The organism is Gemmatimonadaceae bacterium (assembly GCA_035633115.1).
Classification (GTDB): domain Bacteria; phylum Gemmatimonadota; class Gemmatimonadetes; order Gemmatimonadales; family Gemmatimonadaceae; genus UBA4720.
Map to the genome: position 1 here is coordinate 115,343 of DASQFN010000047.1, position 57,671 is coordinate 173,013.

General features: G+C 60.1%; 51 protein-coding genes (1 of these 51 cut by a window edge). 33 read left to right on the plus strand and 18 right to left on the minus strand.

What is annotated here, in order from left to right:
• Positions 1–45: 45 nt before the first annotated feature.
• From VES88_05105 to VES88_05145, 9 genes are all read left to right on the plus strand, one after another.
• Complete coding sequence (locus VES88_05105; protein ID HYN80859.1) at positions 46–981, plus strand: alpha-1,2-fucosyltransferase; 936 nt, start codon at positions 46–48, stop codon at positions 979–981.
• A gap of 68 nt (positions 982–1,049) precedes the next feature.
• Complete coding sequence (locus VES88_05110) at positions 1,050–2,105, plus strand: hypothetical protein (protein HYN80860.1); 1,056 nt, start codon at positions 1,050–1,052, stop codon at positions 2,103–2,105.
• Positions 2,098–2,868, plus strand: a complete 771-nt coding sequence (locus VES88_05115; protein ID HYN80861.1) for a methyltransferase domain-containing protein — start codon at positions 2,098–2,100, stop codon at positions 2,866–2,868. The genes VES88_05110 and VES88_05115 overlap by 8 nt, the downstream gene beginning before the upstream one ends.
• Before the next feature lie 28 nt (positions 2,869–2,896).
• On the plus strand, positions 2,897–4,132 hold the full coding sequence (locus tag VES88_05120; protein ID HYN80862.1) for a glycosyltransferase: 1,236 nt from the start codon (positions 2,897–2,899) through the stop codon (positions 4,130–4,132).
• Positions 4,133–4,231: 99 nt separating this feature from the next.
• Complete coding sequence (locus VES88_05125; GenBank protein ID HYN80863.1) at positions 4,232–5,242, plus strand: glycosyltransferase; 1,011 nt, start codon at positions 4,232–4,234, stop codon at positions 5,240–5,242.
• Positions 5,243–5,266: 24 nt separating this feature from the next.
• Entirely contained in the window at positions 5,267–5,983 is a 717-nt protein-coding gene (locus VES88_05130) for a methyltransferase domain-containing protein (GenBank protein HYN80864.1), read from the plus strand.
• Positions 5,984–6,097: 114 nt separating this feature from the next.
• Positions 6,098–7,321 (plus strand): glycosyltransferase, encoded by a 1,224-nt coding sequence (locus VES88_05135; protein ID HYN80865.1) that lies wholly within the window; start codon positions 6,098–6,100, stop codon positions 7,319–7,321.
• A gap of 20 nt (positions 7,322–7,341) precedes the next feature.
• Positions 7,342–8,538: a glycosyltransferase family 4 protein gene (locus VES88_05140; protein ID HYN80866.1), complete on the plus strand. Its 1,197-nt coding sequence runs from the start codon at positions 7,342–7,344 to the stop codon at positions 8,536–8,538.
• 96 nt (positions 8,539–8,634) lie between these two features.
• On the plus strand, positions 8,635–10,188 hold the full coding sequence (locus tag VES88_05145) for a hypothetical protein (GenBank protein HYN80867.1): 1,554 nt from the start codon (positions 8,635–8,637) through the stop codon (positions 10,186–10,188).
• Here VES88_05145 and VES88_05150 read toward each other — a convergent pair.
• Together VES88_05150 and VES88_05155 are read right to left on the minus strand one after the other, a co-directional pair.
• A complete protein-coding gene (locus VES88_05150) occupies positions 10,167–11,258 on the minus strand; it encodes a glycosyltransferase family 4 protein (protein HYN80868.1) in 1,092 nt (363 codons plus the stop codon). The two genes, VES88_05145 and VES88_05150, sit on opposite strands and share 22 nt — an antisense overlap.
• Positions 11,259–11,269: 11 nt before the next feature.
• Positions 11,270–12,628, minus strand: coding sequence for a hypothetical protein (locus tag VES88_05155; protein ID HYN80869.1), 1,359 nt, complete (start codon positions 12,626–12,628; stop codon positions 11,270–11,272).
• Positions 12,629–12,664: 36 nt separating this feature from the next.
• Between VES88_05155 and VES88_05160 the strand changes: the two genes are divergently transcribed.
• The 3 genes from VES88_05160 (at position 12,665) to VES88_05170 (ending at position 16,009) form a co-directional block, all read left to right on the plus strand.
• Positions 12,665–13,456: a CpsB/CapC family capsule biosynthesis tyrosine phosphatase gene (locus VES88_05160; protein HYN80870.1), complete on the plus strand. Its 792-nt coding sequence runs from the start codon at positions 12,665–12,667 to the stop codon at positions 13,454–13,456.
• Positions 13,457–13,584: 128 nt separating this feature from the next.
• Positions 13,585–15,315 carry a hypothetical protein gene (locus VES88_05165; GenBank protein HYN80871.1) on the plus strand — a complete coding sequence of 577 codons (1,731 nt, stop codon included), beginning with the start codon at positions 13,585–13,587 and terminating at the stop codon, positions 15,313–15,315.
• A 187-nt stretch (positions 15,316–15,502) separates the two neighbouring features.
• A complete protein-coding gene (locus tag VES88_05170) occupies positions 15,503–16,009 on the plus strand; it encodes a twin-arginine translocation signal domain-containing protein (GenBank protein HYN80872.1) in 507 nt (168 codons plus the stop codon).
• 93 nt (positions 16,010–16,102) lie between these two features.
• Here VES88_05170 and VES88_05175 read toward each other — a convergent pair whose 3' ends face one another.
• Entirely contained in the window at positions 16,103–17,092 is a 990-nt protein-coding gene (locus tag VES88_05175) for a MauE/DoxX family redox-associated membrane protein (protein HYN80873.1), read from the minus strand.
• Positions 17,093–17,273: 181 nt separating this feature from the next.
• Here VES88_05175 and VES88_05180 point away from each other — a divergent pair, with 181 nt between their 5' ends.
• The 5 genes from VES88_05180 to VES88_05200 are packed head-to-tail and all read left to right on the plus strand — an operon-like array spanning position 17,274 to position 22,783.
• Complete coding sequence (locus tag VES88_05180) at positions 17,274–18,437, plus strand: nucleotidyltransferase family protein (GenBank protein ID HYN80874.1); 1,164 nt, start codon at positions 17,274–17,276, stop codon at positions 18,435–18,437.
• Positions 18,434–19,291 carry a hypothetical protein gene (locus tag VES88_05185; GenBank protein ID HYN80875.1) on the plus strand — a complete coding sequence of 286 codons (858 nt, stop codon included), beginning with the start codon at positions 18,434–18,436 and terminating at the stop codon, positions 19,289–19,291. The genes VES88_05180 and VES88_05185 overlap by 4 nt, the downstream gene beginning before the upstream one ends.
• A 34-nt stretch (positions 19,292–19,325) precedes the next feature.
• Complete coding sequence (locus VES88_05190) at positions 19,326–20,783, plus strand: MBOAT family O-acyltransferase (protein ID HYN80876.1); 1,458 nt, start codon at positions 19,326–19,328, stop codon at positions 20,781–20,783.
• 6 nt (positions 20,784–20,789) lie between these two features.
• Positions 20,790–21,764: a GDP-mannose 4,6-dehydratase gene (locus VES88_05195; GenBank protein HYN80877.1), complete on the plus strand. Its 975-nt coding sequence runs from the start codon at positions 20,790–20,792 to the stop codon at positions 21,762–21,764.
• On the plus strand, positions 21,761–22,783 hold the full coding sequence (locus VES88_05200; protein ID HYN80878.1) for a hypothetical protein: 1,023 nt from the start codon (positions 21,761–21,763) through the stop codon (positions 22,781–22,783). The genes VES88_05195 and VES88_05200 overlap by 4 nt, the downstream gene beginning before the upstream one ends.
• Positions 22,784–22,850: 67 nt before the next feature.
• Here the strand turns inward: VES88_05200 and VES88_05205 are convergent, their stop codons facing one another.
• Genes VES88_05205 through VES88_05215 form a run of 3 tightly spaced genes read right to left on the minus strand, consistent with a single transcriptional unit; the run spans position 22,851 to position 26,330 of the window.
• The gene (locus tag VES88_05205; GenBank protein HYN80879.1) at positions 22,851–23,651 is read right to left on the minus strand and encodes a glycosyltransferase family 2 protein; all 801 of its coding nucleotides are present in this window, start codon (positions 23,649–23,651) and stop codon (positions 22,851–22,853) included.
• Positions 23,652–23,664: 13 nt separating this feature from the next.
• A complete protein-coding gene (locus VES88_05210) occupies positions 23,665–24,387 on the minus strand; it encodes a class I SAM-dependent methyltransferase (GenBank protein ID HYN80880.1) in 723 nt (240 codons plus the stop codon).
• Between the two features lie 41 nt (positions 24,388–24,428).
• On the minus strand, positions 24,429–26,330 hold the full coding sequence (locus VES88_05215; protein HYN80881.1) for a nucleoside-diphosphate sugar epimerase/dehydratase: 1,902 nt from the start codon (positions 26,328–26,330) through the stop codon (positions 24,429–24,431).
• A gap of 304 nt (positions 26,331–26,634) precedes the next feature.
• Between VES88_05215 and gmd the strand changes: the two genes are divergently transcribed.
• The 7 genes from gmd to VES88_05250 all read left to right on the plus strand — a co-directional run bounded on the left by gmd (position 26,635) and on the right by VES88_05250 (position 33,393).
• Positions 26,635–27,726, plus strand: a complete 1,092-nt coding sequence (gene gmd, locus VES88_05220) for a GDP-mannose 4,6-dehydratase (GenBank protein HYN80882.1) — start codon at positions 26,635–26,637, stop codon at positions 27,724–27,726.
• Positions 27,723–28,691 (plus strand): GDP-L-fucose synthase, encoded by a 969-nt coding sequence (locus VES88_05225; GenBank protein HYN80883.1) that lies wholly within the window; start codon positions 27,723–27,725, stop codon positions 28,689–28,691. The genes gmd and VES88_05225 overlap by 4 nt, the downstream gene beginning before the upstream one ends.
• A gap of 83 nt (positions 28,692–28,774) precedes the next feature.
• Positions 28,775–29,512: an ABC transporter permease gene (locus VES88_05230; GenBank protein ID HYN80884.1), complete on the plus strand. Its 738-nt coding sequence runs from the start codon at positions 28,775–28,777 to the stop codon at positions 29,510–29,512.
• Entirely contained in the window at positions 29,509–30,849 is a 1,341-nt protein-coding gene (locus tag VES88_05235; GenBank protein ID HYN80885.1) for an ABC transporter ATP-binding protein, read from the plus strand. The genes VES88_05230 and VES88_05235 overlap by 4 nt, the downstream gene beginning before the upstream one ends.
• Positions 30,773–31,759 carry an aldo/keto reductase gene (locus VES88_05240; GenBank protein HYN80886.1) on the plus strand — a complete coding sequence of 329 codons (987 nt, stop codon included), beginning with the start codon at positions 30,773–30,775 and terminating at the stop codon, positions 31,757–31,759. The genes VES88_05235 and VES88_05240 overlap by 77 nt, the downstream gene beginning before the upstream one ends.
• 76 nt (positions 31,760–31,835) lie before the next feature.
• Positions 31,836–32,408 (plus strand): hypothetical protein, encoded by a 573-nt coding sequence (locus VES88_05245; protein HYN80887.1) that lies wholly within the window; start codon positions 31,836–31,838, stop codon positions 32,406–32,408.
• The gene (locus VES88_05250; protein HYN80888.1) at positions 32,401–33,393 is read left to right on the plus strand and encodes a DegT/DnrJ/EryC1/StrS family aminotransferase; all 993 of its coding nucleotides are present in this window, start codon (positions 32,401–32,403) and stop codon (positions 33,391–33,393) included. The genes VES88_05245 and VES88_05250 overlap by 8 nt, the downstream gene beginning before the upstream one ends.
• A 51-nt stretch (positions 33,394–33,444) precedes the next feature.
• On the opposite strand, the gene VES88_05255 is transcribed toward VES88_05250, so the two are convergent.
• Positions 33,445–34,191, minus strand: a complete 747-nt coding sequence (locus VES88_05255) for a class I SAM-dependent methyltransferase (GenBank protein ID HYN80889.1) — start codon at positions 34,189–34,191, stop codon at positions 33,445–33,447.
• Between the two features lie 169 nt (positions 34,192–34,360).
• Here VES88_05255 and pseB point away from each other — a divergent pair, with 169 nt between their 5' ends.
• The 5 genes from pseB (at position 34,361) to VES88_05280 (ending at position 40,339) form a co-directional block, all read left to right on the plus strand.
• A complete protein-coding gene (pseB, locus tag VES88_05260) occupies positions 34,361–35,350 on the plus strand; it encodes a UDP-N-acetylglucosamine 4,6-dehydratase (inverting) (GenBank protein HYN80890.1) in 990 nt (329 codons plus the stop codon).
• A gap of 15 nt (positions 35,351–35,365) precedes the next feature.
• Positions 35,366–36,283: an SDR family oxidoreductase gene (locus tag VES88_05265; GenBank protein HYN80891.1), complete on the plus strand. Its 918-nt coding sequence runs from the start codon at positions 35,366–35,368 to the stop codon at positions 36,281–36,283.
• Positions 36,283–37,347, plus strand: a complete 1,065-nt coding sequence (locus VES88_05270; protein ID HYN80892.1) for an N-acetylneuraminate synthase family protein — start codon at positions 36,283–36,285, stop codon at positions 37,345–37,347. The genes VES88_05265 and VES88_05270 overlap by 1 nt, the downstream gene beginning before the upstream one ends.
• Complete coding sequence (locus VES88_05275) at positions 37,329–38,453, plus strand: glycosyltransferase (GenBank protein HYN80893.1); 1,125 nt, start codon at positions 37,329–37,331, stop codon at positions 38,451–38,453. Before VES88_05270 ends, VES88_05275 begins: the two co-directional genes overlap by 19 nt.
• Before the next feature lie 155 nt (positions 38,454–38,608).
• The gene (locus VES88_05280; protein ID HYN80894.1) at positions 38,609–40,339 is read left to right on the plus strand and encodes a hypothetical protein; all 1,731 of its coding nucleotides are present in this window, start codon (positions 38,609–38,611) and stop codon (positions 40,337–40,339) included.
• Between the two features lie 99 nt (positions 40,340–40,438).
• Here VES88_05280 and VES88_05285 read toward each other — a convergent pair whose 3' ends face one another.
• From VES88_05285 to aepX, 5 genes are read right to left on the minus strand one after another with little or no spacing between them, the layout of a single operon-like run.
• Complete coding sequence (locus tag VES88_05285) at positions 40,439–41,713, minus strand: CDP-glycerol glycerophosphotransferase family protein (protein HYN80895.1); 1,275 nt, start codon at positions 41,711–41,713, stop codon at positions 40,439–40,441.
• A gap of 8 nt (positions 41,714–41,721) precedes the next feature.
• Entirely contained in the window at positions 41,722–42,843 is a 1,122-nt protein-coding gene (locus tag VES88_05290) for a phosphonoacetaldehyde reductase (GenBank protein HYN80896.1), read from the minus strand.
• Positions 42,843–43,562, minus strand: a complete 720-nt coding sequence (locus VES88_05295; protein HYN80897.1) for a sugar phosphate nucleotidyltransferase — start codon at positions 43,560–43,562, stop codon at positions 42,843–42,845. The genes VES88_05290 and VES88_05295 overlap by 1 nt, the downstream gene beginning before the upstream one ends.
• Positions 43,559–44,728, minus strand: a complete 1,170-nt coding sequence (gene aepY / locus VES88_05300; protein HYN80898.1) for a phosphonopyruvate decarboxylase — start codon at positions 44,726–44,728, stop codon at positions 43,559–43,561. The genes VES88_05295 and aepY overlap by 4 nt, the downstream gene beginning before the upstream one ends.
• The gene (gene aepX, locus VES88_05305; protein HYN80899.1) at positions 44,725–46,320 is read right to left on the minus strand and encodes a phosphoenolpyruvate mutase; all 1,596 of its coding nucleotides are present in this window, start codon (positions 46,318–46,320) and stop codon (positions 44,725–44,727) included. The genes aepY and aepX overlap by 4 nt, the downstream gene beginning before the upstream one ends.
• Positions 46,321–46,669: 349 nt before the next feature.
• On the opposite strand from aepX, the gene VES88_05310 reads away from it, so the two are divergent.
• Positions 46,670–47,971, plus strand: a complete 1,302-nt coding sequence (locus VES88_05310) for a DUF4910 domain-containing protein (GenBank protein HYN80900.1) — start codon at positions 46,670–46,672, stop codon at positions 47,969–47,971.
• Between the two features lie 29 nt (positions 47,972–48,000).
• Here VES88_05310 and VES88_05315 read toward each other — a convergent pair whose 3' ends face one another.
• From VES88_05315 to VES88_05340, 6 genes are all read right to left on the minus strand, one after another.
• Positions 48,001–48,780: an AAC(3) family N-acetyltransferase gene (locus VES88_05315; GenBank protein HYN80901.1), complete on the minus strand. Its 780-nt coding sequence runs from the start codon at positions 48,778–48,780 to the stop codon at positions 48,001–48,003.
• 10 nt (positions 48,781–48,790) lie between these two features.
• Positions 48,791–50,158, minus strand: a complete 1,368-nt coding sequence (locus tag VES88_05320; protein ID HYN80902.1) for a fatty acid--CoA ligase family protein — start codon at positions 50,156–50,158, stop codon at positions 48,791–48,793.
• Positions 50,159–50,164: 6 nt separating this feature from the next.
• A complete protein-coding gene (locus tag VES88_05325; GenBank protein HYN80903.1) occupies positions 50,165–51,178 on the minus strand; it encodes a ketoacyl-ACP synthase III in 1,014 nt (337 codons plus the stop codon).
• Positions 51,175–51,765 carry an MBL fold metallo-hydrolase gene (locus tag VES88_05330; GenBank protein ID HYN80904.1) on the minus strand — a complete coding sequence of 197 codons (591 nt, stop codon included), beginning with the start codon at positions 51,763–51,765 and terminating at the stop codon, positions 51,175–51,177. Before VES88_05330 ends, VES88_05325 begins: the two co-directional genes overlap by 4 nt.
• 73 nt (positions 51,766–51,838) lie before the next feature.
• Positions 51,839–52,543, minus strand: coding sequence for an SDR family oxidoreductase (locus VES88_05335; protein ID HYN80905.1), 705 nt, complete (start codon positions 52,541–52,543; stop codon positions 51,839–51,841).
• A 3-nt stretch (positions 52,544–52,546) separates the two neighbouring features.
• Positions 52,547–52,846 carry a hypothetical protein gene (locus VES88_05340; GenBank protein HYN80906.1) on the minus strand — a complete coding sequence of 100 codons (300 nt, stop codon included), beginning with the start codon at positions 52,844–52,846 and terminating at the stop codon, positions 52,547–52,549.
• 85 nt (positions 52,847–52,931) lie between these two features.
• On the opposite strand from VES88_05340, the gene VES88_05345 reads away from it, so the two are divergent.
• The 3 genes from VES88_05345 to VES88_05355 all read left to right on the plus strand — a co-directional run.
• Positions 52,932–55,208, plus strand: coding sequence for a hypothetical protein (locus VES88_05345; GenBank protein ID HYN80907.1), 2,277 nt, complete (start codon positions 52,932–52,934; stop codon positions 55,206–55,208).
• A 571-nt stretch (positions 55,209–55,779) separates the two neighbouring features.
• The gene (locus tag VES88_05350; protein HYN80908.1) at positions 55,780–56,550 is read left to right on the plus strand and encodes a glycosyltransferase family 2 protein; all 771 of its coding nucleotides are present in this window, start codon (positions 55,780–55,782) and stop codon (positions 56,548–56,550) included.
• Between the two features lie 107 nt (positions 56,551–56,657).
• A protein-coding gene (locus tag VES88_05355) for a hypothetical protein (protein ID HYN80909.1) crosses the window boundary here: on the plus strand, positions 56,658–57,671 show its 5' portion. It continues 534 nt past the right edge of the window; 1,014 of the gene's 1,548 nt are visible here — the first part of the coding sequence; its start codon is at positions 56,658–56,660; the stop codon falls past the right edge of the window.

A 57,671-nucleotide genomic window follows, 5' to 3' on the forward strand; every position in this document is an offset into this window, starting at 1 on the left:
GTTGGAGGAGGGTAGGACAGCTCAAAATGCACTGGGGGCCTGGCGGTGGTAAAAGTCGTTTATGACGGGAATCTCGGAAACTGGCTTTTCCAGTATTGTTTCGGTCGTATCCTGGCGGAAAGGTTGGTCTATCGTCTCGAGGCACCGCCGATTCCGGGTATGTCCGGCACCCGCGACACGGTCAGGGGAGCGGACTATTCGGATCGCGAGCCACTAGTCCTTCGGGGGCAGAAGCCCGACCTCTCCTTTCTCGAAGCGCCGGACAGACCGCAGTTCCTGCTGCTTACCGGATATTTTCAACGATACGAATACTACCTTCCGCACCGCAACCGGATCAGAGAATGGCTGTCTGTCGAGGACAACATTCCCTCCGACGTAACGAGCGACGACGTAGTAGTGAGCATAAGACGCGGTCGCGACTATATACCTCGTTACGGGCTTCCCCTTTCCTACTACGAAGATGCACTGTCGTCGATCTCACATGACAGAGTATTCGTCTGCACAAACGAGCCGGACGATCCGTTCGTAAAGAAATTCAGCCGCCGGCACTCTGCCGTCGTCCGCGCCGGAAGCTTCCAACGAGGGGAAATTGGTCCAGCCTATCTATCGGGTGCTCTGGACAATCTTATGTTCATCCGGAAGTTCAACAAGATCGTCATGTCGAACAGCTCGTTCGCGTGGTGGGCAGCTTTCCTTTCCGACGCTGCTGAGGTCATAGGTCCTCGTCCGGCGAGCGGCATGTGGTCGGCGACGGATCCAATCAGCCGCAACATGAATCTCGAGGTGCCCGAGCAGCGATACCGGTTTCTCGACTGTGAGGCTTACAGGAGTGTCTTTCTGCGCGAACGAATTCAAAACAGGCTGGCACACTCAGCCGTCGAGGCGAAGCGCCGGGTTGCGCGCCTTTTTCCATTCCTGCGGCGGCGATCGTCCCAGGCGAAACCGGCTTTCGTATTCCACGACGACCGTACCGAGGCATAGCTGCGGCTTGCTGATTCTAAAGCGACCCCGATACAGGGAGAATTTCTGCTGACTGATCTCGTTCGCTGATGGACGTTTTCTACAGAGAGGCAGAGGATCGGTGGGTGCGCGGCGATCGGTTCATAAGGGCAATAGCTCGAAGCACCTTGCCCCGAAAGCCGCGCTACCCAAGTGGAATGCAGATGGTCGTTCGCAACTTTTTGCGCGGCCTCGAGCGGCGGCAGATACGCTACCGTTTCAACCCGCTGCCAATACTCGTCCCGCGATCGGCACCTGTCATATCCTTCGGACTCGGCGCGAAAGGCGTGGAAGGGCTCAGGCGTGGCACCCCCGTCATTGCGGCGATTGGATGGCCTTTGCCACCCGAGCTGCCGAGTCTCTGCCGCGATCACAACGTGCGAAAGTATTTGCAGCATTCCGCATGGGTTCTCGACCTCGCAAAAGCCTTCGGCATCTATGATCCCGCGATCTTCGATCTCTGGCCGGCAGGAATCGATACCCGGGAGTGGATTGAGCTGAAGGCGGAAAAGGACGTGGACGTCCTCATCTACGACAAGCTCTATTTCGAAAGGAGGAAATTCGAAGCCGAGCTACTCCAGCCCGTCAGGGAATATCTCCACTCCAGGGGATACAGCTCCCTGGAAATCAGGTACGGAGATTATTCACCTGCGGAATACAGGAGCGCGCTGAGCAGAGCGAAGTCGATGCTGTTTCTTTCCGCGCACGAGAGTCAGGGCCTCGCCTACCAGGAGTGCTTATCCAGCAATATTCCTGTGATCGCGTGGAATCCCGGAGTCTGGCTCGACCCAAGCCGCTTTTCGTACGGGATGCCAGTTGTCCCAGCCACCTCGGTGCCATTTTTCGATGGACGTTGCGGCAGTACGTTCAGAGAACTCAACGAGTTCCCCGAGAAGTTCGAGTCTTTCATGGAAGGCGTCGCGTCCGGAGACTTTGCACCCCGTCAGTTCGTTCTCGATTGCCTTTCGATTGAAAAGTCGACGGAAAGGATGCTGGAAATCCACCGGTCTGTCACTGACGAGGCGCTCGCTCTTCCAGCGTTTCCGCACCGGGCTTCAGGTGCGCCCACCGAATCGCTCCCCTCGAATCCGCGATCTGATGCCTGACGAATACACTACGCTGCTGGAAAACAACCGCGTGGTTCAATTCGTGAGTCGGAAGTTCCAGGTAGAGGATTCTGCGGAGAGGCTTCGACTATCGGATCCCTATTACCGGTTCTGCCGAATCATCGAGCTCCTGAAAACAGCCGGCGTCGCTCCAGCTGAGAGCGACACGTGGTTGGATCTGGGTTGTCATCATGGGCAGTTTCTCGCGGTGATATCCCGCGTGCACGACGGTACATGGATCGGCATGGATGACTGGGACCTGAAAGCGGCGATGCCGTTCACGTCCTTTCGTTATTATCAGACCGACCTGGCGGGTGACGAGTGGCCGTCATATTTGCGCCGCGAAAGTGTTCGATTCGTGTCGGCCCTCGAAGTCATCGAGCACATGACGGACACAGACAGGTTTCTCCGGGCGGTAAAATGCGTTTCAATGCCCGGCGCGTATCTTGTGCTCAGCACACCCAACATAAATTCTCTCCGGAACAGGGTACTGGTGCCGTTTGGTGTTTACCCTGCCTCGCTGGAGTATCGCAACGTGATTCACCATGTGCGGCTGTTCAACCTCGCGAAGTTGAAAGCACTCCTGTCGGAGCACGGGTTTGTCGTGCGTAGCTGCATCGGTGTCAGCTTCCTGCCCGAGAGATTGCTGCGTTTTCCCGTTCTCAGACATGTTTCGGAAAAGCTGGCGGACGCGTTTCCTCAGCTCTGCGGCAACATAATTGTGATTGCCCAGCGCAATGATGGCGAGATTCCCTCGAGATGAAGGATCCTGTTCCGTTGAGCTGTTGAGTTTGGCAAGAATACTGATCCTCATTGGTGGGCCATTATGGACGAACCCGAGAACGCAGAAGGAAGCGGACGTTCTCGCCGATATTGGCCATGAGGTCAGCGTCGGCGGTGTATGGTTTGACTCGCTGTCGGAATCCAGAGATCGGGCCATCTATGCAGGCAAGCCCTGGACTTTCCGGCCGATTCTCGATTTCAGGCCCCGCACCCTGCGGGGACGTATCAAGAACATTCAGGTCCGCGCTCGAACGCGCGCCGCCCGTGAGCTTTTCAAACGGCTGGGATTGGTTCTGCCGGCAATCCACGGCTACGGCCACTCGGAGATGCTGGCGACAGCGTTGAAACTCGAGGCAGAGCTGACGATCGTGCATTCCGAAGCGGGCCTATGGGTCGGAGACAGGCTCCTCGACCGGAACATGAACGTGGGTGCTGATTTCGAGGATTGGTTCTCCGAAGATCTCGCAGGTCACGACCGGGCGCTCAAGCCGATAACGCGAATCAAGGAGCTCGAGCGGCGACACGTACGCGAGTGTGCCTACCTGGTGACAACCTCAAACGCTCTGGCGAAGGCACTCGCAGCCGAATACGAATCCCGAACCCCGGCGACGGTATACAATGTTTTTCCGCCAGACAGTACACGCGGCGCCACGAAACCGGGGCGCGATCGCGTTTCGAGTGAGCAGGTGTCACTCCATTGGTTCTCCCAGACCATTGGCCCCGGCCGGGGGCTGGAGCTTCTGTTCGAGTCGCTGCGACGGGTCGAGGTCCCGTGTGAAATCCATCTAAGAGGAGCTGTCACAGCGCAAGTGAAAGCAGCGCTTCAGTCCCAGATTCCCCCGGGATGGCGCGATCGGATCTATTTTCACGGTACAGTGAGCAACGAGGAGCTGCCCCGGCGGATCGCAGAGCACGATGTGGGGCTCGCCTTGGAGTCTTCGACGACCCGAAGCAGGGACCTCACCATCACGAACAAGCTTTTTCAGTACATGCAGGGTGGCCTGGCTGTAATTGCAACAGCCACTGCCGGTCAGCGTGAGGTCTTCTCGGCAGCACCGGGAATTGGAATGCTGGTTCACGAGGGCAACGCATCCGAGCTGGCCGGCGCGATTACCGCGTTGGTGTCGGACAGGACTCTCCTGATGAAGATCAGGGAAACAGCGCGAGAACATTTCAATCATCGGTTTTCCTGGGCGGAGCAGCGGGCCGCGATCGTGGGCGAAGTATCCCGGGCCCTCGCCTGAGACAGTCCGACTCTTCAATTGGCAACAGCGCTTCCATGCTGACGCTGTTCTTTCCGTGGTCCACCCCGGCCGGCTGATTTTCTGCGCATTCTCCTGCTGATGGACCCGTTTCTTCCCGTTCCGCCGGTACACTACGGCGGAATTGAGAGAGTGATCTATGACATCGCCTGCCGATACAGCTCGATGGGACACAGAGTGACTCTTGTCGCGGGACCGAATTCCAAATCCCCTGACAGGCTGGTGACCTTCGGAAAAAACGGCAACGGATCGGCGAGACTTGACTATTCGCTGATTGAAGAGGTGAATGCCGTGCTGCGGCAGGAGATCGGCGGGCACGATGTGCTGCACAACTTCGGTCGCCTCGCATTTCTATTGCCGGTGGCCTGGAACAGGATTCGAAAGATTCAGACGTACATGCGTCGGGTAAGATCTCGAAACGTTCAGCTGCTGAACAGCATCGGGGTTCGAAACCTCACCTATACCGCCGTATCGAATGCGATAGCGAAGACGGGAGCGCGAGGCGGAGGTGATTGGCGGACCGTATACAACTGCGCCCCAGTGGAACGATTCACGTTCGCGTCAATAGTGGACGCATCTGCTCCTCTGGTTTTTCTCGGGCGTCTGGAACGCTGCAAGGGGGCGCACAATGCAATTCGGGCAGCGAAGCTCTCGGGCCGGAATCTCGTAATCGCTGGTAACGTTTCCTCGCTCCCTGAGGAGCGGGAATATTTCCATTCAGAGCTCGAGCCGGAGTTTGACGCCGGACAGATTCGTTATATAGGAGAAGTGGACGACACACAGAAAAATGCTTTGCTGGGACAGGCAGCGGCCCTGCTTCTTCCGGTTCAATGGGAAGAGCCGTTCCCGGTCGTGCTGCCCGAGGCGTTCGCATGCGGCACTCCCGTGCTCGCGTTTCCCGGAGGCGGAATTCCGGAAGGAATCATCCAGGGAAAAACAGGCTTCATCAGTACGTCACCCGAAGAGATGGCTCGCGACGTTGCCCGGCTCGGCGAGCTCTCACGAGCAGAATGTCGCGCTGCCGCGGTCCGGGAATTCAGCGATCACGTAATTGCATCGCGGTACCTGGCGATCTATTCCGAGACTCACTAGGGTGAGATTTGGTGCAGGATGACCTTGAAACAGAAAATCGGGAAATTTGTTTTCCGCTCCGTCCCGGTTTCCCGACACGTTTTCGATCATTTTCGCCTGGAGCTCAATGCGATGTGGGTTCGCATCGCTCACCTGGTTCATCCCGGCTATGTAGCCCGGGTGCGGCGTCTCAAGGCGAAGAAGTCTCTTCTGGTCAACGTCGGATGTGGACCTTATGGAAAGCCCGACGGTTGGATCAACCTGGATCTTCACCAACTGCAAAACGTGTACGTTCGCGCGGACTGTCGGCGGCGCCTACCTCTCGCGGACGCGTCATGTCGCGGAATTCACGTTGAAATGTTCCTCGAGCATCTCGATCCGTTCGATGAGCTGAATTCCTTTCTTTCCGACTGCTACAGAGCGCTCGAGCCAGGCGGGATACTTCGTGTCATCGTGCCCGACGCCGAGCTCTTCGTCAGAGCGTACTTATCCCCCGGGTGGGAAGCGTTGAACGAAATCAGTTACGGTGGCGAAAACTGGGCAGAGGTGTACCCTGGAAAAATGGAAGCTCTCAACCACGTCTTTCAGCAGGGATACGAGCATTACGGTGGCTGGGACTATGAGCGTCTCGAAAGGCTTCTTAAGAACGCGGGGTTTGGTCGATGCCAGCGAGTGCAGTACGCCAAAGGTGAATTTCCCGGCGGGCCGATCGACAGAGAGTACCACCGACAAAATGGCATCTATGCGGAAGCCACGAAATAACGTCCGAGCTCGGGAATGACGAACGAGAACGGAGCCGCCTCGCGGGCCAAACGGGTCCTGGTCATCAGTCCCAGGTTTCCTCCTACGAGCGCTCCTGATCATCAACGTGTGCGGATGATGCTTCCAAGCCTTTCCGAGCTCGGTTGGCACGCAGTGGTGATGGCCGTCGATCCTCGCTACGTCGAGGCGCCGCTCGAAGACGATCTCCTCTTGACGATCCCTGAAGGGACGGAAATCGTGCGCTGCCGCGCCGTGCCGCAGGAACTGACGCGCAGGTTCGGATTCGGCAGCCTGGGTATCCGGGCAGGTGCATCGCTGCGAAAAAACGGAGACGCGCTTATCGAGGCCTCCCATTTCGATCTGGTCTTCTTTTCCACGACTGAATTCGGCGTCATTCCGCTCGGCTCCAGATGGAAGCGCCGCTACGGCGTACCGTTCGTGGTAGACCTGCAGGACCCGTGGGTGAACAATCACTATCGGATTACCGGGACCCCGCCGCCCGGAGGGATGGTCAAGCATCGCGCCACTCAAATGATCGCCGCTGCGGCCGAGGGTCGCACGTTGAGGGCGGCAGCACATGTCATCTCAGTCTCTCCGAAATACAGAGACGATCTCTGTGAACGATATCCTTTCCTCTCACCTGCCGGATTTTCAATTATTCCCTTTGGCGGGTCGCTCCGTGATTTCGACCTGATGCAGCGCATCACCCGCTCGCAGCGCATTTTTGACCCTTCCGATGGCCGGCGACATTGGCTGTACGCGGGGACAGCGCCTCCGGGAATACGCTCCACGATCATTCCCTTCTTCCTCGCGCTAAAGCGTGCACTGGACGCAGGGATAATCGAGGAGGACTCTCTCAGAATTCATTTCGTGGGGACGGACTACGCACCGGCGGGAGCGGCAGTTCGACGGATCATTCCCACTGCTCAAGAGTTCGGCTTCGGTGACATCGTTTCCGAGCACCCGCAACGCATTCCGTATCTAGAGACTTTGAAATGTCTGACGGAGGCGCACGCATTGCTTCTTTTCGGCTGGGACGATCCGGGATATACCGCGTCGAAGCTCTACCCCTACATACTGGCGAAGAAGCCGCTCCTGACTGTGCTCCACGCGGAGAGCTCCGGCAACGAGGTGATGCACGCGGCGAAAGCCGGAGTCTCAGTCTGCTTTGACGTTGCGTCCCATGCAGCGGAGACCGCCGACGGCATTTTTGAGTTGTGGTTTCGGGATCGCGCATTCGACGCACTTCCCAGTACGGACTGGGCTGGATTCGCGCCATACACTGCGGAGGCGATGAGCCGGAAAGTGGCGAGAGTCTTCGACAGCGTCTGCCCGTAATCTGAGCAGTCCCTCAGGCCATGGTGCGGCTCGCGATTCTGTCGACACACCCGATTCAATACAACGCCCCGGCGTTCGCGGGTCTTGCCGGCCACCCCGATCTCGAGGTGAAGGTTTTTTACGAGTGGGAGGGCACCTCGATAAAACCGGATCGGGAGTTCGGCCGAACGGTCGCCTGGGACGTTCCATTGCTGGACGGGTACGACTCGTCTTTCCTGCCCAACAGGGCGAAAGACCCTGGGACGCATCATTTCCGGGGAATCGACAATCCAGGTGTCGTCGACGCGATTTCTGCGTGGCGACCGGACGTGCTCCTTGTGTACGGGTGGGCACATGCGTCGCACCTTCGGGCGCTCCGGTATTTTCATGGTCGAGTTCCGATCCTGTTTCGCGGGGACTCGACTCTCCTCGACGAACGACCAGCGTGGCGTCGCGCTGCACGTCGCGCCGCGCTTCGAATGGTCTATCGCAATGTCGATGCGGCTCTGTATCCGGGCGAGGCAAGCCGCAGGTACTTTCTGGCGCACGGGCTTGAACCGCAGCAGCTTCACTGGGCACCACACGCCGTGGACAACGATCGTTTCTCGAGTGATGCCGCGCGGAAGGAGATGTTGGCGCGCCAGTGGCGAACCCGATTAGGGATCTCGCCGGACGCCGTCGTATTCTTGTTTTCGGGGAAACTTGTCAGATGGAAAGACCCCGAGCTGCTGCTGGAGGCGTTCATTGGGATCAGTCGGTCCGCTGTCCCCCCTGTTCCGCATCTCGTCTTTGCGGGTGACGGAGATTTGTTGCAGTCGCTCCGTTCGCGATGCGACTCGCGGGAGGACGTCCACTTCACCGGTTTTCAGAACCAGAGCGTGATGCCGATCGTCTACCGTCTTGGCGATGTGACAATGTTACCATCGGCGCGGGATACCTGGGGACTTGCGGTGAACGAGTCGATGGCGGCCCAGAGAGCTGCCATCGTGAGCGATCGCGTCGGGTGCGCACTCGATCTGATCAAGCCGCTCAAGACGGGAATTGTCTTCGAAGCCGGCAACAAGGCAAGCCTGGAAGAAGCGATGGCCTACTGTGTGGCGAACACGAAAGATTTGAGATCGATGGGACAAGAGGCCGGCCAGCTGATCGATGGCTGGTCGATTGGCGAGTTCGTGAGCGCGACCGCGGCCGCCGTTAATAAGCTTCACTCGCAGGTGTCGCGCGGCGGCCGCCGATGATCGTACTGGTGCCGCCCTGGCTCGGATAAGGAGTGCCTGCGCGGGCCTGAGCGCGGTGTCGTTTCGGATTGCCTCGGAACCCATCGGAATTGTAGCTTGGTTAAGCATGTTCCCACCATCATGACCATCACCGGCAACCCGCCCGTAATTCCGGCGCCGGCAGCAGCGTTGCCGACGGGCTGGGGTGATTCAGCCCCTCATCCAGCGTTGACGCCGTCGTCGCAGCGATTGCGGCCTGCGGGCGTACCAGTGCGCCGATCGCTTCTCCGGTTGGCGGGCTTTGGTGCGATTCCCCTGATAGGGCTTGTAGCCGGGGATTGGATTGCCAGCGTTGCCCTGGCCGTTCTTTTCGTGGCCTGGAAATTTCTCTCCCGGGAGCCGGGGCCTCCGATCGTGGCTGCCGCGTTCAGCATGCAGTGGCTTCAGGTCGTCGCCGGGATTCTGTACTTCGTGTTCACGGGCCGGCGTGTTATCGAGATGCTTTCGGACGATTACCGGCCAATGGCCGTAATCGGCCTCACGTCCATCGTGGTGCTCTTTACCGGCTTCTATCTGGCGGGAGGATTCGGCCGCGCGAAGCGACTGCGCGCCAATGCTCAACGCCTGCTCCCCTGGCCGACGCTCAAGATCGCAGTCTTCTACGTCCTCACGGTTGCCCTGTCCGGAGTCCTCCAGGAAGTTGCCTTGTCAACGGGTGGCCTGACGCAGGTAATCCTGGTCTTCAGCCACGTTCGGTACGTGTTGCTGTTTTTGCTCGTGACGCGACTCACGACGCCGAGGCTGCGCTGGCCGTTGATCGCAGCGATACTCGCGACAGAAGTCGCTCTCGGGGTCACGGGATTCTACGGAGGCTTTCGGGAGCCTCTCGTAATCACGGCGATTGCGATCTTCGGGGCGATGGACAAGAAGAGAATCGGCACGTGGGTTTTCATTGGGTCCATCGCGGCGCTCGCGTTGGCGGCCGCTCTGATCTGGACTGCCGCCAAGCCGATCGTCCGCCAGCCTGCCCTGGCCACCGCCTCACCCGCCGAACGTCTGAACGCGGTGATTTCGCTGACCGGACCCACCTTCGCCGGGGGGGCTGGAGCATGGAAGGGCCAGGCCGACAACCTCGTTTCACGCCTGTGGGCGATTTATTACGCGGGACTTGCGTACAAGCGGATACCAGCGGTCATGCCGCACGAAAACGGCGCAATCCTATGGGGCGCGATCGAGAACGTCCTCACACCGCGGCTCTTCTTTCCCAGCAAGCCGGTGCTCCCCTCGCAGAGCGACGAGGTGCGAAAATATTCCGGAGTTTGGGTAGGAGGCCGCGAAATCAACACCAGCTTCGCGTTCGGATATGTTGGCGAAGCGTACGTCGATTTCGGACTTCCCCTCATGTTCGTCCCGATGTTCATTCTGGGACTTTCACTCGGCTTCGCTTATCGCTGGCTGAATCGCCACATAAGGCACGACGAGCTGCGCGTCGGCGTTACAGCAGTAATCGTCTGGTCAACCCTCGGAGTTTACGAGGCTTCGTGGGTGATGCTGATTGGGCCGTCAATCACTATCCTGGCGGTTCTTGGCGGGTCCGCTTACCTCCTCGATCGCACGCTCACAGCCGGAGGGAAGCAGCGCACAATTGGCTATTTGTCGAAAGCCTCGTAGGCAGCTAGCGCCTCGTGGCAGCGCTTCTCAAAACTGGCGGTCGAGAAGTATTCCAATTCACTGCGCGGAGGCACGACGGGATCGAGCAACGCCGAGCGAATCGCGGCTACGAGCTCATCGGGGCGCGCAGGATCTACCAGCAAACCCCAGGTGCCGTTCCTCAGCGCCTCACGGCTGCCGTCGATCTTGCTCGCGATGACGGGGACTCCGACAGCGAGCGCTTCCAAAAAAACGTAACCGAACCCCTCGAGCCGGCTCGGCATCACGAACACGTTCGCCAGCCGGTAGTAATCGCGTTTTTCCGCTTCGTCTACGTAGCCTGCGAAACGTACGTGATCCTCCAAACCGAGTCCGCGAGCTTTCGCCTCCAGTCGAGCACGGTCCGATCCGTCGCCTACCGCGATATATGCAACGTCGGGCATCTCTTCACGAACTGCAGGCAGCACTTCGAGGATCTCGTCGAATCCCTTTGCCTGCTCGGCCGCATCCATCCTCCCCACGGTCAGTAATGTCCGGCGGCCCTGGAGACCGAGGCGCGCAATCAGCGACTCGTTTTTCGTGCCGGGAGCATACGTCGCGAGGTCTATCGCGTTAGGGATGAGAAATGATCGGTTCTCGGGAACCTTCGTCCACGCGCGCATTTTCGCGAAAGTGATCTCACTGATGGATACGAACCCGAACACGAAGGCGAGCATCAGTCGCGTAATCCATCCGCGGTGATACCACACCTCGATGCCGTACGTCACAAGAATAATCCGGGCACCGGATAGCGCTGCTGCTGCGACTGCGGCTGGAAGGAGATTGATGTGCGCACAGACAATCCAGTCGACGTTTCCGCGGGCCGCTGTGCCGAGAACTGTCGACGTGAACTGCAATTTCCCCCGAGAGGCGCCGTGAAGGTGGGTCGTTCGTGCCGGCAGTGGCTCCGGCTCGCGGGCGATCACCCGAGGGATCACCGTGACCTTTTCCGTGTCCGGGTAGCGAGCCAGCGCCGCGATCAGGTCACGGTTGTATTGCGCAATTCCGCCCGTTCCACCGTAAGCGTCCGTGACGAGGACGAGTACTCTCAAGGATGCATCAGCTACGGTCGAGACTGAGCGTTGTAAACACGGTTCGCTCGGCCGCCGCCGTAACGGCTCAGAATGCTGTCTGCCCGGGCGTTGTATTTCTGCTTCTCCGCGGGGCCGAGGGTGTGGAGCGCGGCAGTCGCCATGCCACCGTCCGTACCGTAGAGCCGGCCGAAGTTTCCGCCGCTCAGTGAGATTCTGCTCGTGTAAGCAAGCGCCACAATTCCAGTCAGCGCTACCCACGCTGCGTACACCGGCACAAAGAGCCGTACAGCTCGACTTTTTGGAGCTCGAGCGAGCGTCGATACGACATGGGCGACGATGAGCGGCGCGATAGGCATCCACAGCCGCGGCGAGTCGTACGGCCAGAGGGCCAGAATCGCCAGATAAAAGATGAGGTAAACGCCGGCCAGATCGAGGCGGGACGGCTTCTGCCGCGCGAGCATCAGCGCGACCAGGGCAACGAGACCGGCCGCGGCGAAAACCGGTTGAAGAGCGTGAAACCGTGAGAGGGGAAGATTGATGATCAGCTCTCCAAAGCCGGTGAGCATTCCGTAAAGCCGATCAACGACAGGTGAGCTCAAACCGCCACGCACGTACCAGAACCGTGGATGGACCATGTAATGGGTAAAGGCTGCCGTTCTCGACAGAATCAGCACCACTGCCGCAAGAACGACGACGAGAGAAATCGTTGCGGCCGCGGGTAATTGTCTCCATCTCCAGGCTGGCCGCACATCGTGCACCGCCGAGAGGCATCCCCAGAGCAGAGCGGGAATGAGCGCCAGTCCAACGAGTCGAACGCTGACGGCCAGGCCGGCCAGGGCGAACGACAGTCCGAACAGCATCAAGCGCTTGAGTCCGTTGGCCGATAATGCCGTCGACGCTGCGGCCAGCGAAAGCAATGATGCTCCGAAAAAGGCGGCTTCGGGGAGCGGCGCAGCAACACTCCTTACGACCTGGACGAGGAGAAGCGTAGCGACGACAATCCACATCCGCACCTGAATCGCGCGATCACCGAATATCCGCCAGGTGGCCCAGACTCCGAGCCCGAGAAAAAGGGAATTGGCAAGAATAAAGAAGAAAGTCGATCCCAGACCGGTGCGGTCGAGCAATGCGATGATTACCGGGTAGCCGGGCGGGAAGGGAACCGTTGGCAGTGCGCGCCCGTCGGCCATCGCCGCAGCCGTGCTGAGGTAGTCCACGGCATCGCTATCGAGTCGCAGTGGGCTCAGGGTCTGCAGGAGGTACAACGCGCCAAGCCCGAGCAAGACCATCGGGAACAGCCAGTGCCGCAACACGCCCTCTCCCTCCCACGGGAGCCCCGCGCGCCTCGGCGAAGCGTGCGGGCGATCGGAGTTTTCGGCAGCCGTCATGCGTGGAAGTTCCACACCAACGCTAAATTGCGCCACATGCTGGATTTCCATAACCATCTCATGCCGGCCGTCGATGATGGCGCTGCCGACATCGATGAAGCGCGGTCGGGGCTTTCGGTTCTGGTATCGCATGGAGTCGAAACGCTCATCACCACCCCGCACCTTCGCGCGTCGCTGATCGATCGGCCCCGTGACTTCGAGGCCTACCTCGACGTTCTCGATAACGCCTGGCACGCGCTGAAAACGCTGGCGTCGGCCGAGTTCCCCCAGATGCGGGTGGAGCGTGGCGCTGAGATCATGCTGGATGTCCCGCGGCCCGATTTTGCCGATCCGCGGCTGCGTCTCGCCGGGACCTCGTTTGTGCTTCTCGAGTTTCCGTTCATGTCGATACCGCCGCACAGCACGCTCGCCATTCGTGAAGTTGCGCGAAAGGGATGGATTCCTGTAATCGCGCATCCCGAGCGCTACAGGAACATTCCGACCAATTATGATCTGGTTGAGGATTGGCGCGACTCGGGCGCGCGGATCCAGGTGAATGCCGGCTCGTTCATCGGATATTATGGAGCTGCCGCTAAGTCGATTGCGTGGAGTCTCCTCCAGCGCGGGTGCGTGGATTACCTCTCGAGCGACTATCACTCGCGCGGCAAGTGCGCAGTCCGCCCTTGCGCCGACGCGTTCGAGCGACGGGGAGGAGCATCCCAGTTGCGCGCTCTGACAGCGACCAACCCCGAGCGCCTGCTCTGTGACCAGCTGCCCCTGCCGGTACCACCCCTCCTCGAGCAGCGTGCGGCATTCTGGCGGCGACTCCTTCCCAGGTCATTACGCTGAGCGATCTGCATCCACTGATTCAGGGCGTCATTGCGACACTGATCGCCGCTCTTGCCCTGAGCGCGTGGATTGCCATTGGCTCTTTTTTTGTCAGGACAACAGCTGATGACAGCGTCCTAACGCTGCCGGTGTCGCTGCTCGCGGGGAGCGGACTGACAGCAGCCGCCTACGCGGTACTCACCCGGCTTGGCGTAGTTGACGGAGCGATATTGTCCGTCGCCACGGTATCTCTCGTGGCTCTCGCCCTTCGGCCAGCTGTTACGTGGCGCATAATCCGTGGTCTCGCTGCCGAGTATCGGGCCACGCTGCGCGAGAGCCAGCTCCTGCGCATGGTTGCAGTTCCTCTCGCGGCGCTTCTCTGGATTGGCGCGATTGGTCCGCCTCGAGACGCGGACGTCATGCGATATCATCTGGCACACATACGACAGATAATCAGCGATGGCCGCTGGGAGACCATTCTTGATTATCACTACGCGTTTCCGTTTGGATGGACGCTCAATTACCTGCCCTTCGAGCGGATGCACCTGCCCCAGGCGGCCGCCCTCGTCAACGTCGGGCTGTGGCTCGCTATGCTCGGCGGACTGCTCAGCATTACCCGTGCGGCGAGGACGATACCACCGGCGGCGTTGATCTGCGCGGCTTTCATGGCGCATCCATTCGTCCTTCGTGTGTTTTCGAGCGCAACGGCGGACGCGTATGCGGTCTTCGCTGTTTACTCGATCGCAGTCCTGCTGTTGCGGGCAGACGATGAAAAGTCATCACATGCGTCGTTGGTTGGGTTCGTGTGCTTGATCGGCGCGCAGAGCCGCTATCAAATGCTGGCGGCCGCTATCGCGGGAAGTCTCGTCTTCCTCGGTATGGCGTTCCGGCCCCGTGGATGGCGGACGGCCCTTGGCTTTTCGAAGGGTGCGGTCGCGGCAGTGGTTCTATGCGTCCCCTTTTACGTCGCCAACCTTAGGGACTTCGGCAACCCCGTATGGCCCCTGTTCGTCCGCGAGATCAACGGAACTCTCGATTACGCCAATCGGGTAGCGGCGCTGTACTCCACTTCACTTGTCGGACAGTACGACTTTCGGGCATTCGTGGTGCGCTTCCTGGAGCTCATTACGACCCCTCTGGTACTGCCGCTGGCGCTCGTCCTCGTTCTGCTCGTCCCCGCGTCTCTTGCATCGCCCGCGGCACGTTATCGGCGCGTCGCGATTTTTGGCACATTGATCCTTGTGCTATGGGCCATCGCACAGCCGCGACTCTTTCCGAAGCACGTCCTGCTACTTCTTCCTATCGGAGCGCTGCTGGCGGCCGCCGCGCTCGAAGGGCGGACAGTGGGACATGCCGCCGGCCGCGCGATGCACACCGCATTCGGGGCGGCCGTCGTCGCAATGCTCGCCGTGTCGGCAATTCTTTCCGGCGATTACATCCGCTACGCAGTAACCGGGAATCGCGCCGAGTACCACCGGTTCACGTGGTATTATCCGGTTTATGACTGGGTGAATCACAACACTTCGCGCGATTCGCGTTTCCTGGTCGTCGCGTACTCGGGTCACAGTTATTACCTCGACCGGAGGTATCGCCGAGCAGATCCCTGGCTCAGTGGTGTTGTTGATTGGTCGCGTGTTGCGTCAGCCGGTGATGTCGATAAGATCGTGCGTGACGGGGCATACGATTACCTGATCTACGACGATCGGGATTGGAGTGACTTCATGGGCGGCTCGGCGATGTCGCGCGCTGTCAGATCAGCCATGTTGCAGGGCACGCTGGTTCCAGTGCATCAGTCCCGGGAGAAGCTCTACAGCAGTCGGTTCATGCGCGACTTTACCGAAACGACAGTCTACGTGCTCCGTCGTGGCGCGGGTCTATGAGAGCGCTCGGCAAGTAGATCACGCTGAGGCTCGGAAAGTTCAGGGTCTCCCCGACAAAGGAGATTCTACCGACACCCGCCATCTGCGAAAAAGCGGGCCATGCTTGCGCCCTGAGCCGGGAACACATATAAATACGGTCCATAAGTCGCCCTCGCGTCAACGACAACGTCCCGCGGAGATGGAAAATATGAATTCGCTTCCTCGCGTTCGCCCCGGATTGCTCCGTCACCAGCTCGACAGGCAGGTGCTGATTTACGACGCTCGCGACGACCGCGTGCACCTTCTGGACACGACGACAGGTCACGTGTTCGAACTCCTCGAGGAAGGTGGCCGGGGCCGCGAGGGAATCGTCGCGGAGCTGGCGACCCGAATGAACGCGGGGGAGAGCGACAGCCTGTTGCAGCTCTCGCTCGACGAGCTGAGAAAGGCCGATCTCCTCGATGACGTTTCTGCTCCGGTGGCGCCCCTCACTGAGATCAATCGACGCGACCTGCTTCGGAAGGTTGGAATGGCAGGTGCAGCGGCGCTTCTGATTCCGGCCATCGCGACGCTGACCGCGACCTCAGCTTATGCGCAGGCGTCCTGTCTTCCGCTCGACCATCTCTGTGACCCCAACCTGATACCATGCTGCACGCCCAATACGTGTCAGGACGTGGATCCTGGCACTGAAGTGGGGACCTGCCAGGCTCCCTGAGGTCATCTTCTTTACAGCCGAACAGAACTTTCGCAAAAGGGCCCCTCTTTGAGGGGCCCTTTTTCTGTGGCACGCATCCGTGATCAGAAGAGGTCAGGTACTCAGCCGCGCAGGCGCTTGCTCAAATCGATTGATTGGCTCCAGCGGCGTTTCAGCCTCGGGGAAGAATGCTTGCCTGAACCGGTGAAAGAACTCGGGTGGCATGTTCCCACGCCACTGTTTTTGAATCCTTCCACCTGTCACAAGCACGGTGGTCGGCACGCTCCACACCAGCCGATTCATGAGGGTCTGCGGTATGGTCGTAATCGGGAAACGGATCCCCGCGGCTTCGACGAATGTTTCCAGCCTCTCCCTGGATGTCGCGACGACCCCAGCCACTCGGGGTAGTCCAGGGGTCGGCTGAATGGCGTTGAGCACACGCACCCATTGCTTGCAGTACGGGCAGTCAGGCCCCAGAAAAGAAACCAGAAACTCCGTTTCGTCCTCGGGGACAGCGCCCCACGCGGACCGCCAGCGCCGTCCGACTTTAAGCGGGCTCATGTCGATCATGAACCGACCGTGCCGGCGAAGCGTTTGCTGAGATGCAAAGGCGAAAGCGCCAAGCCCGACCGCGACCGCGGCCGCTGCGACGAATTTCCATGGAAGCGTCTCGGGCGACGGAGGCAGAAATATCCACGCCGAGAGCGCCAGTGCGGCGAGGGCGGCGTTGAGCGCGATGCTCTGGGACATTGAAGGGACTACGTATCCGCCGTAACACCCGCAATCGGTCGTTTGTCCGCTTTTTACGCCCCACCAGCTCACGGCGGTGAGTGCAACAAGCAACACGACAGTAGCGGGCAACACCACGGCCGGCGCCACTCTCAGGATCAGTGCGACTCCCAAGGCGCCCTCGAACGCGGCAGCGGCTAATACCGCGCGTTGAACGAGCCGGCGAGGTATCCATCCAAGTCGTGTCAGATGCGCGGCGAAAACGTGGGGCGCTATCGCTTTGATCGCTCCGCCCCAGAGAAAGACCGCGCCAACGACCCACGGGCCGAGCACGAGCCAGGAAACTCCAGAAAGCATCTCGCCGGAAACAATCATAGCAGGTAGCTGGTCAAAGGAAAATAAAGATGGAGCTGCCACGGCGCGCGTCGGAGAAATGACTGAATGCTTCGGCCACAGGGAATCGGTGTACTTTCGAAATGATGCGATGGTGATGATTTTTCGCCCCACCTGGATTTTGCAACGCCTTTCGCAGACATGTGACCCAGCACCCCGGAAAATGAGACCCGAAACAGCGCTCGTCATCGCCCTGAGCCGCATACCGATTCGCGATGCAGCGCGGCAGCGCGTGCATCGGCTGGTCGGCGAAGGGATTGACTGGGAAGCGGTTCTGACGCTCGCCACGCAATGGCAGGTCGAGCCCGCCGTCTTCGGAAATCTAGGATCGGAATTACTCGAGGCAATGCCGGCGGCGGTGCTTTCCCGCGCGGCCGAACTGGAAAAGCTGTCCCGGGCGTATGCGATATCGCGTACGTTGATCCTCACGCAACTGGTGAAGAGTCTGGATCGGGCGGGCGTTCCGTCCATTGTGTTGAAGGGACCGGCCGTGGCGATCGCCGCGTACGATGACTATTCACGACGCACATTTGCCGATGCAGACCTGCTGGTGCGGCGGAGAGATCTCATCCGGGCGCGCGACCTCGTGCTCAGTAGAGGGTACTCGGCCCGGTATCGCCCTGAGCGAGAAAATGGCTTGATAGCCGGCCAGCATGCGCTGGAGTTTTCCGATTCCCGAACAAGCGTGGAGCTTCACTGGACTTTGTTATCCCGTCATCTCCGATTCAATCTCGACGTGGACGATCTCTGGAGCCACGCAGTGGTGACGCCGTGCATGGACTCGCAAATGAGAGTGCTTGCGCCTGAACATCTCTTCCTCTACCTCTGCGCCCACGGCGCAAAGCATGAGTGGCGGATCTTTCGATGGGTTTGCGACATCGCCCAGCTCGCCGACCGTCTGACTCCAACGCAGGCGGAGCGAGTGATGGGACTCGCCAACGACGCTCATGCGAAACGACTTCTGGCTCTTGGGCTGCGCCTAGTCCGCGAGATGTTCGGGGAGGAGGGTTCGCCCTTTCCGCCCGCAGCCTTCGGATCTGAGCGCGAGACGGCGCGACTCGTGGCGCTCGTAAGAGCGCGGCTCACCTCGGAAGCGGTCGCCTCAAGTGGGCTTGTTCCACGGCGAATGGCACATATCCATCACTACATGGAGCCGCTGGCATTCTGGCTCCTGTCGCGTGAGCGAATGAGCGATCGACTCGCATGTAGCGCGCAGTTTTTCTTTGTCCCCGCGGCGGGCGACAGCAGCCGTGGCCAGTTGCAGCGCGTATTCCGCCCGGTCCGGCTCGCCGCGAAAGCAATCCGGCGTCTTGCACACGCCTCGTGACTGGGGTCCGGGCCAAGAAGGCGAGCCGCGGGGCGAAATCACTGTCGGAGCTCTGTATCGAATTCGACGGCCGCCAGCTCACGGTGGGGACGGACGTGCCTGAGATACGCGAGTTTCTCACCCACGAATACTCCGCCATGCTCGTTCCGGAGGAGAAGTCCAGTATGGGTCGCCTCGATGTGCTGCGGAGCGGGAATGGATACGCTGTTCGCGGAAGCAGGGAGGTCGGTCACGCTCCTTCGCTCCGATATCTGTTCGAGTCAATGAAGGCCGAAATTCTGTTTCACTTTATCAGCACGCGGCAGGACCTCATGTGGGTACATGCCGGAGGAGTGGAGCGAGCGGGAAAGGCAGTGCTCTTCGCAGGCCCGTCGGGCAATGGCAAGAGCACGCTGGTTACCCTTCTTTGCGAGCGCGACTGGCGGTTCCTGTCGGACGACATCGCGCCGATAAGGATGAACGCTGACGTCGTGCTACCATTTCCACAGACTCCGCGCCGCCGGATTCACCCTCGCCGCGAGGTCCCGCCTAACGCCATTGGCATAATCGAGCGTGAGGCTGTGATGATCGATCCGGAACATGTCCAGCGCGGCCCGGCTGCAATTGGCGCGATCGTTTTTCCGGCGTACAGCGCAGGAGCAGCTGCTGAGCTCAGCCGGGTAACCCCGGGTGATGCCGCGTTCAAGCTGATCCGCGACTGCACCAATTTCGCGGATCATAAGGGTGCTGCAGTTTCGCGCGCGGCCGGGATTGCACGAACGGTCCCCGTTTATGCACTCACCTACTCCAGCGGACCCGGCGCAGCCAGTCTTGTGGACTCCCACGATCACGGGGTGAGGCGGGCGCAGGATTGAACGGCAATTTCCCTCGCGCATGAACGACGCCTGAATGCTTTTCAACTCGTTCACCTTCCTGATCTTCTTCCCGGTCGTCGTGACGATCTATTTCGTCCTGCCGCACCGGGCCCGTTGGGCGTGGCTGCTCGCGGCGAGCTGCTACTTCTACATGGCGTTCATTCCCGTCTACATCCTCATTCTCTTCTTCACTATCGCCGTGGACTACGCGGCAGGGATACTCATCGAGGACTCCCAGGGAAAAAGAAGGCGGATGTTCCTCACCATGAGTATCGTCGCCAATGTCGGCGTGCTGGCGATCTTCAAGTACTTCAATTTCCTGAACGCGAACACCCGCGCCATTGCGGAGGTCTTCCACTGGCCATACGACATGCCGGCGCTCGACATCATCCTGCCGATCGGACTGTCGTTTCACACTTTCCAGGCGATGAGCTACACGATCGAGGTATATCGCGGCCGCCACAAAGCCGAACGCCATCCCGGAATTTTTTCGCTGTACGTGATGTTCTTCCCGCAGCTCGTTGCCGGACCCATCGAGCGTCCGCAGAATCTCCTTCCGCAGTTCCGCGAGCGCCACGAGTTCGATTACGATCGCGTCGCCGACGGATTGAGACGCATGGGTTGGGGTCTCTTCCTCAAGGTCGTCATCGCCGACCGTCTTTCGCAGTACGTCAATCCGGTCTACAACGCACCCTACGATTACGACGGTCTCACGCTCGTCGTCGCGACGATATTCTTCGCTTTTCAGATCTATTGCGATTTCGCGGGCTACTCCAACATCGCGCTCGGCGCCGCGGAGGTGATGGGATTCCGCCTCATGCGGAACTTCAACCGTCCGTACCTTTCACGCTCGATCAGCGAATTCTGGTCGCGATGGCACATCTCGCTTTCCACATGGTTCCGCGACTACGTGTACCTCGCACTCGGAGGGAATCGGGTGCCGAAGCCGCGGTGGTATTTCAACCTTTTTGTAACGTTTCTCCTCAGCGGACTCTGGCACGGCGCGAACTGGACGTTCGTGGTGTGGGGAGCCCTCAACGGGTTCTACCTCGTCTCCTCGATCGCCACTCAGGGCATGCGCGAGCGCATCGCCGCTCGGACTGGCCTCATGGACCATCCGCGATTCCACGCGGTGACGAGAGTCGGACTGACATTCGCGCTCACCTGTTTCGCCTGGATATTCTTTCGCGCCGGGTCACTCAGCGACGCCGGTCATATCATCTCTCAAATGCTCGTCCGCCCAACCCTTCACCAGATTATTCCCGACGGGCTGCGCGCTGAAGGGATCACGAAGCTCCAGGTCGCCTTCTCGGGGATGCTGATCGGCGGCTTGATGCTTTTCGAGGCGATCAGCGCTCGGGTCGACATAGCGCGCCGCTTTGCGATCCAGCCTGCGTGGGTCAGGTGGCCCGCGTATTATTTGCTCTGCATGTCGATCTGGCTTCTTGGCGTCAGCAACGAAGCGAAGGCTTTCATCTACTTTCAGTTCTGACAGCGCATGAGCGACTCCAGTAGAACGGCCCTGATCTGCGGTGTGTCGGGGCAGGACGGGGCGTATCTCGCTCAACTCCTGCTCACACGCGGGTATACCGTACACGGCGCATCGCGCGACGCCGAGGCGAGGAGCTTCCGGAATCTGCGCAAGCTGGGATTGCTCGACTCGGTACGCCTCGAGTCGCTGACGATCACGGATTTCCGGAGCGTCCTGCAGGCGCTTCGACGTGTGAGGCCTGATGAGGTTTACAATCTTGCGGGCCAGAGCTCGGTGGGTCTCTCTTTCGACCAGCCGGTGGAGACGCTGGAAAGCATCAGCGTCGGCACGCTCAACCTGCTTGAAGCAATTCGCTTTACCGACCGGCCGGTACGCTTCTACAATGCCGGCTCGGGTGAGTGCTTCGGGGATACTCGCGAGCCGGCCGATGAACAAACCGCGTTTCGGCCGCGCAGCCCCTATGCAGTCGCAAAGTCTGCCGCGCACTGGGAAGTGGCGAACTACGCGGACGCTTACGGTCTTTATGCGTGCACCGGGATTCTGTTCAACCACGAATCGCCCCTGCGCGCCGAGCGCTTCGTGACGAAGAAGATAGTCGCTGCTGCGTGCCGAATTTCCCGGGGAAGCGGCGAACGGCTTCAGCTGGGCGACCTGAGCGTCCAGCGAGACTGGGGATGGGCGCCGGAATACGTCGAGGCGATGTGGAAGATGCTTCAGCAGGATGCGCCCGCGACTTATGTCATAGCAACCGGGAAATCACACACGCTTGCCGAATTCGTCGCGCGCGCTTTTGCCGAGGTTGGACTCGACTGGCAGGATCACGTAGATGTGGATCGGCGGTTGTTCAGGCCGGCCGACATCAACTTCGCCCGTGCCAATCCGGCGCTTGCCCGGGAGCGACTGGGCTGGTCCGCCCGGGCGCACATGCACGACGTGGTTCACATGATGATGGCGGCCGAGCTGGCCGAGCAGGTTAGTTGACCGCTGGAGCGCTCGAGATGCCCGACGACCGGAGGAAGCACCGTGTCCGGCGCTTCCTCGCCAAATGCTTTCTCCTCGGTGTGGCGATTGTCGGCAGCGGGTTTCTGATAAGCCGCTACGACACACGGGCAAGTGACGACAACTACCTCGCGGCCGTGTTGGAGAAGGATCGTCTCATCCGGACAGCGCCTTCCCCCAAGATCATCCTCGTCGGAGGATCGAACCTGGCCTTCGGAATCGACAGCCGGATGATGCGGGACTCGCTCAATGTTAACGTTGTCAACATGGGCCTCTACGCGAGGCTCGGGCTCCGGTACATGCTGGCTCAGGTCAAGCCATACATCCGACCCGGAGACGTTGTCGTCATCTCGCCGGAGTACGACCAGTTCTACGGAAAGTTCTCCGAAGGCGACAACACGCTGAACACGGCGCTGCTGTACGCACCGGCGGATCGGATCGGTGATTTCATCAAGTCTTACTCCGTGATCGACATTGTGCTCCGCCCGCGGGTGGAGAATGCGCGCCGCGGATTCCTGCAGGCTGTGGCAGACCTGTTTGGCGTCAAGGACAAATACTTTCCGCCCGACACCAACCCCGTCTACAACCGCCGCTCGTTCAACCAGTTCGGGGACATGATGAGTCACCTCGGACGAAAGAGCATGAACCCCGACTCGATCTACGTGAGTCAGCTTCCACCACGGACCGAATTCAACAAGAGAACACTCGACGACCTGAACGACATCGGCGACGCCGCCCGCGCGCGGCAGGCCCACGCATACTTTCTCTTTCCATCGTATATCGACCGCTCTTACACGGTCAACACGGAAGCGATCGATGGGATCCGGCGGCGACTCGCGAACGACATGCGGATTCCTATTCTCGGAACTCCGAAGGACTTCGTCTATCCGGCCAGCTGGTTCTTCGATACCAGGTACCACTTGAACGAGCTGGGGCGGGGCCCGCGGACGCTGAAGATGATCGAGATCCTTCGGGAAGTGCGCGTTCGCGGTCGATGGTAAGGGTCTCACGCTGCTGGCGCCTGCCGGCGCGCCGACTTCCGGTTCATCGGTGGTTCGGCTCCCCTCCTCAGCCTTGTATGGCGCTTCCCTCTCGCCGCTCCCGGGCTTCACCAATCGACGGTAGAGACGCGCTGGGCGTGAGGCGCGGTGCACTGGCAGGCGGCACGTAGAGCGGCGCCTTCCCCGACAGGAAATTCGATCGTACGATGTGCCACAACGCCGCGGCCCCATCGGTCCACCCGATCTTCTTACCCTCGGCGTAGGTTCGCCCGCTGTAGCTGATGGGGACTTCGTAGATTCGCGCTCGTGCCTGGGCGAGACGGGCGGTCAGCTCCGGCTCGATGCCGAAGCGGTCAGTGCTCAGGGGGAGTGATTTCATCAGATCCGTCCTCATCATCTTGTAGCATGTCTCCATGTCGGTGAGGTTCAGATTTGTGGCCATGTTGGACAGCATTGTCAGCAGGTTGTTCCCCATGCTGTGCCAGTAGTAAAGGACGCGACGCGTGTCGCCTCTGAAGCGACTTCCAAAGACCGCGTCAGCGCGCCCGCTCAGAATCGGCTCCAGCAGGCGAGGGAGCTCCTGCGGATCGTACTCCAGGTCCGCGTCCTGAATCACGACAACATCGCCCGTCGCGTACTGAAGAGCGGTGCGGACCGCCGCCCCTTTGCCGCGATTTCGCTCGTGGGCAGCGAAATGGTCGATCTCCCCATCAGCCTTCAGCTGCTCGAGGACTTCGTGCGTCGTGTCCGACGAGCCGTCGTCGACGCAGATGAGCTCGATATCCAGCGGCACAGCCCGTACGCGCCTGACACTCTCAACGATCGTAGCAGCTTCGTTGTATACGGGCATGAGTGCAGAAACGCGCATCGTTGGTAAGCTCCTAGGATGTGATTGAGTCAGCTTTCCGGCCGATCGCGATGAGGCTCTGTCCGATCGGTACCGTCACGCGGTCCTCTATTGCCGCCGCAATCGGGACGACGACGCGGTCATAAAGTCTCGTCTCCGGTCTGCCAATGGACGTCCGGCGCAACAGCTTGCCGGCAACGAACCAGGTAAGAATGCCCGGCAGATTCATGTACCCGAGCATTTCGATGTGCCAGCCCGCCGTCTCGACGCGCTGTCGAAGCGATGTTCTGGTGTAGCGCCGAAAATGCTCGAAGGCCGTGTCGAGCGAGCCAAAAATGGCAGGCACGGCAGGAACAAACAACAGCATTGTTCCACCCGGGCGAGCTTTCTCCCAGGCTTCTCGCAGAAATTCGTCGTCGCGCTCGACGTGCTCTAGGACGTTCACCGCCACTAGCGTGTCCGCGGACCCCGCCGGTGCGTGCCTGAGGTAGCCCTTCACCGGTGAAGCTCTTGGGTCCCTCGCGAGACGCCGGGAGAGAATCGGGAAGTTGTTCTCGCTCGGCTCGATCGCGACGAGACGCTGGACCTGGGGGAGCGTGAGCAGGAATTCGGAAAACGTCCCTGTCCCGGCCCCGATCTCGATTACATGCGCGCCGACGAACGGGGAAAATCTTCGCAGCAGCCAGCCGTAATAATTGCGCGCGTCGGCCAGACCTTCGAGCTCCGAGCCGGAATAGACGAAGTCCGGAGTGTGCAATTAATCCGCGTTACAGTGGGACGGCAGTCCGCAGTGCTCTGTTACGCTCTTCGCACGCTTTCGCTGCGCAAATCGTCCTCGTGACTCGAAGCGCCGTGCGGATGGAAATCGGGGACGAGAGTCTGCAGCAGCTTACGGATATAGTCCTCCGGCCGACCGATATCTGTTGCTTTGGTGAGCGCCTCGATGCGCCTTACCGTACCGTCGGCGAGCAACCCGTTTCTCGCACGCAGAACTTTGGGGTGATCCGTCGGAAGCACATTCTCGGCCGTGAAGAACATCTCTTCGTACAGCTTCTCGCCGGGCCGCACGCCGGTGAACGTGATCTCGATGTCGGTTCCGACCTCGAGGCCCGACAGACGGATGAGATCGGTAGCAATGTCCACCACCCGAATCTGCTCACCCATGTCGAGCACGAATACTTCACCGCCACGCCCGAGTGCACCCGCCTGTAGAACCAGCTGCACCGCTTCGGGGATCGTCATGAAGTAGCGACGCATTTCGGGGTGCGTGACCGTGACGGGGCCACCAGCGCGAATCTGCCGGAGGAAGGTGGGAACAACGCTGCCGCGGCTGCCGAGGACATTCCCAAAACGCACCGAAACGAAATTGCGGTGATGCTTTGTAGCGGCGTGCTGCACGAGCTGCTCGGCGATTCTCTTCGTCGCGCCCATAACGCTCGTTGGGCGGACGGCCTTGTCGGTCGAGATGAACACGAAATGCTGCACGTTCGTCTCGATGGCGGCGTCGACAACGTTCCTCGTGCCTGAAACGTTATTCGTCACGGCTTCGAGGACGTTGTCCTCCATCAGGGGGACGTGCTTGTGGGCGGCGGCGTGAAAGACGGCGTGGGGCCGCTGCTGCTGGAAGATGTGGAAGATCCGGTTGCGGTCACGAACATCCGCGATCACCGGCATGATGTCGACGTCCGGAAAGCTGAGCGACAGCTCCTGGAAGATGTCGAAGATCGAGTTCTCGCCGTGTCCAAGGAGCACGAGCTTTGACGGCGCAAGCCGCGCGAGCTGGCGACACAGCTCGCTGCCGATGGATCCGCCCGCGCCCGTGATGAGAACGGTCTCGCTCGTCGCAAGCTCGGCGACCGCGGCCAGATCCGTCTCTACGGCGTCGCGACGCAGGAGGTCCTGAATCTCCACCTCGCGCAGGCCGGTAGCATTTCCCTGGCGCGAGATGATCTCAGGCAGACTTGGGACGGTTCGCGTCGGGATGCCGCAGCTCAACGCGGCGCGGACGACCTGCCGTATGACAGTGCCCGGCGCCGAGGGCATTGCGATGATGATCTCGGCGACACCGAAGCGCTCGACGATCTCGGGGATGTGTGCGAGCGGGCCAAAAACCGGGAGGCCGGCCAGCATGTGTCCGTGCTTCGACGCGTCGCTGTCGACGAACCCGATCGGCTCGAGTCCAAGCTGAGATGTCGCGAACAGCTCCTTGACCACAAGCTTTCCAGCGTCCCCGGCACCCGCGATAAGAACACGCTTGCCGCTCTCGTACCGGCGGCGGCGGAGCGAGCCATGGCGCGTTACGCGCACCATCAGCCGCGGCAAGGCGATGAGTGCACCCGTGAGGAGGGTGTCGATGAATACCACGGAGAAGGGAACACGCGTCTCCGTGAGGTTGAACACCGGAAGGATGACGATACCCACGAGCCCGGCAACGACGCCGCCGCCGAACGCCGCGACGGCGATGGGCTTCAGCTCACCGACGCTCGCGTGTCGCCACAAACGCCGATACATCCCCGCGGCGTAAAAGATCGCCAGGCGAAGCGGTATCGAGAGTAGGAGGTAGAGGGAGACGAGTCGAAGATTTTGACTTATCCAGCTCGCTTCCTCGAATCTTACGAGGAAGGCGACGAGCGGTGCCAGAATGACCGCGAGCGCATCGGCGACGAAGAGATGCCTGTTACGGAGTGACTTCAGCGTCAAAGGTATTACGTGCCGGCGAAGGTCATTGTCAAAGGAATTTCACGCACTCCGACTTCCCCGGTAGGCGGGCAAGGCAAAGGACATGCCGGGTCCAATCTATGCGGAAGTGGCGGACGCACAACCCGGATGTCACATATTGACCGATAGTTACATCGTTCGCGCTGCTCAATATGACGATTGACCTACGACAGCACCGATGTGACATTACTCCGGCTTTCCCATTACCGTTCAATAATCATGCTGGCCGCCCGTCCGGCGCCGACCAGTCGATGACAATCGCGGATCAGCACCGCACTCCAACCACATGAAGACTGCGCTAATTACCGGAGTCACGGGACAGGACGGCGCCTACCTCGCCAGACTGCTGCTCGCCAAGGGCTACATGGTCCACGGCGTCAAGCGCCGCGCCTCGCAGTTCAACACACAGCGGGTAGACGGCATCTACGCCGAGCCGCAGGACGTCCATTCGCGGTTCGTCATGCATTACGGCGACCTCACCGACTCGACGAACCTGATCCGCATAGTTCAGGAGACCCAGCCGGACGAGATATACAACCTTGCCGCCCAGAGCCACGTCCAGGTCTCTTTCGAAACACCCGAGTACACGGGAAACGCCGACGGTCTTGGAACGCTGCGACTGCTTGAAGCGCTGCGCATACTTGGAATGCTCGGACGCGTTCGATTCTATCAGGCGTCGACCTCGGAGATGTTCGGGAAGGTGCAGTCCGTTCCGCAGTCCGAGACCACTCCGTTCTATCCGAGGTCCCCTTACGGTGTCGCGAAGCTTTACGCCCACTGGATAACGGTGAATTACCGGGAGGCGTACGGCGTTCATGCTTCGAGCGGCATACTGTTCAATCACGAGTCGCCGATCCGGGGCGAGACCTTCGTGACTCGCAAGATCACGATGGCCGCCGCCCGCATTCGCGAGGGACAGCAGGACAAGCTCTATCTGGGGAACCTCCACGCCAGACGCGACTGGGGATTTGCCGGAGACTATGTGGAGGGCATGTGGCGGATGGTGCAGGATGACGCGCCCGGTGATTATGTCCTGGCCACGGGCGAGGTTCACACCGTCCGGGATTTCTGCCGCCTCGCGTTCGCCCGTGCGGGGATGGACATCGAATTCCGCGGAGGCGGGACTGACGAGGCCGGGTTCGACACAGCCACCGGTCGCGAAGTGATCGCCGTGGATCCGCGCTATTTCCGCCCGACAGAGGTCGAGCTCCTCATGGGCGATTCCACGAAGGCCCGAACAAGACTTGGATGGGTGCCTACCGTTAACTTCACTGAGCTAGTGGAGATGATGGTGGATGCAGACCTGACTGCGCTCCAATCCGGAATTCCCTTTACGGTAGAGTCGTCCGACTCGGCTCTGCAGGCACTGCTTAAGTGACCCCGGTAACGCCGGCGAAGTGTTACGTCGCCGGACACCGCGGGCTGGTCGGGTCGGCACTGGTGCGCGCCCTGCACGCCGCCGGATACCCGGCGCCGATAGTGCGACTGCGGGCGGAGCTCGACCTGCTCGACCAGCGTGCCGTCCGGGCGTTTTTCTCCGAGACAACGCCGGAGGTGGTTTTCGTAGCGGCGGCAAGAGTCGGTGGAATCCAGGCGAACAACAGCGAGCGGTGGGACTTCATTCATCAGAATCTTGTCATCGAAACGAACATTCTCGGTGCCGCGCTCGAGACGGGCGTAGAGCGCCTTGTTTTCTTCGGGAGCTCATGCATCTATCCGCGTCTCTCACCGCAGCCAATCCGGGAAGACTATCTGCTGACCGGCCCGCTGGAAGAAACCAACGAGCCGTACGCGATCGCGAAGATCGCCGGCGTCAAGATGGTCGAAGCGGCCGTCGCGGAACACGGTGTCGACTGGGTTTCCGTAATGCCGACGAATCTTTACGGACCAAATGACAACTTCGACCTGGAGACATCGCACGTTCTGCCGGCCCTCATCCGGAAATTTCACGAAGCCAGGGAAGCGCGTGAATCGGGTCGCGACGAGCCGGTCGTCCTATGGGGGACCGGCACGGCTCGCCGCGAGTTCCTGCACGTCGATGACGCCGCAAGGGCGGCGATCCAGCTGATGGAATCTCGCGCCACCGGCTTGTTCAACGTCGGGTATGGTGAGGATCTGCCGGTGAGCGAGCTTGCCAGTCTGGTTTCGTCAGTTCTCGGCTACGACGGACCCGTGCGGTGGGACAGCTCGCGCCCGGACGGCACTCCACGCAAGCTGCTCGACTCGTCGCGCATCCTCGCCACGGGTTGGGCGCCGCGCATCCCGCTAGAGGACGGCATACGGTCGGTTTATGAGTGGTACCGTGAGGCCAGCGAGTCCATGATGACGAGGGCCGGCCACTGACCCCTCCGGCAGTCGTCATCGAACCGACCCGCGGATGGGCCGCACTCGACCTCCGTGAGCTCTGGAAGTACCGCGACCTGCTGATGATTCTTGCAGGCCGCGACATCAAGCTCCGCTACAAGCAGACGGTCCTCGGAGTTGTCTGGGTCGTGCTGCAGCCGCTCGTCGCGGCGTTGATCTTCACGGTGATGTTCGGACGATTCGCCAAGCTGCCGAGTGACGGGCACCCGTATCTCCTCTTCGTTTTCGCCGGTGTCGTCATCTGGAACTACTTCGCCGCCGTCCTTCAGCGGGGAGGCAACAGTCTCCTCACCGACTCGCGGCTCATCACGAAGGTTTATTTCCCTCGCCTCATAGTTCCGCTGGCCAGCACCTTCTCCGCGATGATCGATCTCGCCGTGTCGCTAACCGTACTCGGCGTGCTGATGATGATTTACGGAGTGATGCCCACGTGGCGGCTGCTGACGCTTCCGTTGTTCATTGGCCTCGCGGCGCTCACTGCAACTGGCGTGAGCCTGTGGCTCACGGCTCTCAACGTGCGATATCGCGACTTTGTCCACGCGATGCCGTTCATGCTTCAGGTGTGGATGTTCGCAAGTCCTGTGGCTTACGCCACATCGATAGTGCCCGAGCAGTGGCGCCTCCTGTACGGGTTGAATCCGGCGGTCGCGTTTATCGAGGGTTTGAGGTGGGCTATCCTTGGAACAAGTTCGATCACGCCGCAGACAGTCGCGATCGCGGTTGCAACGGGTACTGTGATTTTCATTAGCGGAGCCTTCTTCTTCCGCCGGGTCGAGCGCGGGTTCGCCGACACAGTATGAGCGACAAAGCACTCATCGTTGACGGGATCTCGAAGTCGTACCGCATTGCGCGCGCGCTCGTCCGCCAGCCGTACCGTACACTCCAGGAGGACGTCATCGCTCTGCCGCGAACGCTCTGGAAGCGGGCGCTCGGCAAATCCGAGACGCTGGAGACCTTCTGGGCTTTGAGCGACGTGAGCTTCAACGTCAATACGGGAGAGGTGGTCGGCATCGTAGGTCGGAATGGGGCGGGGAAGAGTACTCTGCTCAAGATTCTTTCGCGCATTACGGAGCCTACACACGGACGCGCCGAGATTTACGGGCGGGTCGGTGCTCTCCTCGAAGTTGGGACGGGCTTTCATCCGGAGCTGACAGGGCGCGAGAACGTGTTTCTCAGCGGCGCAATCCTCGGAATGAGGCGCAGCGAGATCACGCGACGCTTCGACGAGATCGTGAGCTTCGCGGAAGTCGAGCAGTTCATAGACACGCCAACGAAGCGCTACAGCAGCGGCATGTACACGCGTCTCGCGTTCGCGGTGGCGGCTCATCTGGAGCCGGAGATTCTTCTCATCGACGAGGTGCTTGCTGTTGGCGACTCTGCGTTTCAGAAAAAGTGCCTCGGCAAGATGGGAGACGTGGCCGGTGAGGGGCGCACGGTATTCTTCGTGAGTCACAACAATCAGGCGGTGAGACAGCTCTGTTCCCGCTGCATACTGCTGGACCATGGCCGCGTCGTAGCCGACGGCCCAACCGACTCCACGCTAGCGGTTTATAACCAGCGATTGCGAGACATGCGCGTGGACAGCGAAACGGGCGTGAACAATCCGGAGAACCGTCGTGGCTCGGGTGCGGTACGGATAAGCGCTGTGTCTCTCGAGGATCTCAAGGGGGTCGAGCGATATACGTTCCAGATGGGCGATACGGTGCGGTTTCGCATCTCCTGCAGGGTGAACGCGCCAATGCGCGGCCTGGCGATCGTGGTTGCGCTGCGCTCGGGAATGTCGCGGGAGCTCGTCACCTCGGCGCGTCATGTGATTACCACCGCGACCATCCCACAGGGCGAAACGGCGACAGTGGTAATCGATCTGCCAAACGTGTATATCCGGCCGGGCGAGTACCCCCTCTACCTCCACGCCAGCGAGGTTGTCCAGTCGCCTGTGAACTACGACGTCCTCGATGACCTTACGCCGCCGCTTGTGATTGCCGGGGCAAGGGGCGTGCACGAGAATTTTGATCCATCACAACCATACGGGGTATTCTCTATTCCGTCGCGAATCGTAGTTGAGGAATGGCCCGCGACCGCTGTACCCCACAAAGCGAGAACGACAAATCTCGAGCATCAGCAGACAGTTCGCTAAGCGAGAGCCGTTCGTCATCGAGGGAGATCTGACCGATCGCCTCGTCATCGGCACGGTGCAGCTCGGTTTGCCGTACGGCCGGCACCGTGCGTCGACTGTCACGCACGAGGACTCCGCATTTCGAATTCTGGACGCGGCGTGGTCCCTTGGCATTCGAGCTTTCGACACGGCAGAAGCGTACGGATCGTCGGCTCGACGGCTTCGAGCATGGAGCGATTCACGCGGCAACGCCGAGGCGTTGGAGATTATTACGAAGTGCAGCCTCGATTCTCCGGATGAATCACTGCATGCGCTGGAAGATAGGGCCAACAAGGCGCTCCGCCGCTTCAGCGGGGTTCGCCGTGTTGTGCTGCTGACGCACGGCGCCGTCGACGCGGATCGATGGCCGGCTCTGCTGGCGGCATCCGCGGCGCACGACGCCATCGTCGGCCAAAGCGTCTACTCCGCGGACGATGTGAGCGCCGCTTGCGCGCTGCCCGGCATGGGAAGGCTGCAGGTTCCAGGGAACGTTCTCGATTCGCGAGCCATCCGGGCGCGCGGGGACTCGCCCGTCCCGCTCGACGTTCGCTCAGTCTACCTTCAGGGCGTGCTGCTCGAGGCTCCGCACATGGCAGACGCGCGAGCTCCGGGTGCGGCAGGGATCACAGCGGCCGTTCAGGACGCCGCCGCCGAGCTCGACACGAGCCTCGCCTCATTGCTCATCGCCACCATGCTCAAGGTCATTCGGCGTGACGACCGGCTCGTGATCGGTATCGATAACGTGTCCCAGCTCGATGCCTTACCCCCAGCCTTCGAAATACCTGATGACACCGTGCAGGAATTTCGAGAGACGGTCGCGCGCCTCGCCGGCGATCCCGCGTTGACCATCCTGCTCGATCCACGCGGCTGGCCATCTCCGCAGCCCGGCTGACGGCGCCGGCGCGCAGCGCCGTCTGCATCTCGCGAGCGCTGGAGTCCAGGGACGTCATTCAATACATTGACCGTCCATGACCCTGCCACCGCCACTCGCAATCATTCAGGCCCGCGTGGGCAGCAAGCGGCTTCCCGGAAAGGTTCTCCTGCCGATCAGAGGAGCTCCGCTCATCGAGCACGTCTGGCGCAGGACTGTCAAAGCGTTCGGGAAACGACACACTGTCGTTGCCCATCCCGACACACCCGAAAATGCGCCGCTCGTCGAGTACCTGGAATCTCTTGGTGCTCAGCGGTTCCCCTGGAACGGACCCGAGGACGACGTGCTCTCGCGCTTTTACTTTTGCGCGCACCGTTATCGGTGGCATCCGGACTCGGTGATCCTGCGGGTCACGGCGGACGATTGGCGGAAGAGTCCGGCAATGATGAGGAGAGTAGCGAACGGCGAGCGCATGGCGGTGGAGCTGGGCGCCGAGGCTTTTACGCTCGCAATGCTGGACGAAGCGCAAGAGAAGCCCGACCTGCCGGCTGACCACCGAGAGCACATCACGCTCGCTCTGTTTCCTACGCTTCCACCAAAGCCACCGCCCGGAGTCTGGACCATCGACACGGCCGACGACCTGGCCGCAGCGCAGAGCGTGGGTGCGTAATACTGGCGCAGTAGCCGCGTTCGAGGACGCGTTCGCTCAATTCGTGGGAGCGAAGTTCGCAGTGTCATGCGTGAATGGAACAGCCACGCTGCACACCGCGCTCGTTGCGCTGGGAGTCGAGCCGGGCGACACCGTTTCAGTTCCATGCATCACTATGGCCGCTACAACAGCTGCCGTATTGCATGCCGGCGCGATTCCGCAATTCGTCGACGTTGATCCCGAGACATGGCTGATGCAGCGAAGCGGTTCCGAATACTCGATTCCTGTCTCGCTGTTCGGCCTATGCTTCCCGCACGCGTATTCGAGCCGCTCAATCGACGACGCAGCGCAGACGCTCCGGAAGCATGGCCCGTCCGCGTTCACGAGCTACAGCTTCCAGGCATCCAAGATCATTTCGACGGGTGAAGGCGGCATGCTCGTGACGAATTCAAAGGAGCTCGCCACGCGTGCGCGCGAATTCGGATCCCTCGGCTACCGCATGAATGCGAAGCAGCCTAGGATCGATTCCGCAACGCTGAAGTCACCGACCTTCAATCGTCATCACTCGCTCGGCTGGAATTACCGGATGGCTCCTGCGGTCGCAGAAGAAGGGCTGAAGCAGCTGGCGAAGGCGGAACAACTCCTGGCCGACCGCAGACAGGCGGCCGAACTCTACGCCACGGCAGCGAGCGGCTGTGCGTGGCTGCGCCAGCAATACGTTCCGAATGGCTGGCTCCACGACAACTGGGCCTTTGCCGTTGCGCTCGAATCAAAAGAGCTCTGGCCGCCTTTTGTCGACAGCATCTGCAGGCATGGCGGTGAGCGGCCGTACGCCTGCTGGCGGGTCACCTATCAGGAGCCGGCCTTTCGCCATCTTGCGCCGGATGGAACCTGCCCGAATGCAGAGGAGCTTCAGCCCCGACTCGTGCAGTTCCAGACTAACGACATCCAGTCGGCCGAGAAGAACGCGCACGCAGTAATGAAAGCTATCGGGGAAATCGGCTGAGAAGCTGGCAAGTCCATCCCAGGCAACGGGAATGCCTGCTCGGTGAAGCGATTACCGTGTTGCCGCAATGAAATACCAGGGCATCAGCAGCGGACCCGATATCTGAAGTCTGCGTCCATCTTCGAGCTTCTCAGTGAATGTCGACATCAGCCCTTCCCTGTACTTTGGCAAGTCGACATCGATCTCGAACGGCGTGAAGCGAAAATCGCCATAGCCGTTTGCCTGCATGTGTTTTCTTGTGACGGGCAATGAGTACACATTGTAGAAACCAGACCGGTTTGGCTCGAGACCAGCGTCGTATTCGGTTATGTCGATCGTGCAGGAGACCGGCCCGTCATAAAACAGAGAAGTCAGTGCGATCCACTGAGGAGCCAGCTTTGCCATGGCTCGGAGAGGACCCTCGCCCTTGGGAAGCGCCATCAGGGATTGGAACGATACCACACCATCGAATTCCGACACGTACTTTGGATCGAGGTTGTAGATGTCGCCGACTTCAAGGCGGCATTCGCCGATTCCCCTGCTCTGAAAAAAGGCGTTACCACGCTCGACGTTGTCGGGATTGATGTCGACACCGACAAAAGTGGATTTCGGGTACCGCTTCGACAAGTGGTAGATGTTGGCGCCCGTGCCCGAACACAGATCCACTACTCGGAGCTCGCTCTCGGGACTCATCAGGAGTTCGGTCTCGAGCCAATCGCAAAACGCAATCGTGCTTCTATACGGTTCCAGGAACTGCCTCTCGTGATACTCAGTGTTGACCTTGTCCTTATCGAGCCATTCAGCCGTGCGCTGTTCCATCGCGATCCTCGGTTTTGTTAGCACACACCAAACCTAGTGCACAGATTGCACGGCCGGAGCCTTGGTTCTCGGGGAATATCTATCACTTGACGGAGCAAATCTTGTATTTTGCGACGGTCCCGTTCCGGGGCGGCAGGCGATAACTCATGCAGGGATCACGGAATAACGAATGCTCAGTGGCAAGACTGTACTGATAACGGGCGGCACGGGCTCATTCGGGCGGCGGTTTACCCAGACCGCGCTAGCCCAATTCAATCCGAAGCGGCTCATCGTTTTCAGCCGAGACGAGCTGAAGCAGTCGGAGATGCATGCGCATTTCCCGGATGACGAGTACCCGAACATCCGGTTCTTCATCGGCGATGTGCGCGATCGCGATCGTCTCTACAGGGCCTTCGACGGCGTGGACATTGTCGTCCATGCGGCGGCACTGAAGCAGGTACCCGCTGCGGAATACAATCCACTGGAAGCGGTCAAGACCAACGTTCTCGGCGCCGCTAACGTGATCGACGCCGCAATCGATCGTGGTGTGGAAAAGGTCATAGCGCTCAGCACCGACAAGGCGGCGAGTCCCATCAGCCTTTACGGCGCAACCAAGCTGTGCTCCGACAAGCTCTTCGTCGCGGCCAACAGCTACGTTGGAGTCCATCGCACCCGGTTCAGCGTTGTGCGCTACGGAAACGTGGTCGGAAGCCGGGGCAGTGTGATACCGCTGTTCCAGCAGCGCGCAAAAACGGGAAAACTGCCCATCACTGACCCGCGAATGACGCGCTTCTTGATCACGCTCGACCGCGGCGTGCAGTTCGTTCTTCAATGTCTCGGGGAGATGCGCGGCGGTGAGATTTTTGTGCCGAAGATACCCAGCATGAAGCTCATCGATCTTGCGCGAGTGATTGGACCTGAGTGCGACCTGGAGATTGTGGGAAGGCGGCCCGGAGAGAAGCTCCACGAGGTGATGGTCAGCGAGGACGATGCGCAGAACACGCTGGAGTACGACGACTTTTACGCGATCCTTCCGACCGTTCGGAACTGGAACCAGGATCAAGCTCGGGATAACAATGGCGGCCGGCCATGTCCCGAAGGCTTCCGCTACAGCAGCGAGACGAACACACGCTGGCTGTCGGTTGCCGAACTGGAGCAGATAATCGATCAGGTGCGCTAGCGCCCGAGTGACCGAATGCTGCTCGTAGCGGGCGCCAGCGGGTTCCTTGGTCGCAATCTCACGCTCGAGGCACTTGCATCCGTGCGTCCGGTCGTTGGGGTCGTCCACCATCATCCGGTCGACCACATCGCGCTCGAGAGTGTCAGCGCAGATCTGACCACCCCAACAGCAGCCAGGGCGCTTCTCAGAAGGCTCCGGCCGGCAACGGTTGTAAATTGCGCCGCCTTCGCCGACGTGGACGCATGCGAAGCCAATCCGGAGCGCGCGCGCCTGGTCAACGTCGAGCTTCCACGATCACTCGCCGTCACCTGCGCTGAGCTTGGGGTCGGGCTCGTGCACATCTCGACCGATTCTGTCTTTGACGGCACATGCGGCGGCTACACGGAATCCGACAAGCCTGCGCCGGTCAATGTCTACGCCCGATCGAAGCTGGAGGGCGAACGCGCAGTCCAGGACGCCTTTCCCGAAGCGCTCATCATTCGCACGAACTTCATCGGCGCCTCGGGTCGCGGCGCGGGCCTGGCCGACTGGGTCAGCTCACGACTCGAAGCGGGTGAGCGGATAGGCGGCTTCGCCGACGTGATTTTCTCCCCACTACTCGCCAATGAGCTTGCGCGCGTCGTCCTTGCCGCGATTGATTGCGGGCTTCAGGGTCTTTATCACGCCTCTGCCGGAGACGCTTGCAGCAAGTATGAATTCGCATGCCGGCTCGCTGTCGCGCTTGGGGTCGACACTGGGCTCGTAAAAAGTGCGCGCCTTGCTGACGCAAAGCTGCCGGCGCCGCGCCCGCTGAATACCTCCATGTCGTCGGCGCGGCTCGAGGCGGCTCTTGGCCGGCAAATGCCGTCGGTCGACGCTGCGATATCGGGCTACGTCGCTCTGCGGTCCGCAGGCTTCGACAGCAGCCTTCACGAACGAGACCTGGTCAGCTAATGCCAGCGCTGAGAATCGCGGAGCGCGTGGTCGGTGAAGACAACCCGACCTATTTCATCGCAGATATCGCCGCAAACCACGATGGAGATGTCGAGAGGGCGATCGCTCTCATCCACCTCGCCGCCGAGGCAGGAGCCGACGCGGCCAAGTTCCAGCACTTTCGCGCCGAGTACATCGTCAGCAAACAGGGCTTCGAGTCGGGCCCGAAGTTGTCGCACCAGAGCAAATGGAAGAAGTCCGTGTTCGAAGTTTATAAAAGTGCGTCGGTCCCCTGGGAATGGACGGGACGCCTCAAGTCTGCGTGCGACCAAGCCGGAATCCATTTCTTCTCGTCGCCCTACGACCTGGAAGCCGTGGACATGCTCGATTCATATGTACCGGCTTTCAAGATCGGATCGGGTGACATCACCTGGCCGGGCATACTCGAGCACATCGCGCGCAAGAACAAACCGGTCCTGCTCGCCACCGGTGCGTCGAAGCTCGGCGATGTCGAACGGGCGGTCGGGGCGATTCTCGGGCTGAATCCTCAGCTCCTGTTGATGCAGTGCAACACGAATTATACCGGAACTGCGGAGAACCTCGCCTTCGTCAATCTTCGTGTGCTCCGGCAATTCGCCTCGATGTATCCGGATCTGGTCCTGGGGTTGAGCGACCATACGCCCGGTCACGTAACCGTGCTCGGTGCCGTTACCCTGGGAGCACGAGCCATCGAGAAGCACTTCACCGACGATCGCAGCCGCGAAGGCCCCGATCATCCGTTCTCGATGGATCCCGCCGGCTGGCGCGAGATGGTGGATCGGACCCGCGACCTCGAGCGTGCGCTTGGCGACGGCGTCAAGAGAGTCGAGGCGAATGAGCAGGAGACCGTGGTCATCCAGCGGCGCTGCCTCAGGGCAACGCGTGACCTCCCAGCGGGGACTGTGCTTGAGGAGGGACATCTCGAAGCTCTGCGTCCCGCTCCTTCCGACGCTATCATGCCTTTTAACCTGCACGAAGCTGTCGGACGCACTCTTGGTCGCGGACTGCCGCAGGGCGAGTATCTCAAGTGGACCGATCTCACCTGAAGGTCCTGTACATTTCGCGGGGCTACACTACCCACGATCACCGTTTTCTAAAGTCCTTTGTCGGTGCCGGATGGGCTCCCACTCATCTGCCTCTCCTCGAGGAAAAGCTGGATGCGCGTCCGCTCCCCGAAGGTGTGCGGACAGCGACCTGGATGACCCACCGTGCCGAGCCGGGCGCGCAGGGGGCCTGGAGAAGCCGCCGAAACAGACTGATCGAGCTTCTTTCGGACGTGCGGCCGGATGTTGTCATCGGAGGTCCCGTACAATCCGGAGCGTTCCTCGCCGCTCTTGCCCGGGCAAGGCCGCTGGTGACAGTCTCCTGGGGAACGGATCTTCTCGTGGACGCCAATGCGTCAGCGCGTTCCCGGTTCATCACTCGCTATACACTTGATAATTCCGCAGCAGTGTTCGGTGACTGTCGTGCGGTGCGTGATGCAGTGCACCGGCACTCTTCGCTCCCCGACGATCGTATTGTCACGTTCCCCTGGGGAATCGATCTCACACGCTTCAGCCCGCGCCCTCCTGCGCTGACGATCCGAACCGACCTTGGCTGGGCCGGGAATGAAGTCTTGATATCCACTCGCAGCTGGGAGCCGGTGTATGCCGTCGACGTGCTCGTCCGTGCTTTTGCTCTGGTGCGGCAGCAGCGGCCGAGCGCGCGGCTCATCCTCCTCGGCGACGGCTCCCTCGAGCGCGAGGTTCGGCGGCTCATTGGCGATCTCGGACTGCAGGACTTTGTCCATGCTCCCGGGCGGGTGCCGTACGACTCGTTACCCGACTATTTCCGGTCCGCCGACGCCTATGTCAGCGCTGCGGTCAGTGATGGCACGTCGATCTCGCTTCTCGAGGCAATGGCGTGTGGACTTCCGGTGGTGGTAAGTAATAGTTTTGGAAACCTGGAATGGGTTCGCGAGGGCGTGAACGGAGCATTGGCGCCTCCGGGCGATATCGAATCCCTCACCGCGGCAATGTTGCTGGTGATCTCGCACGAGTATGAGTCGGCTCGCATGCGTGAGGCGAATGTCGCGACTGCTCGCGACCATGCGAATTGGGATGCGAATTTTCCAGGCTTTGTGGGGCTCGTCGAGAGACTGGCCACCAGTTGAAGCCGTACCTGTCCCACCGATTACCTTGACCGCCCGACACCTATCTCACAGACAGACGTTAAGCGAAACGTGGAACGAATCGAATTCCATACAATTGCCGGTGCAGACACGAGCGCACTGGGCGCACGTCTGAGCCCTTTTTGCGGGCGGCGGAATTGAGGCGGTTTTCGGCTGGCCCCTTCGAGCGACTCCGGACGCTCTATCGGCGGCTGCCTCGCGGGCTGAGAGAGGTGATCTGGACAACGGTCGATCAGATGCCGTTGGGTGTCCAGCGGCTTCTCCCACATACCGACGAGCACCAGCGCTGGCAGATGCAGCAGCTGTATGAGCGGAACACCGCCCCTCGTCCGGCCGCCCCCACCGTGCTCTTCTGGATACCGGGGGGAATGCAGCACTTGCTGCATGTCGAAACGGCGATTGCCGCGGCACTCCGCCTGAGAGGCTATAACGTCCATGCGATCCTCTGCGATGCGCCGTATAGCGCCTGTGCTAAACGGGAGGTCACGGACGGGATTCCATACGAGAACTGGCGACAGGTGTGTAAGAAGTGCATCGCCGCGAATCGAGGCGTGGTCGAGCTGATGGGTATACCGTACTCGTCGGTTGGAGATTTCGTCGCCCCCGAAACGAGGAAGGCTTTGTGGTGCCGCGCCGAGCAATGCACGGCGGGCAACCTTCTGGAGCTTACCCACAACGGGGTGGCGATTGGGCACAACGTGGTGTCGTCCCTGGTGCGTTATCGACGGGGTTTCCCCATCGAGATTGATGAGCGGGTTGTCCGAGAGTACGCCTACAGCGCGCTGCTCTCAGCCGAGTCTGCCAGAGTCGCGATCGAAAGGTTCAAGCCGCAGCGCGTTTTCATGTCACACGGAGTGTATGTCGACTGGGGACCGGCGCTACACACTTCGCTGGCGCACCTTATTCCCGTCACGACGTGGAAGTCATCTTATCTCGCGGCCCGTTTCCTCTTTCACCATGTGGCCGATGGCAACGTCGACTTCTACCAGCTGAGTGATCGCGCCTGGCAGGAACGCGCTGCGGCTCCTCTTGCGGAAGAGGAGGAAAGCAGTCTCGATGCCTTTCTCTACAATCGGTATCACCACCCCGTCGGCTTCGATATGCAGATACTGCATCGATATACGGGCGAGACCGAGCGGCTACGCTCAAAGTATCGACTGGAGCGGGGAAAGCCTGTCTGGGGCATCATGTCCCACATCAGCTGGGACAGTGTCGCTGACTATTCGCCGATGGCTTATCAGTCGTTCGATGAGTGGATGATCGACACAATCGAGCAGGTCTCGCAGATCCCCGAGGTACAATGGCTGATTAAAGTCCATCCCTCGGAGACAGGGTACGATCGGGAGGTGGGGGTGCAGCGACTGATCGAGACACATTTCCCAACTCTTCCCTCGAACCTGAGGCTGATTCCGGCGGACGAAGCGCTGAGTCCACTGGAGTTCTTTGACCTTTTGGATGGTGGAGTAACGGTGTACGGGACTTCCGGACTGGAGCTGGCACTCTCCGGCAAGCCGGTGATACTCGCGGGAGAAGCGCACTACGGCCGCAAGGGATTCACCCACGACGGATTCACGATCGACAGCTACAGAGAGATCCTCAGGCGGGCACGGTCCATCGGTCGCCCTACTGCGGAGCAGACCGCATTAGCCCGGCAATATGCCTATTCAATATTCATGCAGCGGCAGGTTCCACTCCCGGTCGTTCGCGATCCTCATTCGCTCTGGTGGAACCTCCAGCACGAGAAGCGTGAGCATTTGCTGCCCGGAGCTGATCCTTTCCTGGATTTCATCTGCGAGCGGGTCATCGACGGAGAAGAGTTCATCATGGGGCGGGAGCTGGTCGAGCGGGCCGAATCCGACGAATGGTAGCATAGATGTTTTAGAGCGGTACATCCGTGACGAGATCGCAGCAATGACTGCAATGCCTGTCCCTAGCTCGGTCTCTCGGCTTCGAGCGTGAAACCGGGGTCAGGCTTGCGTCGTGAACTTTGGCGGAATTCCGAGCATTTTGAGAATCGTCGTCGCTGCCACCTCGGCCCCTCTTCCCGGATTGTACAGCAGCGTCGCGGCCAGGTTGCGGCGGTCGTCGGAACCCGCCTTCGGCTGGGCGAGACAGGCACCCGTCGCAGCCGCAAGACCGGCAACGTCGTCCACGACAACGCCGGCGTGCCTGCCGGCGTTTGCCTTCGGGTCGTTCCTGACATAGTCCGGATCCGAGTTGTAGGCCGGATGCTTCAGGGTCTTCTCGAAGTACTCCGGACAATCCAGGTAGATCACCGGCTTGTCGAGAACCATGAATTCGAGAGCGACGCTGCTGAAATCGGTGACCAGGACGTCACTCGCCACGAGAAGCGGGTCCACCTGAAAGCTTGTGACGTGCTTGAACCGCGGATCGGCCTCGAACCGGCGGAATCGCTCAACCCAGTCTACTCCGCCCGCATACCATTCGAAGCTCGGATTCGAGCGCTCCGTGTAACTGATAGGGTGGAGCTTGACGACGACGTTGATGTCGCCGAGAGTCAGCAGCTGCTCGATGACCTGTTCTCCGAACGTTCGAAGTGAGCCTCCGGCGTCCCAGGCCGGTGCATAGAGTGCGGTCTTTCGAGTGGGATCGAGGCCGAGTTGCTCGAGCACCTGACGCCGATCGTAGCGCCCCTGAAGCAGCGCGTCCGACTTGGGGTATCCAACGTTTACGAGCCTGATCTGCCGAAGATCCATCGCGTGAAGCACGAACATGTGCTCGTACTGCTCGCGGTGGAGCGGGCCGGTAAGAAAATGAACGTTGTAATTCCGGAGATGCTCTTTTGGGTACGACTCGAATTTTGTCGGCTGATTATGCGAGATGTTGATCCTGAGACTCGTCCGCGGTCCCTTCCCGTATACTGACGCCGAGAGGAAAACGTCCGCCAGCAGGAGTGCCGCGGCGAGGCCGGGATGAAAGCGACGTTCTGCGGGGACGTTGAAAACCGCCAACTGGTCTTCGTGAGCCGAGTGCTCGGTCGCGATGTACCACGAGATCGAGCGTCCGCTCCGGCGTTTGAGCTCCTCGACAACCGGCAGCAGAAACTGAATGAATCCGAGCTCCTCCACGAACACGATGATGATCCTGGATCCCTTGAGCTTGTCACCGATCATCAATCGCGTGAGGCGCGCGACCTCGTTCAGATCCCTTCGCTTCGCCGGGGTGCCGAAAGCCAGAACCCATCTGGCCCTCCGGTAAATTCTCCGCGGTAGCTCCTTCAAGCCCACGGTCAGTGCAGAGATCGGTTGAGTATTCCGAGCGCGTCATCGGCGGTCACAGCGCGGATGTTGTTGTCCGCGCGCCCGGGAGTCAGCAGGCGATCCTTGAGCGCAGCGGCCGATTCGCGCGTAACGTATCGGCGTACGTACGCCGGGACTTCCCAGCATGAAAACAACAATTCCAGCCGTCGCGCGGCGTCGTCAGTGCCGGCGGCGCCCAGCGTATCGCTGATCAGCTGCACCCTCTCTGGAGCCTGCTCGCCGTTGAAGCGGATGATCTCGGGCAAGGTGAAGCTGCAGGCGAGGCCGTGCGGCATTCCGAAGCGCGAGGTGAGCGGATAAGAGATCGAATGCGCGACCGCCGTGGCATTCGACGAGATCGCGAGCCCTCCAAGCAGGGCTGCTTCCTGCAGCGTGCGACGGCCGTCGATGTCCGTCAGGTTGTCGAGTAAGCGATCGAGCGTCGAGAAACTCTTCGTCAGGCCGGTGACTGCGAAGACATCGCTCACTGGCGAGGCGCGCCGATTCCAGATCGCTTCCATGCAGTGCGAAATCGTATCGAGCGCCGAAAAGAGTGTCAGCTCGCTCGGAGCGGTGAGCGTCAATTCCGGAACGAGCAGCGCCGCTTCGGGGAACAGTCGCGGGTGCGAGATGGAGTACTTGAATTCATTCGCTTCGTCCCACACGGTGCCCCACATCGTGACCTCACTACCCGTGCCTGCAGTGGTTGGAAAAGCAATCACGGGCAGTGGCGAAAAGTCTTCTGGAAAGGGCGTCCTTTCCCGCAAGTGACTGGATAGCCAGTTGCCATGGCTGCATCCGGGCGATGCGATGGCGGCTACGCCTTTCGCCGTATCAAGTGTGCTTCCTCCTCCCATGGCGATGAGCAAGTCGGGCGCGGAATCCAAAATGCTCTGCGCGGCAGCCGTGATCGATGCGATTGTCGGATTGGACTTTACGACGGAAAAGATGCGGATGGTTCGGGGCGCGCAGGCGCGTTTCACGCCCTCGACTACACCACGCGTAACCATTCCCGGAGTCGTGATGAGAGTGGCACTTCGAGATCCGATTAAGCCAGGAAGCTCGGATAGATCAGCGCTTCCGAAATGGATTCGTACGGGATTGTAGAACATCAAACGCGGACGAATTCACTGCGGGCCGATTCCCAGTCTTCCAGAGTATCGATTTCCTTCCACGGCTCATCGCCGGACGGCAGGCAGCGAAGGTCTTCGCCGGCTGCAGCCATTGTCGTGAACGCCGCTGTGTCGTAATCGTTTAGACTTTCGTTCAGGAGGTGTCGCTCCAACGTTTTGAACAGCGAACACGGCCGGCGTATCACCGCGATTCCAATCCATTCGCCCTGCGCGTCTGCAGAGGGAATGCTCTTGCTCGACTCGACGAGTCTGCCGTTGTCGTCGATCCGGACCTTCATCGCCTCGTCATCCACCGGCCCGAAGGACGTCAGTAGATCGACCGAAGCCCACGACGAAACTCCATTCTTCAGGAAATCGCCGAGCAATCGTTCGCTGTAGATCAGGTCGCCATGAAGGTAGACAAAGGGAGCGTCTGCCACGAAATCCCTCGCCATCCAAAGCGAGCCCATGTTGTTGCAGTGACGGTAGAACGGATTCGGGATGCGGGTGATCTGAGTACCGAGGGCCTCCGCAATCATCGCGGCCCGATATCCGACGACGACGCCAACGTCGACGATACCGTTTTCCCGCAGCAGCCGAACAGATCGGGCGAGCAGCGTCTCACCGTCGATCGCCAGAAGCGATTTGGGGCAACTCAGGGTGAGCGGGTGTAGGCGTGTCGCTAGCCCGGCGGCGACGATAACGGCCTTTCGAATCAAGGAGTCGCTGCCGCCGACGCCGAAGCGGCGACGAAACGCGAGAACCGTTGGCGAATCTCGGGAGGCCTGGTCCGCGGTCGCCCCAGGTTTGGCCGTGTACCACCCGAGATCTCCAGGTAGATGAAGCTGACCCTTCCGGAATCGAAGCCACGCTCGATCAGAGTCACCAGCTCGTCGGCGTTGTGCGCGTAAAACCCGTTGCCAAATCCTACCGACTCGGCGAAGCGAATGAAGTCCACATGGTCCGAGATCGTTTTCTGCCCGCCGGTCGAGTCATGGGCGTTGTTGTCGAGGAGCACGTGCGCGAGGTTGGGCGGCGCATAGGCGGCGACGACCGCAGCCGCACCCATTCGCATCAGGATCGAGCCGTCTCCGTCGATCACAACGATTCGGAGATCTGGCCGTGCCAGGGCGAGACCGAGCCCCAGAGAGCTCACACAACCCATCGACCCGACCATGTAGAAGTTGTTCGGGACATCGCCAACTTCGTAAAGCTCTCGTCCAGTGTAGCCGGTCGTTGCGAGAAACACTGTTCGGTTGGAGGCCAGCGATGCGATGGACGAAAGCGCATCGAACCGCGTTGACAACTTCACGGGTCCCGACCGGAACGCGAACTCACCCTTTCTCTCCGGGAGCAGCCGCGCGCTCACGGGCTGTTTCTTAAGATCCTGGGGGGAAAAAGTGCCGGCCCTCACGACAAAAAAGTATGGCTCCCCTGAGTCTATCACGCGATTGGCATGAGCGAGCTGTTGTTCGGCGGCACTCTCGTCCGTCGGCAGAAACGACCATTTGATTCGCATGAGGTCGAGGAAATCCGTGGTTATCCGACCCATCAGCTCGTGCTGCGGCTCGTCTGGCTTTCCGCTCGGCTCGCCTCTCAGGCTGACGATTCCCAGTATCGGAATCCGGAAGGTATAAATCAGGGAAGTGAGCGGCGAAGTCGCATTGGTCAGTCCGGAATTCTGGCAGAGAAAGACAGACTTCTTTCCGCCCAGCTGAGCGCCCGCGCAGATAGCGACTGCGTCCCCCTCGTTAGCTGCCATGATCAGCTCGCATTCGTTGACCGCGAAATTGATCAGATCCTTGAGATGGGAGCAGGGCACCCCGCTATAGACGGTGAACCCGTAGTCTTTCAACAGCCGCCCAAACCGACCGGTGTCGATCACTGCAACTCGCTCGCTCTCGTGAGGTCGACGATGCTGTCGACATCCATCCACGCCCCCCTTGTGTAAATCACTGAGACGATGGTCTGCCCTGCCAGCTCGGTAAACAGGTCGGCCATACGCAGAGATTTGAAATTCTCCTGCCTCGACATGCACTCGAGGGTCGTCTTCACAATAGCCGCGCCCCGCTGATTCACCTTCCACAGTCCGATGAACTCACCGCTCACCATTTCACGGGGAAGTGTGGAGGACATCTTCCTGAGCATCACGGGCTCGCTGAACGCCGAACGACTGTACGGCTTATCGGCCTGTACAAGATCGGTGTAGCTCTCGTCTAAGTTCCAGTCCGCGTCAACGACGATTGATATGTCACTCTCGCTGTTGATCAGCTCGTGAAGAATGTGATCCTTGAAGAGTATGTCCCCGTAAGAGATCACGGTGTTACCCTTGATCGAGTCGCGCGCAACGTAGAGGGAATAGAGCTCCTTCGTAGCTGCGTACTCGTCGTTGTCGACCGTCTTGATCCCCGGAAGGATGATCGCCTCTCTGGCAAAGCCACGAACGACAGTGACGTCAGTGATTCCCATCCGGTTGAAGCTGTTGAGCTGGCTTGTCAGGATCGGAACACCGTTGGCTTTGAGCAGCGTCTTCGGTATGTCGCGTGTCAGATCGCCGAACTTTTCCCCCTGGCTCGCGGCGAGCACTACGACGTTGTAACGCTTCCCGGAGGTGGGCAGGTACTTCTGCTCAGCGCTCTCGAGCTCATCCGCGCCCTGCAGATGGAAGATATCGCCGACCGTCGCGATTGTTCCTTCGACGTTGATGAGGCTCTTGTCGGCAAAAATTCTGGCGGTCGTTACGCGCATCGCCTGGATGGACGCGCGAACGTTGTGGTTCGCCCAGATTGCAAGGCTGATTCCCAGCTCGCGGAAGTGTTCCGTCGGTGTGGAGTAGTATTTGGTGGGTACGATCACTATTGGGAGACGCTTGTCCCATTCGGCCATGAACGCGTCGATATCTGATGGATTGGACTTCTTGCTGTGAACCAGCAGCGCGTCGGCGCCCGCCGAGTGATAGGCTTCGGCGCGAGTCAGGACGTCCTTCAGGCCACGGCCGGCGATGAACCCCTCGAGCCGCGCGACTACCACGAAATCCTCGTCTTTCTGCGTGTCCTTGGCTGCCTTGATCTTGCCACAGAATTCGTCCATGTCGGCAAGAGGCTGCGCGTCCCCGATAAACGAGTTGGTCTTCGGGAAACGCTTGTCCTCGATGCAGACGCCGGCGATGTCCCGCTGCTCCAGCTTGCTCACAAGGCGGCGCAGGTTGTTGAAATTTCCGTAGCCGGTGTCGCCATCCAGCAGAATCGGAATAGTCGTGACGTCGCTCATGAACTCCAGCACTTCGAGAACCTGAGTCCAGGAGGCCTCGTTATTGTCGCGGACTCCAAGAGCGGCTGAAATACTCAATCCGCTTCCCCAGATGCCCTTGAAGCCGGCTTCCTCGGCAATACGCGCGGACAGGCCGTTGTGCGCCTCGATGATGAAGTCGAGGTCTGGCGACTGAAGCATGGCGCGCAGCTGCGTGGTCTTTTTCATTGAACGGAAAATACGCATTGACCGACGCTGGAACATGGGCAATGTGGACGACACGCGTGCCGCGGGTGAAATTCCCCATCGTGGCACCTATATTTCCGCCACCCGCGCCAGGGCTGACCCGCGCCAGGGCTGACCCGCGCCAGGGGCTAACCCGCGCTAAGGGCTAATCCGCGCGGGCCGGCCGGCCTCCACACCCATCAGCATGCCCGTCAGGGAAACCATGACCGTCACCGGTGCTTCACGTGGCCTCGGACGCTACTGCGCCGATGAATCTCGTCGTCACTAATCCGGGCGAGGACTGTGCAGCGGATCATCGAGACGAAGAGAGCGATGTTATTATACGCCGCAGATGACTGACAACCGTCGGATCGGCGATGAGATGTATGGTTGGGCATCGGAGCTGTTTCCGATTTGCAGGAGCATCACAGGAGATGGTGTTCGCCGGACGCTTGGATACTTCAAGAAGCTGCTGCCCGATCTCGCCATCCACGAGGTTCCGTCGGGAACGACGGCTTACGACTGGACCGTGCCCGATGAGTGGAACATTCGCGGCGCCTGGATCGCGGATGAAAAGGGCAACCGGGTGGTTGACTTCTCCAAAAACAATCTACACGTCGTCGGCTACTCCACACCGGTGGACGAATGGATGACCCTCGAGGAGCTGCAGCCTCACCTGCATTCGCTCCCCGACCAGCCTAACGCAATTCCTTACGTCACCTCCTACTACGTGAAGAGATGGGGATTCTGCCTGCCGCACAATCAGCGCGAGCGACTGGAGCAGGGCCGCTATCACGTCGTGATCGACAGTACGCTGGCGCCGGGGTCGATGCCCTACGGGGAGCTCATCCTTCCGGGAAGGGAAAATAAGGAGATTCTACTCTCCACCTACATCTGCCATCCGTCGATGGCCAACAACGAGCTTTCCGGACCCGTCGTCACGGCGGCGCTCGCATCCTGGATCGCCGGCAACAGCCAGCGGCGCCTTACCTACCGAATTCTCTTTATTCCTGAGACAATCGGGTCGATCGTGTACATCAGCCACCACCTCGAAGAGATGAAGCGAAACACGATCGCCGGCTTCGTGGTGACGTGCATCGGCGACGATCGTGGTTACTCCCTACTGCTGTCGCGAGCGGGGGATACAGTCGCCGACAGAGCCGCAAAGCTTGTAATGAGCCGCGTCGCACCCGATTACGTCGAATATTCGTACCTGCGGCGTGGAAGCGACGAGCGACAGTATTGCAGCCCGGGCGTGGACCTTCCCGTTGTGTCGATCATGCGCTCCGGATACATGGGTTATCCCGAGTATCACACATCGCTCGATGACCTGACACTGATTTCACCCACTGGTCTTGCCGGTGGCTTCACGGCGATCCGGAAATGCATTGAGGTCCTCGAGCACAACCGCATTTACAAGGCTACGATGCTGTGCGAGCCGCACCTCGGCGGGCGGGGGCTGTACCCGACTCTGGGGACCAGGGACGTCGTACAGTCGGTGCGCGCCCTCACCAACGTTCTCGCGTACGCCGACGGAACTAGAGACCTGGTCAATATCGCAACGCACATCGGCGTCTCAGCTGAAGAAGCCATCGAGATCGCAGGAAAACTACGCGAAGCTGGCCTGCTGGAAATAACGGATTTGACGGATTAGAACCGATCAGAAACCCAAATTGGAACGATTCAGGGAAGCCCGAAGGCGCTGCCTCCGACTTGCCGCAGCAGATGTGGCTCCTCGAGGGGTACCTTCTTGGTTGCTTCGAACACGCGGCCTGCCTCCAACAGTCGAAGAGACCAGCGACCGAGCTTCCCGTGACGCACCAGACCTAGCGACTCCAATCGCTTCCCCATTGGCGCGACATCGGTTCTCACTCCCATATCCAGGTTGCGAACGAACACCTGGTATGATTGGATCCGGGTATGCCCCGACTCATCGATGACGGGACCGGTAAAAGTCTTGTGGGATCGGTAGTCGCATCCCACCATTTCTTCGATGTGATGGAAGAACGTGAAACATTCATGAATCTCCAGATCGATCAGCAATATCTTTCCATTACGCCGTCGGAGCTCGGCGAAAATGGAGTCGTCGCCGTAGGCCGAGATGTTGTGTGTCGTCCTCGAAAGCGTATCGGCGTCCTTTCCGAATAGCGCGAAGCCGTATACGGGGTGATGGGTTCTTCTTGCTCGGCGGTCGCGGCGGGCGAACTCCGTCAGCAGGCCCATCTCCGACGGCGTTTTGCGATAGTCGTACGCGGCGCCGCGACAGAAGCCGAAATTGAACGTCGGAATCGCCAGCGTGCCGGAGGGTTGTACGGAGCGAATCAGCGCATTGAGACAGGCCAACACGTCGGATAACGGAGCCGTTCCGACGCGCGAGTGGACGAGCACGAAATCACCGTCCCCGATCCCGATGTCCGCGAGTGCGCTGCGAAAGGAGTCCCCGAGTGGCGAATCGTCGCTCATCGGTACCCGGTCACTGCCCCCGAATTCGCTTGAACCGGGAATTGAACAGGTCGTCGCGCGCTATCTCGATCCTCACCGGCACCTTGTACGCCGAGAGGCGGCTCTTGCAGAACTCACGAACGCGCTGCTTCACGGAAGCGTCATTCTCGTCGGCGATCAGATTTAGTTTCGCCGCCACGACGTTACCCATGAGGAAATTCTTTTCGCCAAACACAACGGCGTCCTTGATGTTGTCGATCTGTATCAACACGTCCTCGACCTCCGCCGGAAATACCTTTTGCCCTCCCACATTGATGATCTCCGACTTGCGTCCGAGAATCTTCACATACTCGCCGTCTACCTCGACCTGATCATCCGTATTGAACCAGCCGTCGGCGTCGAATGGCTGTGGCGCATTGAGATATCCGAGCATCGCGGATCTTGCTCTTATCCACAAAATACCGTTGACGACCTTCGTCTCGAATCCTTCGCCGCCCAGTCTCACCCACAGCGATCCGTCGTCACGCGACTTGGTGCGGAGGACCCCCAACTCGGACAGCCCATAAGTCTGCTGCAGGCCGACGCCCGGAAAAAGAAGCTTCACTTTTTCGAGTGTCGCCTGCGGCATGACCTCCGTGCCATAGCTGATGATCTTCAGACTCGACAAGTTCCATTTTCGGAATTCGTCGGACACGATGAACAAATTCAGGAACGATGGCGTGACCGGCAGGAGCTCGATTTGATATCGCTCCACGGCTTCGCCGATCGCCGCCGGACTTCGGTCTCTCACCGAGATAATCGTCCCAGCGTTCGACAGCACGTACAACAGAGTGTTGATCCCGCCAAGATGATCGAGTTGTAGAAAGGTGAGTGTTCGCAGGGTCTTTCGCGGAACCGTGAACTTCTCGAGGATTCGCGAAAAATCGTGCAGAATTCCCTTGGGGCGACCGGTGGAGCCTGACGAGAAGACCACCAAGCCCGGGGAGTGATCGCGAATGATTGCGGTGAGAAGCGGATTTGATACTCGGCGATCAAATTTCTTGAGCTCGACGAGTCTATCGGCGCGGAATACGAATTCGAATCCCGCTTCGGCGATGTCGAGGAGCTCCTCCTTTTCCTTTCCCGTAACTGATGCAAAGGGGACGGTCACGGCACGATGGTCGATCAAGGCCAACAGTAGACAACAAATCTCGGGGGAATAGTCGCCGCTCAGGGCGACCACGGCGCCAGGCTGTATGTTCGACTCTTCGATCTGGCCCAGCCAGTGCTCGATTCGATCGAGAGCCCATCCGTAGGTGAATTTGTCTCCGTCGAAAATGAAAGCCGTAGCGTTCTTGTCGACGGAAAAGCGATCTCGAAGAAAATCAGTCGGAGATTCGCCGGCAGGCGGTCCAGGCATCTGGTTCTACCAACGCATGAGGCAGGCGCCCCATGAAAAGCCGACGCCAAACCCGACGATCAGAACCAGGTCTTCGCGCTCGAGGCGACCAGCCGACTGCGCGTCTTTCAACAGGATCGGCAGGGAGGCGGACACGGTGTTTCCTAAATGAGCGATGTTGGAGAACGTCTGATCTGGCGTCAGATCAAGCTGCTCGCTCAAGATGTTGAGAGCATGCAGGCTCGCCTGATGAAAGAGTACGAGCTTGACCTCGGCAAGCTGCAGATTGTTGCGTCGAAGGATGTGCTCGACCGTCGGCTGGACTTCCCGCTGGGCAAAGGCGAGGACGGCAGCTCCATCCATGTAGATGGTGTCATCGGACCGTACGTTGCCGGCAATATCGCGTCGGCCGACGCAGGTCGCCTCCGAGCGCGGGGTGCGCAGACCCCCCGCTTTGATCATGAATTTGTCCCCGCCGCTTTGTCCGTCGCTGGCGAGCACGCAGTCCAGGATCCCGGATTGAGCCGTCGACCGGTCCACGAGAGCTGCCGCTGCGCCGTCACCGAACAGGGTCAGCGCCGCTCGGTCGTCAGGGTGGATGTATCTCGAATACGTATCGCCACACACGAGAAGAATGCTTCGCATCCGCATCGAATCAATCATCGATTTGGCAATCGCAAGCCCGTATACGAATCCGGAACACGCCAACGTGATGTCGAATGCCGCAACGGACTTCCGCAGTCCCAGCCGTGCGTGAAGAATCGTCGCGTTGGGAGGCATGATCTGATCGGGGGATTGCGTACAGAAAATGAGACCGTCGATCTCATCCGCATCGTACCCGCCGAGCACCTCAGTGGCCGCTTGAAACGCGAGATCTGACGCGAGCTCATCCTCAGCGGCAAATCTCCGCGTCAGAACCCCCGTCTTGCGAGCGACCAGCTCCATTCTCCACTCGGGGTGCGCACGCTGTAAATCGTCGTTGGTGACCACGTGATTGGGCACGGCGTACTCGATTCGAGCGATTCGCGCGGAGATACTCACGGGGCGATGGCGCGAACTTCAGAAAAGAACTTGCGCTCCAGTTCTCCGACCGTAGTGGGCCTTCCGTGACCGGGAAAAACCACGGTGTCTGCGGAAAACTCGTCGAACAGCCGTTTCCTGGAAGCAAGAAGCTCATCTGGATTCAACCCCGGAAGCCGGCGGAGCTCCTCGGCCGCCTTGATCAATAAGTCTCCGGTGAACAGCGCCCCACTCACCTCGAAAACGCAGCCCCCGGGAGTATGACCGGGCGCGTGATGCACTTTGATCTCGTGCCCACCAAGGTCGAGGCGATCGCCATCCGAGAGCTTCTGGTGCGCACGTGGATCGATGAACCCTTCGGCGTCGAGGAACATCGCATACGAGTGTGCTGTTCTCAACGTCTTTTCATCACCGGGGTGAAGCAAGAACGGAGGATCGCCAAACCGGCTCTGCACGAGAGCTACTGAGGCGATGTGGTCAACATGGGCATGGGTCGCCAGGATGGCGGCCACCGCGAGCCCGCGGGACACGATTGCCGAGACGATAGCCTCCCCGTCGTATCCGGGGTCGACGACAACGCATGAGGCGCTGCCATCGCCGATGAGCACGAAACAGTTTTCCTTCCACCGGTTTGATGAGAATCGCAGAACCTCGCTGCGTTCGAGGCGTGCCGACTCCACGTCAATACGCTCCTCCGAGATAGACGACCTGGGCGGTCACGGCACCGCTTGCCTTGCTCGAGAAGAAATCGATGACGTTCGTGATGTCTTCGAGCGTCGCTACTCCCTTTTGAGGCAACCCTTGGAGCAGCGACGTGAGCTTGTCCTTCGGGATGTCCTTCCACATGTCGGTTTCGATCGCTGACACGCCGAGCACGTTGCACGTAATACCGTAGTCGGCGACTTCCTTGGCGAGAACTTGCGTGAATTGGGTGAGCGCTGCCTTGGATGCGGAATACACCGCGCCGCCAGCGGGTCGCAGAGGTACCATCATGGAGCTCATGTTGACGATCCTCCCGTACTTCTGCTTCATCATGATGCGAACGGCCTCGCGCGATACCGTGAAACTACCCAGGAAGTTGGTCTTGAAGATGTCCTCAGCCGAGGCCGTTGGCGTGAGGACGGCAAACTGAGATGCCGCGATCGCGGCATTGTTGATCAGGACATCCAACTTTCCAAACTCCGATCGAATCGCCCCGAACGCAACGCGGACCTGCTCTTCGTCGCGAACGTCCACGCAGAAGTGCCGGTAGTTGGCGTGCTCCAGGACTCCGGGCGATCGGCTGAAGCCGATGACGGACGCGTTTCGCGTCGCGAAGTGCTCCGCGAGCTTTGATCCAAGACCCTTGCTCGCCCCGGTGATCAACACAACCTGGTCGCGATACATGTGTCAGCGTTCAGTCAGCAGCAGGTGGATATACCGTGTCAGAGTTTCAACTTTGCTGAATGGATTGACCTCCTGGGACATTGCCCGCTCGTCTGCGAGCGTGATTTCCTTACCGAACAACTCGCGAAGCTGTTCTTCGAGATCAACGACGAGCGCGACCAAATCCATCGAATCGAGCGGAGAGTCACCACCGAATAGATCGCTGGATGCGGTGAACTGTGACGTCTCATGCACACCGTCCGCCGCCGCCTTCGAGGCGGCGGCCAGAACCAGGCGCTGGATGTCTTGTATGGTTGCCTGCATTAAGTCCTCAGAATGTTCCTGATCAATATAGAACTCACTCGTCGCGGGTAGCGAGCGTAGCTCGCTACCGGGTAATCTTAGCCCCGTGAATCACGACGACTCGTCGGCCGGCGACGAACCGACCTCTCTTCCGGGGCACGCCTGGGATCGCGCGTACGGCGGCTACGATACCATCGTCGTCGCAACCGGCATCGTATCCTTTGGCATCGCCGCACTCTACTGGGTGATGCGCATCGGCTTCGAAGATCCGCTCGTCGTCGCGGCGCGGCCGGTCGGGCTTGCCCTCTTCATCTCGAGCTTTCCCTTCATCGCGAGCAGAGGGATCTGGGCCCTTGGGGCGAAAGAGCAAGGCGCGGTCCCGCCATGGTGGGGCTCGTACGCCTTTCTCTGGCTCCTCGGCCTGGTACTGACAGCTATTCTGGGCCGCCTCGTACCAGCTCTCGGATTTTCACCGCTTCCACTGCTGACGGTCGTCGGCGTCGTTTCCTTCCTGGTGATCTTCGCCGGGTGGATCACGAAGGCTCCGCTGTGGCGTAGCCTCCTCTTTGTCGTGGGGAGCGGGGTCTTCTCAGTCTGGGCGGGCGGTGTCGTCTGGGGGAGGATCTACAAGAATCCGCTCTTCTACGAGAATTACATTCTGAACGGGCAGATTCATCACGACGGCCTTGCCGTTGCGGCGATCGGCAACATGCTGCGCACATATCACGTTACCACGACCGGGATCGACGGGCTCAACTTCGTACCCTATCACTGGGGCACCCCCTGGCTGTTCGCGCAATTGTCGAATCTGACGGGCGCCCAGGTTTTCGATTTCTACCAGCTTGGGTTCCCGGTGACGATGATCCCCCTGTTCTTCGGGGGAACAGTGACCTTCGCAGTCGCCATGCGGAACCGCAGAAAGGGTCCGGAGGCGGGCCAGGACCTTCGCCGAGATTTTCGTTTCTGGTTCGTTTTTCTCGCCGCATGCATAGGCATCATTCCGTTGTCGGGACTCGACGGAATGGGAGTGTGGACTTCGGGTCTCATTTCCGAATCTTTCACGGTCGCGGTGCCCTGCGGCCTGCTCTTTCTCGCCACAGTCGTCGCCTTCTACGATGGAGTCTCTCAGCGCGCAGGCGCCGGAACTGGACGCGTACGGGCAGTCGCCGATTCGCTTTTCGTCCTCATCGGCATTCCCCTCGGCATCGTCACGCTCGGCTACCTCAAGATCTCTCTCATGGTGGTGGGCTTCGCGCTAGCCATGTACGCACTGTTCCGGCTGAGTCTCTACCGGCGGCCACTGTATCTCATGGCGACCCTGCTGCTCGTGGTGCTGTTCTACATCACCTATCTGCAGGTCTCGCTGCCGGCCCATCGCGAAGGCATTTCGCCCTTCGACTTCCTCTGGGCGGTCGTGAGGCCCGCATGGTGGCCGTTCTTTCCAATCGTGCATCTCTTCTGGTCATGGGTCTACATCGCCGTCCGCCTGCGGTCCGAAGGCGTCGGGACGTTCGCAGATTTAAAGGAGGCCGCCGCCGAGCAACGCCTCCTTGACGTCGAGGCGGTGGTGCTCGTTGCCCTGGTGGGGATTGCCCCGGGACTCATTCTGCACATCGACGGTGGCTCCGCATTCTACTTCTCCGACATCCAGCGCTGGCTTTCGGTGGGTCTGATAATGTCCCGCCTCCCGATATTCCTCGCCGTGATCCTCGGCGAGGCACCACCGAAGCGGAAGAGAAAATCGCGCGGTTTCTTGTCGCGGCTCGATAGTGTGAGCGTGCGACAGGTGCTGATTGTATTCCTGCTGCTCCCCGTCATCGGTTCGATGGTCTCGAACAGTATGGCCTGGCCGATCACGATGTTGCGGGCGAACGCCGAGACGCGTCATGCGCTGTATCCGGCGGCAGTCGCGGCCACCATCCCAAGGGGATTGCACGGGTTGGTGCGGCTGCACGACAGGGCGACACTCGACGAAGGTCTGAGGCGATCGCCGAACTTCGCAGTCGCCGAGGCATTGCGGGGACTCTCGGCGCTGCCCGCCTCCCTTCGCCGCCACACCGCGCTCTTTATACCGCAGGACCAGGGGGCATTCTGGCACAGCCTGACAAGGCCGGGCGCGTGCACATTCCAGCCGCTGCTGGCGACCGCGCTCTCATCTATCGCGATGGTCGATGGAATGCCTCCCTATGGGTGTACGTTGAGCCGTTACTACGGACTTGGCTCCTTCACACCGCGGACGCGGCCGCAGACCGCGACCGACGCCGAGCCGGTGGTTCTCTGCCGGCGAGCAGCTGCGGCCGGGATGGACCGCGTGGTCGTGCTCACCTTCGACGGCACCAGTCGCGCGACGACGGCAGCGTTGCGATGCGCGCCGAAGTCATAGTCGATATCGCGACTCACATCGGCATATCGGCTGAAGAGGCCATAGAGATTGCCGGAAAGCTGAGCGAGGCTCGCCTACTAGAAGTAACGGGGATAACGGATTCAACGGATTGAACGGATGAGACGCTAAACAAACCACAATTTACCAATATGACAATCGCGAACTTGTCAGGCATAGAGTCGAGCGCATGTTTCCGTTTCTTCGCAATCGCACCTACCAGAATCGTAGTCAGGCCGGATCCGCATTCCAGGATCGGACCATTACACGCCAGCGCATACCTTAGACAATCCGTCAGATACTCATCAGACAATCTGTCAGATACTCATCGAGAGCAGACCAGTCGCTCCCCCAACCATGAAATCAGGTCCGGAACGACACGACTGTCAGATGCCAATGCAGCCTCCGGATTCGTCAAGAACCTATCCATCGCTCGCCGGAAGACGAAGTCCCGATGCCGCATTCGCAAGAATCGACGGGACGGTGCCGGCAGGACTGTCCTCAGGATTTTTATTAATGCTCCGGTCATGACGCAGCTATCTTGGCCAATGTCGCATGACGTCCGGAATGGGAAATGATTAACGGAAAGCGCATCATGGTCGTGCTGCCGGCGTACAACGCCGGCCGCACGCTCGAGCGTACCATCGCCGACATCCCGCCCGGACTTGTCGATGATCTGTTGCTCGTCGATGACGCATCAGGCGATGACACGGTCGAGGTAGCCGAACGGCTGGGAATCCCGCGAGTCGTGCATCCAATCAATCGGGGATACGGCGCCAATCAGAAAACCTGTTACTCCCATGCCCTGGCCCGAGGTGCGGACATCATCGTCATGCTTCACCCGGATTACCAGTATTCGCCAAAACTAATCGGGGCGATGGCCTGGCTGGCGGCCTCCGACGAATACGACGTGATTCTCGGGTCCCGAATCCTCGGGCGGGGCGCGCGCGACGGGGGGATGCCGCGATACAAATATTTCTTCAATCGCGTCCTTACCGCCGTCCAGAACCTGTTCCTCGGAATGAAGCTCTCGGAGTACCACACCGGCTACCGAACATTCACGCGCGAGGTGATACAGACTCTGCCGCTCCTGGAGTGTTCGGACGATTTCGTGTTCGACAACCAGATGCTCGCTCAGGCGGCATTCTTTGGATTCCGCATCGGCGAGATGTCGTGCCCGACAAGGTATTTCAAGGAAGCTTCGTCAATCAATTTCCGTCGGTCGGTCGTTTACGGGCTCGGGGTGTTGAGTACGTCGGTCCAGTACCGACTTCACCGTTCCGGATTGCGTCGTGACCGGCTCTTCGACCCCGAGGGACGAAAGCTGGAGGTCCCATCCCGCTGAGCGGGCGCAGCGGCAGCGGCAGCGGCAGCGGCAGCGGCAGCGGCAGCAGTGATCCCGCCAACCGGATAAGTCCGCGAGCTCTGTGGATATCGTTCGCGATATTCATTGTGCTCACGACATTCCTGGCTACCCGCCACGCGATGTGGCGCGACGAAGTCCGTGCATTCTCCGTGGCCACTCAGGCGCGGTCGTGGCTCGACCTCCTCGGCAACATTCATCAGGACGGTCATCCCATCATCTGGTACGCAATTCTTCGGATTGGATATGCGGTGACCCAATCGACACTCGTCCTTCCCGTTGCTTCACTATTGATAGCGTGGGCAGCCGCATTTCTGATCCTGCGATTCGCCCCGTTTCCCGTCGGGATTCGACTGCTCGCGGTTTTCGGTGCATTCCTTGGCCACGAATTCAGCGTCGTGTCCCGAAATTACGGGATTGGCGTTCTGTTTATGGTGGTGGCCTGCATCTTTTTTCCGGCGAGGCGCGAGCGACCGATTCGCCTCGGAATTGTTCTCGCGCTGCTGGCGAACACGAGCGTCCACGCGGCCCTGGCCGCCCTGCTGCTGGGCTTCGTATGGGTGGGCACGGACGTTCTCCATCAAACCTCCCGTCCTGCGCTCACGCGTCCTGCGTCCCTCGTCGCGCTGGCGATTGGAGTAGTCGGCACCGCGTTCGCGCTGTGGAGTGCGCACGTTCCGCCAGACATGACTTATGCCGTGTCGTTGAGTCAACTGCTTCCGGATAAATGGGGGGCCATTCCGCTGGATCCAGCCGCTGGCTTGATGGGATTTCAGCTCGCCAACATCGCGGCGACAGGCGAGCTTCCGTGGGCTCGCGTCGGTATCGATCCCACCTTCGCGTCTCGCGTGATCGTCGACGTCGCCTTACTTGGCATTCTGTGGTCACTGCGGCGGAATCTCATCTGCCTGGCTGCTGCGCTCCTGGCGATCTTCGCCTTCGAGCTGATTTTCCGACTCGTGTATTCAGGATCACTGCGCCACGAGGGAATGCTTGCATTCCTCCTGATATCGCTCGTCTGGATCGCATGCGAAGAATTCCGAGCGCGTCCGGCATCACTGCGGCGGGCGATGGCGCTGGGGTTGTTGCCGCTCCTCCTTTTT

Excerpts from the sequence above, each read along its gene's own strand:
- VES88_05110 (HYN80860.1), top strand. The coding sequence starts at position 1,050 with ATGGACGTTTTCTACAGAGAGGCAGAGGATCGGTGGGTGCGCGGCGAT.
- VES88_05115 (HYN80861.1), top strand. The coding sequence starts at position 2,098 with ATGCCTGACGAATACACTACGCTGCTGGAAAACAACCGCGTGGTTCAA.
- VES88_05125 (HYN80863.1), top strand. The coding sequence starts at position 4,232 with ATGGACCCGTTTCTTCCCGTTCCGCCGGTACACTACGGCGGAATTGAG.
- VES88_05135 (HYN80865.1), top strand. The coding sequence starts at position 6,098 with ATGATGCTTCCAAGCCTTTCCGAGCTCGGTTGGCACGCAGTGGTGATG.
- VES88_05140 (HYN80866.1), top strand. The coding sequence starts at position 7,342 with ATGGTGCGGCTCGCGATTCTGTCGACACACCCGATTCAATACAACGCC.
- VES88_05155 (HYN80869.1), bottom strand. The coding sequence starts at position 12,628 with ATGACGGCTGCCGAAAACTCCGATCGCCCGCACGCTTCGCCGAGGCGC.
- VES88_05160 (HYN80870.1), top strand. The coding sequence starts at position 12,665 with ATGCTGGATTTCCATAACCATCTCATGCCGGCCGTCGATGATGGCGCT.
- VES88_05170 (HYN80872.1), top strand. The coding sequence starts at position 15,503 with ATGAATTCGCTTCCTCGCGTTCGCCCCGGATTGCTCCGTCACCAGCTC.
- VES88_05175 (HYN80873.1), bottom strand. The coding sequence starts at position 17,092 with ATGATTGTTTCCGGCGAGATGCTTTCTGGAGTTTCCTGGCTCGTGCTC.
- VES88_05180 (HYN80874.1), top strand. The coding sequence starts at position 17,274 with ATGAGACCCGAAACAGCGCTCGTCATCGCCCTGAGCCGCATACCGATT.
- VES88_05190 (HYN80876.1), top strand. The coding sequence starts at position 19,326 with ATGCTTTTCAACTCGTTCACCTTCCTGATCTTCTTCCCGGTCGTCGTG.
- VES88_05195 (HYN80877.1), top strand. The coding sequence starts at position 20,790 with ATGAGCGACTCCAGTAGAACGGCCCTGATCTGCGGTGTGTCGGGGCAG.
- VES88_05205 (HYN80879.1), bottom strand. The coding sequence starts at position 23,651 with ATGCGCGTTTCTGCACTCATGCCCGTATACAACGAAGCTGCTACGATC.
- gmd (HYN80882.1), top strand. The coding sequence starts at position 26,635 with ATGAAGACTGCGCTAATTACCGGAGTCACGGGACAGGACGGCGCCTAC.
- VES88_05230 (HYN80884.1), top strand. The coding sequence starts at position 28,775 with ATGATTCTTGCAGGCCGCGACATCAAGCTCCGCTACAAGCAGACGGTC.
- VES88_05235 (HYN80885.1), top strand. The coding sequence starts at position 29,509 with ATGAGCGACAAAGCACTCATCGTTGACGGGATCTCGAAGTCGTACCGC.
- VES88_05245 (HYN80887.1), top strand. The coding sequence starts at position 31,836 with ATGACCCTGCCACCGCCACTCGCAATCATTCAGGCCCGCGTGGGCAGC.
- VES88_05255 (HYN80889.1), bottom strand. The coding sequence starts at position 34,191 with ATGGAACAGCGCACGGCTGAATGGCTCGATAAGGACAAGGTCAACACT.
- pseB (HYN80890.1), top strand. The coding sequence starts at position 34,361 with ATGCTCAGTGGCAAGACTGTACTGATAACGGGCGGCACGGGCTCATTC.
- VES88_05265 (HYN80891.1), top strand. The coding sequence starts at position 35,366 with ATGCTGCTCGTAGCGGGCGCCAGCGGGTTCCTTGGTCGCAATCTCACG.
- VES88_05270 (HYN80892.1), top strand. The coding sequence starts at position 36,283 with ATGCCAGCGCTGAGAATCGCGGAGCGCGTGGTCGGTGAAGACAACCCG.
- VES88_05290 (HYN80896.1), bottom strand. The coding sequence starts at position 42,843 with ATGTTCTACAATCCCGTACGAATCCATTTCGGAAGCGCTGATCTATCC.
- aepX (HYN80899.1), bottom strand. The coding sequence starts at position 46,320 with ATGAAAAAGACCACGCAGCTGCGCGCCATGCTTCAGTCGCCAGACCTC.
- VES88_05310 (HYN80900.1), top strand. The coding sequence starts at position 46,670 with ATGACTGACAACCGTCGGATCGGCGATGAGATGTATGGTTGGGCATCG.
- VES88_05315 (HYN80901.1), bottom strand. The coding sequence starts at position 48,780 with ATGAGCGACGATTCGCCACTCGGGGACTCCTTTCGCAGCGCACTCGCG.
- VES88_05320 (HYN80902.1), bottom strand. The coding sequence starts at position 50,158 with ATGCCTGGACCGCCTGCCGGCGAATCTCCGACTGATTTTCTTCGAGAT.
- VES88_05335 (HYN80905.1), bottom strand. The coding sequence starts at position 52,543 with ATGTATCGCGACCAGGTTGTGTTGATCACCGGGGCGAGCAAGGGTCTT.
- VES88_05340 (HYN80906.1), bottom strand. The coding sequence starts at position 52,846 with ATGCAGGCAACCATACAAGACATCCAGCGCCTGGTTCTGGCCGCCGCC.
- VES88_05350 (HYN80908.1), top strand. The coding sequence starts at position 55,780 with ATGATTAACGGAAAGCGCATCATGGTCGTGCTGCCGGCGTACAACGCC.